We start from the raw sequence: 57,671 nt of genomic DNA on the forward strand, positions 1-57,671 counted from the left end.
CGTTCAAATAGATCAGGGACGGGAAATAGCTGTTCCAGTGTCCAACCCCGTAGAACAGGGCCATCACGGCGACAATCGGCGCGGACAGCGGCAGGATAATGCGGATGAACAGCTTCAGATTCGTACAGCCGTCGATGTGGGCCGCTTCCTGTAGTTCTTTTGGAATGGTGGACTGGAAAAAGGTGCGGGCGACCACGATGTTCCACACCGATGCGGCCACCGGCAGGATCAGCGCCCCCATGCTGTTAATGAGGCCCAGGTTCTTGACGAGCAGATACGTCGGCACCAGCCCGCCGCTGAAGAACATTGTGAACAGAATGAGGCCCATGAACAGCTGGCGTCCGACAAAATCAGACCGGCTGAGCGCATACGCGGCAGGCAGCGTAACGGCCAAATTAAGCAGCGTGCCAACAGCTGTATAGATGATGGTATTGAGATATCCGTTCCAAATCTTCGGGTTCTCGAACACCAGCTTGTAGCCGTCCAGCGTCACATTCTTCGGGAACAGCCACATGGCGCCCGAATTGACATCCTGCGGCGAACTGATGGACGCGCTGAGGATGTAGATCAGCGGATAGAGGACCACTACCAGCGCAAGGCACAGATAGATGTAGGTGCTGATCAGAAACAGCTTATCTCCCCTGGATTCTTTCATCGCAGTAACCAAAGACTTCAACTCCTTTCTACCAGAGGCTGTTCTCACTGGTGCGTTTGGCAATCCGGTTGACGGTAACGAGCAGTATTACATTGACCACCGAGTTGAACAATCCGACAGCGGTCGAGAAGCTGTATTGGGCGTTCACCAGACCGGCTCGGTAGACATAGGTGGATATGACATCGGAGGCTTCCATATTAAGCGAATTCTGCAGCAGCAGAATTTTCTCGAAGCCCAGGCCCAGAATGTTACCCATGTTCAGAATGAGCATGATCGTAATCGTGGGTATAATCGTCGGCAGATTGATATGCAGTACCCGCTTGATCCGGCTGGCTCCATCCACGATAGCCGCTTCATGCAGCTGCGGATCTACGCCGGACAGCGCCGCGAGATAGATGATCGTCCCCCACCCGGTGCTCTGCCAGACGCCCGAGAAGACGTATACCGTCTTGAACCAGGCAGGATCGGTCAGGAACTGTGCGGGCTCGAAGCCCAGGAATTCAATCGCCCGGACAATCATTCCGCTGGAGGGCGACAGGAAGGTAATAATCATCCCTGCCATGACGACTACTGAAATGAAATGCGGCGCATAGGTAACCGTCTGGACCGACTTCTTGAACGGGCCGTTGCGGACCTCATTGAAGGCCAGGGCCAGAATGATCGGCAGCGGAAACCCGATGGCAAGCTCATAGAAGCTGATGCTGAACGTGTTCCACAGCAAATCCCAGAAGAAATAAGAATTGAAGAACCGTTCGAAATGGTCGAAGCCTACCCAGTCGCTGCCCGTAATTCCTTTGGAGGGTACGAAGTTCTTGAAGGCAATCTGAATGCCGTACATCGGACCATAATGAAAGATGAAGAAGTACAGTAACGCGGGAAGCATGAACAGATAGAGCTCCCAATTCTGCCAGATTCTTTTGCCAAGGGACTTGTTCCCCTTCATTCTCCCACTCCTCTCTATGTTAGTTTTCATTACACATAAATCTGTATCCGCTTCGCATTCTTGCTATGGCCTTGCCTGCTAACGCTTACATCCCAAATTGTAGAGAAACTAAGCTGACATCGTAAATATGTAGGTTGTGCATTGTCATGTTAACCAAGTGTAAAACCGCGCTGCTACGGGGCTTACGGGCTGAATAGCTTGTCTGCGCTGCTCCCCGCTGTCTGCGGTAAATGTGTGAATTATGAACCCTCCTCCCCCCTGCAAAAGTTACATATTGTGCTCCCCCGGCAGGTATGCAAACATTTGCTACGAATGCCAACGCTACAACACCCGACTGACATATAGGAGGTTTCTGTCATGACCCGTACAACTGCCCACCTGATCTCACACACCCATTGGGACCGGGAATGGTATATGCCTTATGAGCGTCACCATGTGCTGCTGGCGAAGCTGATGAACGAGCTGCTGGAGACGCTGGAGCAGGACGAGCGCTACCGGTACTTCCACCTGGACGGACAGACCATAATTATTGAAGACTATCTGCAAGTGCATCCTGAGAAAAGAGAGCAGCTGGAGCGGTTCATCCGCGAAGGCCGGATTGTCATCGGTCCCTGGTATGTGCTCCAGGATGAATTCCTGACCAGCTCCGAGGCCAATGTGCGCAATCTGCTGATCGGCCATCAGGATGCGGCAAAATATGGCGTGATCTCGAAGCTCGGCTACTTCCCCGATTCCTTCGGCAATATGGGCCAAGCCCCCCAGCTGCTCAAGCAGGCTGACATCGAGACTGCGGTGTTCGGCCGTGGCGTGAAGCCGACAGGCTTCGATAATATGGTCGGCGAGCTGAACAGCACCAGCTATGAGTCGCCTTACTCGGAGATGTACTGGGAATCCCCGGATGGCTCGACCGTGCTGGGACTGCTGTTTGCGAACTGGTACAGCAACGGCAATGAGGTGCCTGTAGATGCAGAGGAAGCTCAGGTCTTCTGGGACAAAAAGCTCGCGGATGCCGGCAAATACGCCTCCACCCCGGAGCTGCTGTTCATGAACGGCTGTGATCATCAGCCGGTGCAGCGCGATCTCGCGGATGCGCTGGAGACCGCCCGGAAGCTGTACCCGGACACGGATTTTGTCCACTCCAGCTTCGAGGCTTATCTGAAGGCGCTGGCCCCTTCGCTGCCTGAGGATCTGGTCACCGTGCATGGCGAGCTGCGCAGTCAGCATACAGACGGCTGGGGGACGCTGGTGAATACCGCTTCCGCCCGGGTCTATCTGAAGCAGCTCAACCAGCAGGGCCAGACGCTGCTGGAGAAGGGCGCTGAGCCGCTGGCGGCATTGGCTTATCTGGTTAGCGGGCAGGCTTATCCTCATGCCCTGCTGACCTACGCCTGGAAGACGCTGATGCAGAACCACCCGCATGACAGCATCTGCGGCTGCAGTGTGGATGAGGTTCACCGCGAGATGATCAGCCGCTTCGAGAAGAGCCGCCATGTCGGCGAAGCTATTATTGAAGACAGTCTGAGAGCGGTCTCCGCACAGATTGGAACCCGGAATGTAGCAAGCTGGGGCGAATCGTCCCGGCCGGTGACGGTCTTCAATACTACCGGCTGGGAGCGCAGCGGAACGGTTAGCGTAGCGGTGATCTTCGCCAAGCGTTATTTCAAGGAAGGGCCGAATCCGGCTGCGATTGCTGAAGCGCTGGATCAATTACCGCTTGCGCTTGATAGCGGGCGTCTGCTGGACGCTCAAGGGCGGACTGTGGCTTGCAAGGCGGAGGACCTGGGTACGCGGTTCGGCTATGAGCTGCCGGATGACCAGTTCCGCAAGCCTTATATGGCCCGGATGGTCCGGCTGACCTTCGAGGCTGCGCAGGTGCCGCCGTTAGGCTACAGCACCTACGCCTGGACGGGGTCACTGGATGGTGCATCCGCTCGAGCTGCCGGTGCTGCTGATGCGGGTCCGCTTATGCTCCTTGAACAGGGGATGGAGAATGAATTCCTGGCTGTACGTATCCGCGAGGATGGCTCTTACGATGTGGCCGACAAGCGAACGGGCTGGAGCTTCACCGGACTCGGCGTCTATGAGAATTGCGGCGAAATCGGCAATGAATATGTGTTCCGTCAGCCCGAAGGTGATGCTGCACTGACTACCAGAGGACTCGCTGCCCGCATCTCGCTGGCTGAGCATGAGCCTTACCGCATCACGTATGAAATCGTACACGAATGGACGATTCCTGCCTCCGCAGACGCTTCGTTCGAGGATGAGAAGCGCAGAATGGTGCCGTTCCGGCAGCGCAAGGCCGGACGTTCTGCAGAGCAGATGCCGCTGCGGATCGTGACCCGGATCAGCCTGGAGGCCGGAGGGACCGGCGTTCAGGTCTCAGCCGCGTTCAATAATCAGGCCAAGGATCACCGGCTGCGCGTGCTTTTCCCTACCGGGCTGGCCGCTTCCACCCTGCGGGCCGATTCCATCTTCGAAGCCGCCGAGCGCAACATTGAACCGGCTGCGGACTGGATCAATCCAAGCAATGCCCAGCACCAGCAGGCTTATGTCAGTGTATCGGACGGCAGCGCCGGACTGCTGGTGGCCAACAAGGGGCTGAACGAATACGAGGTGCTGCGGGACGGCAGCAACACGATTGCTGTCACCCTGCTGCGCAGCGTATCGGAGCTGGGCGACTGGGGTGTGTTCCCTACACCGGAGGCCCAGTGCCTCGGCGAGCAGACCGTGGAATTCGCGGTCCGTCCCTTCGCCGGGGATACAGACTGGACGGAGGCTTGTGCCTGGGCCTATCAGTACCAGGTGCCCTGGTTCACGGTTCAGACCGGCTGGCAGGAGGGTTCCCTCCCTGCGGTCTATCAGCCGCTGGAATGGCAGGGCCGCACTTTGGCGCTGTCCGCCTTCAAAATGTCCGCAGAGCATGAGGACATGATCCTGCGCTGGTACAATCTGGCGGGAGTAGAGCAAGAGCTCGCGCTTACGCCGCATTTTCCCGTGGAGGCCATCCATGCCAGTGATATTCTGGAACGGCGCAAACAGCAGGAAGCCCTGGAAGCAGGCACTCTACGCCACTCTGTCGGTAAAGCTCAAATTGTCACCTATGCTCTAAAATCCGCAAAATCCTAAATTCACTATGCCAGGAGGAATTACATCATGAATCTGCCAGCTTCCATTACCGCCTATCTGAATGAGGCCGATGAACGGCTTGCGCATCACCCGAAATTGCAGCAGTTGTTCCGCAACTGCTTCCCGAACACACTGGAGACAACAACCAAGCTGCTGGAGGACGGCACGACCTTCGTGTTCACCGGCGATATTCCGGCCATGTGGCTGCGCGATTCGACGGAGCAGGTGCGGCACTATATTCCTTTTGCCAAGCATGACCCTGAATTGCAGCGGATTCTCCGCGGCCTGATTGCCCGCCAGATGTTCTATGTGAATATTGATCCGTACACCAACGCCTTCAACGAGACGGCAAGCGACAAGCATTACCGCGATACGGACGACTGTAACCTGAACCCGTGGATGTGGGAACGCAAATATGAGCTGGACTCCCTCTGCTTCGTCGTTCAGCTGGCTTATATGTACTGGAAGGAAGCGGAGCAGACCGATATCTTCGATGCTGCCTGCTATCAGGCGCTGACCTCGATTGTGAACACGATTGAGACCGAGCAGCGCCACGGGGAGAAGTCCCCGTACCACTTCGTCCGCCAGACGCTGAAGGATACCGAGACCTTGCAGAATGACGGCCGGGGAATGCCGGTCAACTATACGGGGATGAGCTGGTCGGGCTTCCGCCCAAGCGATGATAGCTGCGAATTCGGCTACAACATTCCTTCGAATATGTTCGCTGTGGTTATTCTGGGATATATTGGCGAGATGGCAACTGAGGTATATAAGGATGAGCGGCTGGCGGCGAGAGCAGCGAAGCTGCGCAAAGAGATCGACTTCGGCATCCGTACCTACGGCATCGTAACCCATCCGAAATACGGCAGAATCTACGCCTATGAGACAGATGGCTACGGCAACTACTCGCTGATGGACGATGCCGGTACGCCGGGGCTGATCTCTATTCCTTATATTGGGTATGTGGGCGTGGAGGATGAGATCTATCAGAACACCCGCCGGTTCGCGCTCAGCTTCGACAACCCCTTCTATTTCGAGGGCAAGCACGCCAAGGGCATCGGCAGCCCGCACACACCGGGCGGTTACGTCTGGCATATGGCACTGTCCATGCAGGCGCTGACGGCTAATAACGATGAGGAGATCAAGGAGCTGATCGACATGTTGATTCGCACCGATGCCGATACCGGCTACATGCACGAGGGCTTCCACCCGGATGATCCGGCTGACTTCTCGCGCGAGTGGTTCGCCTGGTCCAACAGCCTGTTCGCTACGCTGATCGGTAAGGCGATGGATAAAGGGCTGGTGTAGGGGGTAGCGGGAAATCAAACAGAACTTTCGGTTTTGCCACTAATAGAGAAGCTAATACTAGCAATCTCCATAAAAAACAAGGACCTGGATAAGTCCCAGTGTCCTTGTTTTTGCACCCCTGTGAATACCTTCACCTAGCTAATATTGATTCAGACCCTAGCAGTTTACCTTCAATAGTTCTTAAGCTTCCTGCCCCTGAACCATAGATCATTCATCATCTGGTTAATTCCGTCAAGCTTGTTTCCGTTCTATTCTCAAACCAACATATTTTTACTGCGATTCATAATTCCCTTGACTTACGGCTTGTCTGTCCGCTGCATCATCGGGTCCATTGCCCCATACATAGCCTGCTCCATCCGCCCCAGCATATAAAGCTGATAGAGAGAATAAAACACTACCTGTAAATCCATAATTATAGTTCCCAAACCACTCTGAAGTGTGTATTTCGTTATTATATTTTAATAACATTGTCCATTGTTTGTAGTAAGGGGTATATCCTGGAACCGATTTGTAGTCCCAAGCACCACCTGCCTGAACTCTTGCTACCCAGTATCCAAAAGTTGCACTATATGCTGCTGCCGGATCTCCAAAAATACCACCAGCTAATGATTGATAATAGTTAATCATTTGACTTCTATTTGTATAAGCTATGTTGTATGCACTAAGCGTAGGAGGAGCACCTGGATCGCTGAAAGGAACTATAAACGATAATTCATTTGTTGATAGTCTTTTTTGGTCTTTCTCGAATACATCTCTTGTTACTTCTTCTTTTGTGCCAATTTTTACATTGAAATCCTTATCGAAATGTACCCCACCAATTTCAATAGCGAAATTAATACTATTCATATTTTCAAGATATTTATTAAACAGATACTCGTCAACGCCAAGTTCATATGCACTAGTATTAATAGCAATTCTACCTGCGGTATCAATCGTTGCCAGTCCTTTCGAAACGACAGTCTGATGAATCTCCATAATCTCATCAGTTTGACTTTTCTGTCCATCTTGTGGATTTGCTGAAACTAAGCCGGAAAACAGTGAAAACATTACAATGACCAAGCTAAATATTTTCTTCATAAAATCGCCCTCCTAGAATAACATTAAGAACAAAAAATGGAGTATAGGTATTGGGTATGATTGAAGGTGAGGAGAATGTCCTCGAAAATGCAACTATATGTAACATTATGTAATTTAATGACTAAATGAGGTGATTAATTATGCTAAAGCTGAATAATATCAGTTGTATGTATGCTTTATTATTATTCATTGAATTACAATTAATGGGGAATGTAAATAGATTGAGTAGGACAACTGGTTTAGATTTCGTTTTTACAAATAGATTGGTCTCAATTTTTAATATAATATTTTTTATATTAGGCACGGCTTTCTTCGTTTTTTATACCAACAAACATTTTAAAGAATCTAAATTAAATTATTTCACGGCAATTCTATGGTTGCCATACTTCGCCATTTTCGTATTTGTTTTTACCGCAATATGGCCAAATGTGAATCCTGCTGAAATGGTTCCTCCAGTGCATGGACTCCTTGCTATTGGTGCTATGGTTATATATCCTTTTTATATAACTTTTATTAATTTGTTAAGCACCCTTAAATACAATTAATTAAAAAGTGGTTCGGCAGCGCTCATTCGTTCATTAATAGTTGGAAGAGATCCACCCCCTACTTCCTACAAGCAGAAAACGGCTGCGGCTCCCTTGAACTCAAGGAGGCCGCAGCCGTTTCTATGTGTCTAGCCTACCTATGCTTAGTAACCGCTCTGGCTCTGCTCGCCCTTGGCAATGGCTACGCCGCCGCTGGTTCCGATCCGGCTGGCGCCTGCGCCGATCATCACGAGGGCGTCTTCCGCGCTGCGTACACCGCCGGAAGCCTTCACGCCGATCTCAGGACCGACCGTTGCCCGCATCAGGGCGATATCTTCCTTCGTTGCCCCGCCGGTCGAGAAGCCGGTCGAAGTCTTCACGAAGTCTGCGCCCGCTTCTACAGCAAGCTTGCAGGCACGGACCTTCTCCTCTTCCGTCAGCAGGCAGGCCTCAATGATGACCTTGGTCAGCGCTTTGCCGCGCGCTGCTTCAACTACAGCAACCATATCGCGCTTCACCAGCTCGTCATTGCCGTCCTTCAGTGCGCCGATATTGATGACCATGTCCACCTCTCCGGCACCGTTCGCAATAGCATCCTTCGTCTCAAACGCCTTCGTCTCAGGAGTCGAGGCTCCCAGCGGGAAGCCGATTACGGTACATACTTTCACTTCTGGTGTATCCTTCAGCACGGCATGGGCCGTAGCTACCCAGGCCGGATTCACGCACACCGAAGCGAATTTGTAAGCCTTGGCTTCCTCAGCCAGCTTGATAATATCGTCTTTACGGGCATCCGCCTTCAGCAGCGTATGATCAATAATCCCGGATATTGTAGTTTCACTCATGTTCAATTCCTCCATATAATCGGTAATAGATGTTCACGTCCCTTGTAATCATACCAATAGTCGTAAGCTTTTGAAAGCTGGAGGGCATAACATCTGCTAATCCTGTATCCACTCCGGGCAATATAGATCAAGCCCGCCGATCCCCTAGCCCTATACATTCACCTGCCGGATGGCCTCCCGCAGATCGCCCGTACTCGCGCTGACGCTCAGCGAAGCCTCATAGACTTCTTTGATTCGCGCCAATTGCAGATCGGTCAGCTCACGGATCTCCCGGGTCTGCTCCGAGACCTCTCCGGCAATATCGGCCATGCTGCCCACCGCTGCCGCAACCTCCTCCGAGCCGGCGGAGAGCTGCTCCGCTGTCGCAGACACATCAATGATCTGTCCAGCCACCTCCCGGAAGGCGGCGGAGGCCTCCAGCAGAGCAGCCTCCGCCTCGGCTGACATCCGCACCCCTTCCTTCACTTCAGCAGACGCTTCCGTCATCTGTACCCCGATGCTAGCCGAAGCCTGGCTGATATGCAGCAGCAGCTCGGCCACCCGCTCGGCGGAGGCGGTGGAGCCTTCCGCCAGCTTGCGCACTTCACCGGCTACGACCGTGAATCCCCTGCCGTGCTCCCCCGCACGCGCCGCCTCAATCGAGGCATTCAGCGCAAGCAGCTTTGTCTGATCCGCAGACTCCCTGATCGCAGCCAGCGCGCCTTCAATCTCACCGGTATAGCCTTGCAGCCGAAGCACGATATCCAGCGTCTCCCCGGTGGATGCGGAGATCGATTTCATCTGCTGATTGGTATGGTTCATGGCCGTCTGGGATGCCTCTGCAATGTCCAGCGCCTTGACCGCGAATTCCGAGACCGCAGCCGAGGCCTCCGAGATGCGCGAGATACCCAGCGCCATCTCGTCCATGGCCACGGCACTGCTCTGCGCGCCTTCGGTCTGCGAATGGGCACCGGCGTCAATATCGCTGATTCTCCCGCTCACCGTCTCACTCATCTTCAGCACATCATCGGCATTCCTGGCGAAGGTCTCCGAGGAGCCGTAGAGACTGTCGGACGCGGTGGACACCCCGGATACAATCCCCTTCACTCTGGCATTCAGATCTCCCGACATCTGGAGCATCGCCTGATACGCCCTGCCAATCTCATCCCGGGAGGTGACCGGACGGGCATGCAGAGTGCGGGCTGCCCCGGCCAGATCCCCTTCCGCCATGGAGCCCGCACTCTGCGTAATGGTCGCCAGCGGACGCAGGGACCGGGAGACGAACCAGGCCAGCACCGCGAGTGCGCCCAGAGACAGAGCTAGAATAATACTATAGAGCGGCAGGCTCTCCATCAGGACATCACGGGTCAGCGTACTCAGGACAGCCACATCGGTGTCAATGCCCAGCGCCCCGACCAGCCGCCCGCCCGCATCCTTCATAGGGACGAAAGCTGAGATATAATCTCCGTATTCAGGATTGCGGATCAGCGGCGTGCTGGCGTTCTCTCCGGCCAGGACCGACTGCACCGCAGCAGCAGGCATATCCGTAGCCTCATTGATCCCCGATGCCAGCGGGTCTCCCTCCGGCCTGCCGTCAATCATCAGCTGCGGCTGGTTAGCCTCATCAATCCGTACAAAATATACATAACGGGCACCAATCGACTTCCGAAACTGATCCAGTTCATGGCGGAGGGACCAGTAGAGGTCCGACTCCTGCGGATCGGCCAGGAATCCGCTGTAGCGGCCGGCATCAATCTGGGTCACATAATGGCTGGCAATACTCATGTTGTAGCTGCTGATCGTCCCTTTGACCGCTGATCCCGTGTTCATCCATTGAATGGCGGCGTTGCCTGCTGTAATGGATAGAATCACTAAGGTCATAACACAGAGAATACGGGCAATCAGTCTGGTTCGGATAAAAGAAAACATGGAGGCCTTCCCTTTCGCGCATCACAATTGCGTGGTTAAAGTAGGGCCACCCGAATAAGCAAAAGCAATGACAAATGTCCCTCTACCGGAAAATTTCGACAAACTTTTCAAAAATCCTTTTCCCAAAGGGGTACAAACGATTAAATTTTGAACCATTCAAAAAAAAGACTGCTTCTGAAGCTCAACCGCTCCAAAAACAGCCTTCTATCCCTTGTCCGTTAATTATCCGTCAATGGCCGTCCGAAGACGACAATCCAACCCGCTGCACCAGCCGGGCACTTTCTTCATTTAGACCCGTGAGAGTGACCTTAGTACCCAGTGCCGCGTATTTGTCCATCGTCTTGGCAATGGCCCCCACCGCCGACTGATCCCACACATGGGAACGGCTGAAATCGATAATGACCTGTGCCGGATCACTGTCATACATGAATTCATTCACGAAATGGCTCGTGGTTCCGAAGAACAGCTGGCCCGATACCCGATAAGTCGTTACAGATGCTGTAGTATGAACACTCAGCTGGAGGGATGCGATTTTCCAGGCAAAAGACAAAGCACTCAGCAGCACGCCGAACAGCACGCCGATCGACAGATTATCGGTAGCTACTACTGTAACCACAGTGACCACCATGACCAGGGCATCGCTTAGCGGAACCCTCCGCAAGGAGGTCAGGGACTTCCATTCGAAGGTGCTGATGCAGACCATAATCATTACACCGACCAGTGCGCCCATCGGAATCTTCTTAACGACATCACCCAACACAAGAATCAGGAACAATAGGAAGATCCCGGAGACAAAAGTGGACAAGCGTGTCCGTCCGCCTGATTTCATATTGACCATCGACTGGCCGATCATCGCGCAGCCCGCCATGCCTCCGAAGAAACCGGTCACAATGTTGGCCAGCCCCTGCCCCTTCGCTTCCCGGTTCTTATCGCTGCCGGTGCCCGTAATATCATCAATCAGCGTAGCCGTCATCAGCGATTCCAGTAATCCAACTACCGCGAGAGAGAGCGAATACGGCAGAATAATCAGCAGCGTATCCAGCGTCAAGGGAAGGCTCGGCAGATGGAATACCGGCAGTGCCGAAGTAATAGTCCCCATATCGCCTACGGTTCTTACATCCAGCCCCAGCATAATGCTGAGTACCGAGACTACGACAATGGCGACCAGCGCCGACGGCACCGCCTTGGTGACCCGGGGAACCGTATAGATGATGACCAGCGTAAGAGCCACCAATGCGTACATGATCCAGCCCTGTCCTTCGAAATGCACCAGCTGAGCCATAAAGATCAGAATCGCCAGCGCGTTGACAAAGCCCGTCATGACCGGCTGCGGCAGGAAGGTGATGAACCGGCCCAGCTTCAGCAGTCCCATCACAATCTGCAGGATGCCAGCCAGCACCGTAGCCGCGAACAGATACTCAATGCCGTGCGACAGCACCAGGCTGCCGACCAGGAGCGCCATCGCTCCTGTCGCCGCCGAGATCATCCCCGGCCGCCCGCCGGCGAAGGCTGTTACAATAGCGATACAGAAGGAGGCGTACAAACCAACCATCGGGCTTACGCCAGCAAGGATGGAGAAAGCAATCGCTTCAGGAATTAAGGCAATAGCCACGGTCATGCCCGATAAAATATCACTCCGTGTGTTGGAGAACCAACCGTTGTTGTATGAGACGATTTGCTTCAAAATTTCAGTTCCTCCTAGTGCCTGAATTCACCCTTTTCAGCTTAACGGTATAATCCCGAAGCCTTCACTTCATTGAAGAAGGTGTTGAACTCCTCAATATTAAGCTGCTGCGCCGCATCGGACAAGGCGGTAGCCGGATCAGGATGCACCTCTACCATAATCCCGTCGGCTCCGGCAGCGAGCGCGGCCTTAGCACATGGAATCAGGATATCCTTGCGTCCGGTGGAATGGGTGACATCGACCAGCACCGGCAGATGGCATTCCTGCTTAAGAATCGGCACCGCCGAGATATCCAGCGTATTGCGCGTCGACCGCTCATAGGTACGGATACCGCGTTCAATCAGCATAATCTCCATATTGCCGCGGGACATAATATATTCTGCCGCATGAACGAATTCATCCAGCGTGGCGGATAGTCCGCGCTTCAGCAGCACCGGCTTATTCACTTCCCCTACCGCCTTCAGCAGCTCGAAGTTGTGCATGTTCCGCGCGCCGACCTGAATGACATCCACGTAATCCAGCGCTTCTTCAATATGCCGGGGATCTACAATCTCACTGATCGTCAAAAGCCCGTATTCACTCGCCGCCTCACGCAGAATCCGCAGGCCATCCATGCCCAGCCCCTGGAAATCATAAGGGGAGGTCCGGGGTTTGAAGGCGCCGCCGCGCATCACCTTGACGCCTGCCTTCTGCAAGGCTGCAGCCACCGTACGGGTCTGGAGCTCGCTCTCCACCGAGCATGGTCCAGCTACCATCAGCGAGGATAATCCGCCTACAGTAACGCCGCCCGGCAGCTCAATAACGGTATCCTCCGCATGGTCTTTGCGGGCTACCAGCAGGGTCTTCTTATGCTCCGTACTTTGCAGATCAAGCGAAGCAGAGAAAATCTGCTTGAAGAGCGTACGGATGGTTCCATCCGTGAACGGCCCCTTATTGCCGGCCACCATTTTCTCCAGCATCGCCTTCTCCCGTTCAGGATCAAACTTCGGCACGCCCTGCTTCTCTTTGAGCACCCCAATCTCCTGAACGATTCCGGCACGCTCCGAGATCAGCTCCAGCAGCTGACCGTTAATCTCATCCAATCTTGCTCTCAGATCATCCAATTCCACATTACTCATTCCCAGACACTCCTTTGTGATATTAATAATTAAGGCTATGAACGAACGCAAAAAGACCCCCCGCCGCAAGGGACGAGGAGCCGTGGTACCACCCTTATTTAGAGTTGAATCCTGCTGACGCATCAGCATATGACGGCATCCCTGAGGGTTACCGGCCGTGGATTCATTCTGTCTTACATCCGTTAACGCAGGAAGCGGGCCACCCTACCCATACCTGCTGCAGCAGTGTACTTCAGGGACCGACTCGGAAGTGAACTTCGGCACTAAACGTCTCATGAGGGTGCTCTCAGTCTCCGGCACGCCTTCCCTGTTAAGATCCGCTATGAAGTGCTTACTCTCTTCGTCATTGTCATTACAAGCTATATCAGTGCTATATGCACCAGTTTCTGCTATCTTAATCAAAAAGACTTCCATATGCAAGATAGTTCAGCACTGCATTACAGCTTTAACTCAGTATTGTGATTATTTTGTGAAGAGCGGACTGCTTATTCCTGTTCCGCAAAAAATTTCCCGATTACTTTGTCAATGCTGTCGCTTCTCAGCGGCTTGCTGATATACTCGTCCATCCCTGCTTCCAGACATAGCTCCCGGTCGCCCTTAAGCGCGTTGGCCGTCACAGCAACAATGACTGGCTGCTGGTCTGCCGGCTGCTCTGCCCTGATGGCAGCTGTGGCCTCCAGGCCGTTCATCCCGGGCATCTGCACATCCATGAAGATGAGATCATAGCCGTGCCGGGCCGTCATATCGACCGCCTGCCGCCCGTCCTCGGCCACATCGACGGCGAAGCCGCGCTTCTCCAGGATTTTGCGCAGGACGATCTGGTTGATCACATTGTCCTCGGCGACCAGAATATGCAGGGACCGGCCTTCTGATTGCACCTCCGGCAGGTTCCCCTCCGGCCCGTCAGCCGGAAGCGTCTGCGCTTCTGTCCGGAGGACCACGGTGAACACAAAGGTCGCCCCTTGCTCGGCCGCTGTATCCAGATAGATGCCGCCGCCCATCCGCTCGGCCAATTGCTTGCTGATTGCCAGTCCCAGACCTGTGCCTTCCCCCTGGCGGCCCCTGAAATGCTCCAGCTGATAGAACGGCTCGAACAAGCGGCTGCGGGCCTCCTCAGGAATCCCGCTCCCCGTATCCGCCACGGTGAACTGGAGCGTTACGCCTGCCGGGCCATCGGCAATGCGCTTTACGCTTACCTTTACCCCGCCGGTACAGGTGAACTTCACAGCATTGCCGGCCAGATTGAGCAGGATCTGCTTCAGCCGCCCCCCGTCCCCGATCAGCCGCTGCGGCACATCCGGCCCGGTCTCCACGCTAAGGGTCAGCCCCTTGCGCTCCGCCTTGAGCTGAAGCAGCTCCAGCGCGGAATCCATACAGTGCTGGAGAATGAACGGCTCGTCCTGGAGTGAGATTTTGCCTGCCTCAATCTTGGAAAGATCGAGAATGTCGTTGATGATATTGAGCAGGGATTCGCCGCTCTGGCGGATAATCTCCAGGAACTCCCGCTGCTGCGAACCCGGCTCACTGCTCTCCAGCAGCAGGTCGGTCATCCCGATTACCCCGTTCATCGGAGTACGGATTTCGTGGCTCATCATGGCCAGGAACTCACTTTTGGCGCGGTTCGTATTCTCTGCGGTCTCCTTGGCAATCAGCAGCTGCTTCTGCTCGGTAATATCCTTGACGATAATATAAAAGCCTACGTTAGACTCGTTGATAATAATCGGCGCAAGGGTGGTCAGAACCTCCACAGAATGCCCGTCCTTATGCCAGATCAGGTTGATATCCTGTCCCGCGGAGCCGCTCTGCCGGCGGGGACCAATTACATTCTGCAGCTGCTGCTCGCCGATGATCCGGCTGACACTCATGCCCACCATCTCGGCGATCGTATACCCTGTCAGCCGTACCGCCTGTTCATTCCCGTTAATAATATGGCCTTCCAGGTCCAGAGATATGATCGCGTCATGATTATATTTCTTCAGTGAGGTGTACCGTTCGACCGATTCCTGAAGCTTCTGCTCCACAATCTTGCGCCGGGTCACATCGCGGCCGACAGCCAGCACCCCGCGCTCCCCGCCGTCTTCCACCGTTCTCAGAGAGAATTCAATCCAGATATATTGGCCGTTCGCATGTAATATCCGCAGCTGGACATCAGGCGAGTCAGCCATTTGCTGCGCACTGATTAGGGCCAGATCCTCAGAGTGAACCAGTCTGCTGTTGTCCCGGCCGATCAGCTCCTCCGGTCTATACCCGAGCACCTCTTCCACTGAAGGGGAGCAATACCGGCAGACTGAACCCGGCGCCGCATAATAGACAATGTCCCTGATGTTGCCGGCAATCAGCTGGTATAGCCGCTCAGATGTCCCGGGGAGTGCCTCCGCCGGTGCCGCAAGCGGCCTTCCAGCCAAGTGAACAATATAATACAGACCTTCTCCCGTCGAAGGCTCGCTCACCTTCGCCACATGCAGCAGCACCGGAACCGCAGAACCGTCCGCATGGCGCAGCTTGATTTCGGCTTCAAAAAAAGGGGCTGCTCCGCTCCTGAGGCTCCCCATCCTGTAACTATGTATGTTCAGGCTATCTTCATCCCAGAACGCTGTGAAGCTGCGTCCCAGCAACTGTTCTTCGGAATATCCCAGCAAAAGGGTTACCGCCGGATTCACTTTCATCCATTCTTCAGCCATGGAGAGAAAGGCTACTCCGGCAGTTCCTGTCTTAAACGCCTGTTCAAATGGAGAAGACGTCTCCGTATGCTGCCCTAGCATAAGATCCACCGCCCGTTGTGAAGTATTAGATGCAATTCTTTTATATTAAATCTGCAATATAAATATCTTGCATAACCGGGCGAAAGTCAAATCATTATGTCGAATACAAAAAAATCCTTATTCAGCGGATTACAGCAATTCGTGAACCCGCCGTCAGACAGAGATCTCCCCAGTTCCCCACCTTAATGAATCCCCTGTTGCTATTTCGAGCTAAATCTTCTGTAGGTCTTCTCCGTAGAGCAGCCTTTTCACGGTTTCGGTGAACGCTTTAACCTGAAAGGGCTTGGTGATATATTCGGCAAAGCCCTTCTTCCGGGCCTTTTCAATATCCGAGTTTTGTGCAAACGCACTGGTCGCCAGCACCGGAATATGACAAGTCGCCTGTTCCTGCTGCAGTATTTCCAGAGCTTCATATCCGTTAAGTCCGGGAAGCCCGATGTCCAGGATGATCAGATCCGGCAGAGCTTCCCGGGCTATTTGCAGTCCAAGCTCTGCCGTTTCAGCCTTCAGCAGCAATACAGAGGGCAGATTTCTTTTGAAAATATGGTGCACTAAGGCCATATTGAGCTGATTATCTTCCACATATAGTACCGTCCACTTGCCTTCCTCCATCCAGTTTATCCTCCTAAAAAGTCTCAGCCCCCTTGCCTGCAGATGGGCAGAAAATAAAAAAACCGAAGAAAGGGACCATTCCCCCTTCTTCGGCTCATGTTCGGCTCATTTGCATGTCCGACTCATTTCCACCTCATATATATTTAGACTTCAGTGAAAAGTATAGGCTATCACGCTGGTATCTTTGTCGAAATCCCAATCCACATAAATATCCGCCAGCTCTTTGCCAAGCATCTGGGCGATCGTGGTGGTATCATCCAAATACCGCTTCTCCATCTTGCGCTTGGTAGTCTTAAGCGTATTCTCATAGCCGAGGCCAATCAATTCCTTCTCCAAAGGAATCATGATGCCCTCACGCTTAATAATTAGAATGCGGGGTCCCAGCCACCAGGAGTCCGTATGGACCGGTTCCTTCTGGACCTTCCTGGTTACTTCGTTAATCTGAATATGGACTTGTTCGCGCCCGGCATATTCATCAATCGGTACATCGTCATTCTTGATGAGTGCCACGATCATACCCGATGCGTTATGAATGCCCCAATCATAAAAAAGCTCGCCGACCTCAATAGCCATGCTCTCCTTCAGGTAAGCTGCAAGCTCGGGAAGCAGGGACTTCATCAGAAGCTCCCGTGTATAACGAAACGCCTGTTCTTCTTCCTTATTCAATAAAAACCTCTCCACAGGTCCAATGAAATTACGGATATGCAGTGCAATACACTGCTGCCCGATCGAGGCGTGTATCGATTCAGGTCCCTTCCCGAAGCGTTCCCGCAGTAGCCTTCCTGTGAAACTGGAAAGTTGGCTAGTAAGTTCTGTAATGCTCATTCAATTTCCTCCAGCATAATATTGTAGTGTCTGTGTGTGTACATTTGGGGAGACGCTCCGCCTGCTGAAGAAACGGTTCGTTCAACTTAGTATAATCTCAACCGCCCAGTTAGTATATATAAAACTTTATGGGATATCTCCCGGACACTCCGATTGCAGACACAAAAGCTTCTATGCATAGAGTGCCCAAAAATAAAAGTTACCGCAGGACAAGCATTACAAACTTCCACTCATATACTTACAATTAGTAAGTAATTGTGATATACTGGGCTATATCCTTGCACTAACGGACAAGCTTACAAGATAACTGCTGCTTACTATTATGGATGATAAGGGGTCTGTACCATGAATGATCAAGGGAATACTCATGAGAATACGCTAGCGAATGCGCAAGCAAATACACAAGCGAATGCACAAGCGAATGCACAAGCGAATGCACAAGCGAAAGAAGCAAGCCTGCCGGAGTTTGAATTCGGCATATATACACTAGGCGATATAGTTACCGATTGCCATACAGGGCAGCGGATCAGCCCCGCCCAGCGCCTGCAGGAAGTCATTGCAGCCGCGAAGCTGGCCGATGAAGCCGGGCTGGATGTATTCGGCGTAGGCGAGCATCACCGGCTGGATTTCGTAATCTCATCGGTGCCCGTTGTGCTGGCGGCTATTGCCCAGGTTACACAGCGGATCAAGCTCACCAGTGCTACGACCGTGCTAAGTACCATTGATCCGGTCCGTGTCTTCGAGGATTTCGCCACCCTGGACCTGCTGTCGGGCGGCCGAGCCGAGATCATCGCCGGACGCGGCGCTTTTCTGGAATCCTTCCCGCTGTTCGGCTACGAGCTGGAGGATTACAAGCAGCTGTTCAGCGAGAACCTCGACCTGCTGCTCACACTGAACCAGCATGAGGTCATGAACTGGAAGGGCAAATTCCGCTCCCCGCTGCATAACGCCGAGATTGCTCCGCGTCCGCTCCAGCAGAAGCTTCCGCTCTCGGTCGGCATCGGCGGGTCGGCGGAAAGTGCCGAGAAGGCCGGAACCCTTGGCATCGGCATGGCTATCGCGATCCTGAGCGGCAGTCCGGAGCCCTTCCAGAATCTGGCCGGCACCTACCGCCGCGCCGGGGCTGCAGCCGGCCACCAGCCGGAGGACCTGAAGATCGCCATTACCAGCCACGGCTTCATTGCCAAGACCTCTCAGCAAGCACTGGATGAGTATTATCCTTATTACTACAGCTACCGTAACAGCATCAGCCCGCGTCCCGGTCAGGAGTACCGGGTCTCCCGCAGCGATTTCGGCCGGTTCACCTCGCCGGACAATACCCTGGCCGTGGGCAGCCCGCAGCAGATTATCGAGAAGATTCTCTATCAGCATGAGCTGTTCGGCCATAACCGCTTCATGACCCAGCTCGACATCGGCGGCCTCCCTTACCCCAAGGTAGCCGCCGCTATCGAGCTGCTCGCCACCGAGGTCGCCCCGGTGGTGCGCCGCGAGGTTGCGAAGAAGCAGCGCGGAATTTCCTCCGCGCAATAGGGGACTATTGCGCGGGATGGGGTGCCGCCTAACTAATTGGCTCATTTAGCTAACATCTGGTGGACTCAGGGGCACTTGTGCTCCTGATTTACTCATTTAGCCAACTTGCCCTTGATTCAGGTGCACTTGTGCTCCTGATTTACTCATTTAACCAACTTGCACTCCTCATCCGGCCCACTTTTCAGCGCCACCAATGGGATTTATCCCTCTCATTTCCCTATCCAGCCCACTTTCAGCGCCACCAATGGGATTTATCCCTCTCATTTCCCTATCCAGCCCACTTTCAGCGCCACCAAAGGGATTTATCCCTCTCATTTCCCTATCCAGCCCACTTTTAGCGCCACCAAAGGGATTTATCCCTCTCATTTCCCCATCCAGCCCACTTTCAGCGCCACCAAAGGGATTTATCCCTCTCATTTCCCCATCCAGCCCACTTTCAGCTCCACCAAAGGGATTTATCCCTCTCATTTCCCTATCCAGCCCACTTTCAGCGCCACCAAAGGGATTTATCCCTCTCATTTCCCCATCCAGCCCGCTTTCAGCTCCACCAAAGGGATTTATCCCTCTCATTTTCCCATTCAGCCCACTTTCAGCGCCACCAAAGGGATTTATCCCTTTCATTTCCACCTCCAGCCCACTTTCAGCGCCACCAAGGGGATTTACCCCTTTCACTTTTCCTATCCTTCTCCCTTCCCCTCTAGTCCGCTCCACACCACTCGGCCCGCTTCCAGCAGAGTCCACATAATCACCCTAATTCCTTATATTAGTTTAAATTCAAGACCCGGCAGACAGAATGCCACGGATGTGAGTGAGCAGGCGCATCAGGTGAGCGCATAACCTCGCATAACCTAAGTCGGGGCTGCACTCGTTCAAAGGACAAAAAAAGCCCCCAGCAATAGCTGGAGACCTGTTCAATAGTATGATTTAGCCAATGTTCAGGCAAATGATGGCTTGTTATTATCCACTTTACCGCTGACCAGCTTCTTGTACTCGTCGTCGCCACCCTCCACGGATGGTGCCAAATACACGCTTGACGCTGAGGGTGTAAGCTTGGGGCCGGATTTACGTCTGGAGCGGCCTTTGCCTCCCGCGCTGTTGCCGTCACCGCTTGCAGACCGGCGGACAGTACTGGATACACTAACGGCATTCTTCATATTCTTCATCCTGTTAGTCCCCTCCCACTAAATGATTGACGGTGCGGAACAAATCCCGGTTATAGGCCACGACTGCTGTAATATCCTCCGCCGACAATCTCTGACTTCCCGAGAAGTGCACGGACAGCACATGGTTCTCACCTAAAGGATAGCATAGGATATATACCTCCGCAACTTCCGTACGCTGTAAAAAAGTCCATTCTTTTGCCAAAAAAGCATCCAGCACCCCCGGCTTCACACTCCCGTCCCCGAAGGCGGCGAACGGATACATCTGCCCGCGTCCCACATTGCCGCCGACCTGCTTCAGGCCCGCTTCCGCTTCGGCCCGCCACATGGCGGCTCCGATGACCCGGCAATCCTCCGGGGGCAGGAATGAATTGCGGACGGCTTCGCTCAGTGCCTGATATTTCTCGGCTGCCTGAGGCGGGGTTACATTATTATTATATTGCCAAAAGAAGTGAAGGATACTTTCTTTTCGCCTAAGCTCTGCCCGAAGCTGCAACAGCTCTACAGCCGGGTCGTGGTACATCCCCTGCGCCTGAATGCTGTCGATAATCTTGCCGCAGCTCACATCCACTGCCGCTGTAGCATTCTCATGCTGCCACTCATATTCCAGCGGGGTTAGTCCCGACAGATCCGACAGCAGATGATACTCTTCCACATTCTCACCCGGAACAAGATCACTGCGGGCAGGCACCTGATCCGGCAGCAGGCAGAAGACCCTGCCGCGTCGCAGCCTCGCCCAGAACAGGCCCATTTCGAACTGGGTGTTGTCCCGGGTCACATAATAATATTTACCCCTAATCCGGGCGACATCATCCGGCGAGAACACAAAGACGGCAAAATCGCTGATATCCAGATTCCGCTCCAGCGCTTCCATGGTGTATTCATTCGGCCGGAAAGCAGCGGCATACCACGGATGGACCTCGGCGGTCCGCTTCAACTGTTCGTGGATAGCCCTGGCATAGCGGATAGATTCTCTGGAAGAACCAATGAATAATCTAGGTCTGATCACGGCGGCACTCCTTTGTCTGTTTCCCCAATATGTAATAATTATACAGACATTTCCTGCCAACGAATAGGGCCTCGGGCGATATTGGGCAGCCGCAGAAGAATATAATTAACATCGTTGTTAGCAGTAGTTGGAGTAGGTATTTATCTTCAATTTTAATTTTTCGGTATTCTCCGGCCGATGAAACGGGTAATAGAATGTTATCTCTAGGGGAAATGGGGCTTTATTTGTATGCGACAAAAAATACATACCGCAGTTCTGTCAGCCTGTCTGCTGACTTCATCCATACTGGCACCTGTTCTGCCGTCTTCTACCGCTTATGCTGCAACTGCTTATACCGCCAAAGTGTACGCCAGCTCGCTGAATGTACGCAGTGAGCCTGCTGCAAGCGCCGCCGTCACAGGCTCTCTGGCTGCCGGAGCCACCGTTACCGTCACTGAAGAGCAGCATGGCTGGCTCAAGGTCAGGGCCGGCTCTGTCTCCGGCTGGGTAGCCGGTTATTATCTGAAGCGTACCAGCGGAAGCTCCTCCACTAGTACTACTTCCGCCAGCACCTCTTCCAGCTCCGCCGCCTCCAAGGCATCGGCCAAGGCGGCAGTCAAGACCACCTCGGCCTCCAGCGGAACGGCTGTCGTGACCGCGTCTTCCCTGCGTATCCGCAGCGGGCCGGGAACCGGTTATGAGGTGGTCGGCTCCCTGCAATCCGGCAACAAGGTGACGCTCCTGCTCCGTCAGGGAGAGTGGTCGCGGGTCCGCACCGCCGGAGGAACGGTCGGCTGGGTATCCTCCGGCTATCTGTCAGGCGGAACCGTCCGCAGTGCAAGCACGGTCAGCTCAAATAGCCAGACTCCGAGTGTGGTACGGAAATCCGGCAGTATCCGGGGCAAGCTGATCATCGTGGACCCCGGCCACGGCGGCACCGATCCCGGCATGCTCGGGACAACCTATGACACGATGGAGAAGGATCTGACGCTCCAGACCTCCCTCTACCTGCGGGATTATCTGACCGCCAAGGGAGCCAGAGTGGAGATGACCCGGACCCGCGGGGACCAGAAGCCTGCGCTCTCCCAGCGGGTGCAGCTCGGGCGGGCGCTCGGTGCGGACGCTTTTGTCAGCATTCATTATAATTCATCGCCGAAAAATGTCTCCGGCACGCTGACCTTCTTCTATTCGCAGCAGAATGATCTGCGGCTGGCCCGGGCGGTGGAGACCCGGCTGGGTGAGGGCATCGGTCTGCGCAGCAACGGCCTCTCCTTCGGCGACTACCATATTCTGCGGGAGAATCCGCTGCCGGCCACTCTTGTAGAGCTGGGCTTCCTGTCGAACCCGTACGACGAATCGATTGTACGCAAGGCGGCTTATCAGCGCAAGGCAGCTCAGGCAGTCGCTGAGGGAGTGGCCGATTATTTCAGCAAGTAGATCGGAATCAGAGGCTGATCTCCCGGATATTAAGCTCCGTTCTTTTGCTGAGATCAATATATTCATCCCCGATGCGGATCAGCGGAGTCTCGATGTCATGCGGGTTCAGGTAGACAATCTCGCCGACCCGGCCATCGGTTAGGACCACTTCACGCCCGACCGACCGCTTCACGATATTTTCCAGAAAAACGGTTACAATATGCGGGTCCAGCGCGCCGAAGCTGCCTCTTCTCATCTGATCCACAATCATATGGAACGGCGTCGGTTCATGATACGGGCGCTTGCTGGACATCGCATGAAAAATATCGGCCACGGCCACTATTTTGCTGTACGGATCGATCTGTTCGTCCTTCAGCCCCAGCGGATACCCTTTGCCGTCATTTCGCTCATGATGCTGAAGCGCCACCAGGGCAATGCGTGAATTGGCTCCGGCGGTTTCTTTGAGAATCTCGTAGCCGTAGACCGTGTGCTTCTTCACCTGAGCGTATTCCTCGTCCGTCAGCTTGCCGGGCTTATTCAGCAGCTCTGAGGGAATCTTCAGCTTGCCGATGTCATGCAGAGTTGCAGCCATAGAGAGCACGGACAGCTCCGCTTCACTCATCTCCAGCCATCTGCCGATCAGGGTAGAGAGCACCGCAACGCCGACATTGTGCTCATATGTATAATCATCCTTCCCCTGCACCGAATGGAACAAGGCGAAGATATCCGGGTTGCGCGAGATTTCCTGAATGACCGGAAGCACCTCCTTGCGGATATCCGCCAGCGGGATTTTGCGGGAGATTCGGTAAGATTCGAATAATTCCTTGGACAGGTCCACTGTACTGTTGACCATCTTTTGGTAGGAGGGCGCCTGGTCAGCCTCATCTGCAAAAAGGATGTCGAATCTGTCGATTTTTTGTTTGCGGATTAGCTCCAGATGCTCGGCATTCAGTCTGCTTCCCGCCGGAATTACAGTCACTCCATAGGCATTAATCAGGTCATTCTTAATCGTTCTTCCCAGATCATTGTCCATATTATCCAGCTCTCCCCTATAACCGCAGCTATGTATTCATTGCCCATATAGCTATTATCGGTTGCAGACCGGGAAAAGCTGAAAGGTAGACCGTAAACCTTACATACTCAGGCTTCTTCTTCCTGCTTGCGGTATTCTCTTGGCGTGAGGCCGGCGGTTTTCTTGAAAACACGGCTGAAATACTTCTCATCCTCATAGCCCACCAGCTCCGCGATCTGCGACAGCCGCAGATTCGTATTCTGGAGCAGCGCCTTCGCCTTCTCCACCCGGAGGCCGGTCAGATAATCCGACAGATTCTCCCCCGTGACCTGCTTGAATTTGCGCGACACATTCTCCCTGCTGATGAAAAAGCGTTCCGCAATATGCTGCAGCGTCATCTCCTGCGCATAGTTCCGGTCCAGGTACTCCCTGATCTCCTGGACGAGCCGGCTGTCCGGCGCTTGCGGGCTGCTCTTGGATAAGCGGTGCAGCAGCGATTTCAGCCGGAACTGCCAGTTCTCCACCGAGAACAGCCCCTCGGCGTCATAACAGTGCTCCAGGCTGAGCTCCTCCTCCGGCCTCCAGCGCTTCAGAACCTCCAGAATCTCCGTCTGCTGCTGGAGCAGAACGCGCTCCGTGAGCAGCGGCAGCCCGGCCAGATGCCCGGCCCACTCCTCGACCACCCGCTCCATCCGCTCCAGATCGCCGGACAATACGGCGATTCTAAGCTTATCCAGCCGTTCCTCCAGGCCGTAGTCGTTTGTAGGTCTACTCCCGTCCCCGTAACCTCTGAAGGGATGGATTCGCCCGTCCCGCTGCAATAGATTCCGCTCCGCAAGCGCCTGGCCTGCCTGTTCAAAAGCAGACCGCAGCCCCTCCGGCAACGGGTTCAGCGGACTAAGCCCGATATCCAGCTGAACGCCAAACGTCTGGCGGATGGCTTCATTCATCCGGTTAAGCATCTCCTCCGCCTGCGTTACCGCACTCCACAGCAGAACTACAAGCTCTCCTCCGCCCTGCCAGTTGCGGAAGGCATAGCCGCTCTGGTCTGCGGCCATCACTTCATTGCAGACATTAGCCAGCACGAAGGCCGTCAAGGCCACATCCCCGCGGAATCTCCGCAGCAGATGGCAGTCTGCAGCTTGCAGCGGGATTACGGCGATTCTGCACTCCTGCGCCCCAATCGGCATCCCCAGCTCTTCACAGAGGGACAGCTTCAGCTCATGGAACGAGGCCTGTCCGCTCACCAGATCGGACAGCATTTTGTCCCAGTAGAGCGGACGCAGCGCGTTGAGCTGCATGTTCTGGCGCTGGCGCCGCTTCCGTTCCGCCTCCTCCTCCATCCACAGCTTGAAGGCATGCTCCGCAGAGGCAATCAGCTGCTTGCTGTTCAGCGGCTTCAGCAGATAATCCGTACCGCCGTATACGATGGCCGGCTTGACGTAATTGAAATCCTGATACCCGCTGATGACAATCGTCTTCGTATGCGGATAATGCCGGTGCAGCCATTCCAGCAGCTCCGCCCCGTCCATCAGCGGCATCCGCATATCCGTGAACACGACAGCCGGCTGATGCTCCTGCATGATCCGTGTCGCCTCCTGCCCGTTGGTCGCCTCATAGATCCCGGAGATGTTATAGCTGTCCCACGGAACAAAATAACGGATGGCCTCCCGCACATGCTTCTCATCATCTACAATCAGCACCTTCATCTCAGCCGCTCCTTCTAAGGATCATTTATCCTATTAAACATTTATGCTGTGAGCTTCACTGGGCAAAAGCCCAAATTAACCGTCTATCACCTCCAGCGGAATAATCAGCGTAACGGTAAGCCCCTGGCCGTCTTCATTATTCTTAAGCTGCATCTCCGCTGCGCTGCCGAACTGGAGCCGCAGACGGGCCAGCACATTGTACAGGCCGATCTCCTCCTGGCCTTGCTGGCTGCTGCCTCTGAGACAGGCCGTAATCTCCTCCAGCCGCTCCGGGCTCATGCCCCGGCCGTTATCCTTCACGGCAAGCACCAGCCTGGCCGCTCCTTCCAGCCTGCACTCGATCTGGATCAACCCCCCGCTTATGCCGTCAGCGAAGGCATGCTTGAAGATATTCTCCACAATCGGCTGCAGGATCATCTTCGGCAGGATCAGCTCCAGAGCCTCTGGCCCCGCCTGAACCTCCAGCTGCAGATTCTCTTCGCCGAACCGCTCCGTCTGGAGAATCATATAGTTCTGCACATGCTCAATCTCATCCCGCAGCGGCACCTGGGTCCGCTCGGTATTCATCGAATAACGCATCATGCTGCCCAGGGAATAGATGAGATCATATACCTTCGGCGCATTATAGCGCAAGGACAGGCTGGCGATCGATTGCAGCGCATTGTAGAGAAAATGCGGGTTCACCTGGGCCTGTAGCGCCTTCAGCTGATTCGTCTTGTTCGCCAGCTCCAGCCGGTACTCCTTAACGATCAGCTCATTGATCGTGCGGGTCATGCCGGTGATCTTGCGGGTGAGGAGCCCGAACTCGTCCTCCCGCTCGGCATCCATATGCGCATCCAGCTGGCCGGTCTGCACCTTCTGCGTGAAGTGAATCAGCTTCTTGATCGGACGGGTGAAGCCAATGGAGATCAGCACGGCACTGATGCCCCCGATCAGCAGGAACAGCAGCCCGATGCCCATATTGAACCGGGTAATCACCCTTGCGTCTGTGTAGAGATCCTCATAGGGCACCAGCTTGATAATGCTTCCGCTGAACAAAGGGGCCTTGATCTGCTTGAACATTACGATCCCCTGGAAGCCATCCTTCTTCCAGGCGAAATGCCCGCTGTCCTGCTCTGCGGGGAGACGGCTCCAGCCCGCTGCGACCGGCTTCCCGATCCAGTCCGGATCGGAGGCGAACAGCGCCTCGCCTTGCTCATTCAGCACATACAGGCGCTCAGTGTCCGAGGTGTACATCGACTCCACAATCCCCTCCAGCTCCCCCAGCGTATAATCGATCGACAAATCTGCCAGTACACTGTCACTGGGGGTCCGGTAGATGGGGAAATGGGCCGTAAAGACCGGCACGCTCCCCGGCTTCAGATTGGGGAAACCGGACTTCACTCCGTATTGATGATCCATATGCGTCACTTCGAGATACGGGCGGTAAGTCCCTCCAGCTTGCCCCTTGGCGGCATAGTCTGCATTATCCTCACGGCGGAAAAATCCCTTAAGCAGCAGATTGGACTGCCTGGCGGCCCTCACATACAGATGAATCTGATACGTATTGCGGTCGGAGAGAAACAGATTGTACAGCTGGGTGGAGATGATCGCCCGGGTGTCCGGCAGTATGGTGCCGGGCGGGGCCTGGGCGGGGCTTTTGGCGGTAAGCAGAGTGGTGTAGAAGGAGCTGGGAACATTGATCCCGCTGTAAAGCGACATCGCCTGCTGGTTCATGCCGCTGAAATAACTCCGCAGATTCGCCTCCCCCAGCGTCAGCAGCTTCGTATTCTGCTTCACGGACTGGTCTGTAACCGACTGCCTCGTATAGAGATAAGAGAAGGTCACAGAGATGCCTGACGGGATCACTGATGCCAGCAGCACTAAGGCCATCAGCCGTGTCCGGATGCTGTTCTTGAACATGGGGGAACCTCCTAGAAGTTGTGTGGGCCGTATGGCCTGCAATATAATCCACTTTTTCCGGCATGAAATGGAGTGTTGGCGGTGGCCCGGGCTTTCTATAATCAAGCTGTGAACCCGTAGATAGCTTACCCAAACTTACCCAAAGGAGAGTCCATATGAGAAAAACTCTAGGTATACAGCGCGGCTGGGGACAGCAAATCGTATTTCTCGGCCCCTGTCTGCTCTTTTTCCTGACCATTGTGGTCACCCCGTTCTTCCTCGGCTTCTACTACTCCTCCACCGACTGGAACGGGCTGGATCTGGACAAAGCGGTCTGGACCGGCGCGGCCAACTGGAAACGTATTTTCATGAATGACGATAAGTTCTGGGAGTCCCTGGTCTTCACCCTGCGCTTCACCGTGATCTCGGTTGTGGCTGCCAATGTGCTTGCGCTGCTGCTGGCCTTCATTCTAATGACGACGCTGAAGACGAAGAAGCTGCTCCGTACCGTCTTTTTCATGCCCAATGTGATCGGCGGCATTCTGCTCGGCTACATCTGGCAGTTCATCTTCACCAAAGGCTTCGCTACAATCGGCGAGCTGACCGGGATTTCATTCTTTCAACTGCCCTGGCTGGGCACGCCAAGTACCGGGTTCTGGGGTCTGGTTATCGTGTTCGTCTGGCAGACAGCCGGTTATATGATGGTCATCTATATCGCCGGGTTGGCCGGGATTCCCAAGGATCTCATCGAAGCCGCCCGCATAGACGGTGCCCGCGCTCCGCAGCTGTTCAAGAGCGTCTACATCCCGCTGATTATGCCGGCGATCACCATCTGCCTGTTCCTGACGACCTCCAATGCCTTCAAAATGTTCGACCTCAACCTGTCGCTGACCAAAGGCGGGCCGGGCACCTCGACCCAGTCGCTGGCCTATAACATTTATGCGGAGGCACTCATCAACAACCGGTATGGCCTGGGGACAGCCAAAGCGCTGCTCTTCTTCGCCGCCGTCTCCCTGATCACCGTTACCCAGGTCTGGCTAACCAAACGAAAAGAGGTGTCCGCCTAATGAACAGCAGCCGCTACCGCCCGGGCAACTTCCTCCTCGAAATTGCCGCCATTCTGCTGGCTATTGTCTTTCTGTCACCGTTCTATCTGGTCCTGAGCAACTCGGTTAAGGGGCTGAAGGACATCCTGATCGATGCCGCTTCCTGGCCGCAGGTGTTCCACTGGAGTAACTATTCCAAGGTCTGGGATGCCATTAACTTCCCGCAGGCCTTCTTCAACTCTCTGACCATTACGATTCTAAGTGTAATCTTCATCGTCCTGTTCAGCTCGATGGCCGCTTACCAGATTGTGCGCAAGCCGACACGCTTCAATTCCTTCGTGTTCCTGCTGCTGGTCTCGGCGATGATCATTCCGTTCCAGTCGCTCATGCTGCAATTAGTCCGGGTGACCAGCCTGCTGGAGCTGCGCGGCGAGCTGTACGGCATTGTGGCCTGTTATCTCGGCTTCGGGATGCCGCTGTCGGTCTTCCTGTTCCACGGGTTCATTAAGACGGTGCCGCTGGAGCTGGAGGAAGCCGCGCGGGTGGACGGCTCGAATCCGTACGGCGTGTTCTTCCGGATCGTCTTCCCGCTGCTGCTGCCGATTATTGTAACCGTCATTATCCTGAATACGCTATGGATCTGGAATGACTATCTGCTGCCTGTCCTGGTGATCGGCGGGAATAAGGATCTGACGACCCTGCCCGTAGCTGTGACCAAGTTCTTCGGACAGTACACCAAGAAGTGGGATCTGGCTCTTGCCGGTCTCGTCATGGCGATTACGCCAATTCTCTTGTTCTTCCTGTCGCTCCAGCGTTATATTGTGGAAGGCGTGACGGCAGGCTCCATTAAGGGATGATCTTAGGATCGGCTTTCCTTTGCAGCAATAATATCCACTTTTTCGAGCAACATATGAAGTGTAAGTCATCTATCAATTCCATTACGCTCTAAGAGCAGGAACCACAGACCAGGGAGGTTATTCTATGAAAAGAAAGTTCGCGTTCATCATGGCAACCGTTTGCACCCTCATTATCGCAGGTTGCGGGAACAGCGGCAATACGAATTCCGCAGGCAATGGAAGCGCCACTATTGCTCCTAACGCGTCAACCGAATCTGCAGCACCGGAAGCCAGCAAAGCGCCTGCCAAGGATGTTACGATCAAGATGTTCCAGTTCAAGGTGGAGATTGCCGAGCAGCTGAATGCACTCGCCGAAGAATATGAGAAGGAGACAGGCGTGAAGGTGGAGGTCGAAACGCACGGCGGCGGTGAGGATTACGGCGCACTGCTGAAGGCGGAGATCGCTTCCGGCTCTGAGCCTGAGATTTTCAATAACGGGGGGTATACAGCCCTTGTTCCTTATATGGACCGCGCCACTGACCTGAGCAATGAGCCTTGGGCCACCCAGCTGATCCCGACCGCCAAGACACCGGCAACCGTAGACGGCAAGCTTTATGGCATGCCTATGAATGTAGAAGGCTACGGGCTGATCTACAACAAGGATCTGTTCGCCAAAGCCGGCATAACGGAAGAGCCCAAGACGCTCCCGCAGCTCAAGGACGCTGTAGCCAAGCTGAAGACTGCTGGCATCACACCGTTTGAAGCCACCAATGAGTGGTGGTCGATGGGGATTCACCTCGTGAACGTAGGAATGGCGCACCAGCCTGATCCGAAGCAGTTCATAGACGATGTGAAGGCGGGCACACAGACCATCAAGGGCAATGCTATCTTCAAGCAATGGCTGGATCTCGTAGATGTGATCTTCGACAATGCCCAGGACAACAAAATGACTACCGATTATGCGACTCAGGTGGCTGAATTCGCCTCCGGTAAAGCTGCCATGATGCTGCAAGGGAACTGGACACAAGGCGATATCGACAAAATCGATCCGGCCCTGAACCTGGGCCTCCTCCCGCTCCCGATTAACGGCGAAGAAGGCACCATCCTGGTAGGCGTGCCTAACAACTATATCGTGAACAGCAAATCCGCACATCCGGAGGAAGCCAAGGCCTTCCTGAACTGGATGGTCAGCTCGGAAACGGGCCAGAAGTATCTGACCAAGGAATTCAAGTTCATCCCGGCGGAAGCGAACATCACCGCAGACGCCGCCGATATCGGCCAGGTCGCCGTTGCCGTGCAGGAGAAATCCGGGAACGCGCTGGGCTGGAACTGGGATATGTTCCCTGACGGCGTCACCCAGGGCTTCGGTGCAGCCATGCAGGAATACCTCGGCGGCCAGCTGAACCATGACCAGCTGCTGGAGAAGCTGGACAAAGCAGTGCAGGATATTGTGAAGCAATAGCAGCTGGCTGATCCTTTAACAGAAAAGAGGTGTCCCAGAAGCCGGCAAACGGCAAATGAGACACCTCTTTTGTTATGCGCATGATTTACGTACGACGCCTGGTAAGCACGCTCCGCAAACGGAATGTTGTTCCAATCGCTCTTATATCCAGATTTTTTTCATTCCCCTAATCGGTGAAAATCCGGATACAAAGGCGAACGCTCCGCTTCTCCGCGGGTCATTCCGCCCGCTCCGCTGTTTAAGAGTGGGAGTTACAAACTCTAATTCAAATGCACATCTGCTCTTCATTTACGTTCGCCTCCCACCTCCGGCGGGTTCAGGTGAACTGTACGTGGCATCCAATGTAGCTTCTTCCTTTCCTGGAGGTGCTCCACCTATCTCTCGCCAATTCCGAGACTTTCCGCTCACGGATCGCTTGTATGGATCGCATTGTTGCACATTTTGCAGGATTCCTCTAAAAAAGTTACGGGCTACGGTAGATTGTTGCATCTTTTGCAGGAATTCTGGTGTTTATAGCAAGTTAGCGCTGAATTTGTTGCATTTCATGCAGGATTTCAGCATAAGTCGCTTCTATGGGGCAGTATTGTTGCACATCTTGCAGGATTCCTCTATAAATGTTACTGGCCGTGGAGCATAGGGCCCACACTTCAAATAATCAATTCCCTGCACAGCTTACACAAACATCTCCACTACCAGGAACAGGTTCAACGCGACCACCAGGGCGGAGATGATCCAGCCGAGGATGGTGGTGATCCGGTGGTTCACCAGCCCCTGCATGATCCGGCGGTTACTGGTGAAGATGACGAGCGGAATCAGGGCGAAGGCAATCCCGAAGGAAAGGACAACCTGGCTCATGACCAGTGCGCTGGTTGCATTAACGCCTAAGGCGATGATGGCAAGCGGCGGAATGATGGTGATCGCCCTGCGTAGGTAGAGATTGATCTTTTTATTAATGAATCCCTGCATAACCACATCACCCGCCATTGTGCCCACCGACGAGCTGGACAGACCTGCAATCAGCAGGGCGAGGCCGAAGGAGATTGCCGTAACAGGCCCCGCCAGATTGCGGAACTGCCCGAAGGCGATATCCAAATCCTCGACCACCAGACCGTTCTTGAAGAACAGTGCGGCTGCTACAATGACCATAGCCATATTTACTGCACCGGCAATCAGCATAGCAATCAGAATGTCGATGAATTCCAACCGGAAGATCTGCTTCTTCTCACGCTCATCAATTCCGATTACACGGCTCTGGGTCAGCGAAGAATGCAGATAAATTGCATGGGGCATGACCGTTGCACCGAGAATTCCGGCAGCCAACAGCACGCTGTCCACGCCTTCGAATCTGGGAGTGAACATTCCGGTCAGGACACTGCCTGCATCCGGCTTCGCCATAATGACCTGGAATGCAAAAGCCAGCACAACAATCATCACCATACCGGCGATTCCGGCCTCAAGCGTGCGGTAACCGCGACGCTGCAGCTCCAGAATGGCAAATGACCCTACAGCAGTAATCAGTGCAGCCGGAAGCATCGGTATGCCGAATAACAGATAAAGCCCGAGCGCCGCGCCGATGAATTCAGCAAGATCGGTGGCGATAATGACGATTTCACTCTGAATCCACAGGAAGATCGATACGCCCTTCGGGAATTGCTCCCGCGCGATCTCAGGCAGATTCTTGCCGGTAGCAATGCCAAGCTTGGCGGATAAGGATTGAATTAGTACGGCCATCAGATTCGAGGCGAAAATGACCCAGAGCAGCAGATACCCGTATTTCGAGCCTGCGGTAATATTAGTGGCGAAATTGCCGGGGTCCAGATAAGCTACGGAAGCTATAAATGCCGGGCCCAGAAAAGGAAGAAGTCTCTTCAGTCCTTTGACATCTCCGTTAAGCACCGATTGTGCCGAATGTTTGTTAGTATGAACTGCATGACCCTTTAGGATAGGGGATGATTCTACTGCGGTATTTTGCTCCATCATGTTCTGTCCTCCTCTTGCCCGGAAAAAGTTGTCTATACACACGAAAGTTTCCCTGGTGCAACATTTGATTTGTTTTTATTATAATCCTCAAGATGAGAATTGTAAATGTATTTTCACTGGGTTTTCATACGCTGCCTGAGCTTATGCCTGCACGCCTAATCCTTCACCCATATTATGTGATTCAGCCCTATAAAGTGAGGCTTATGCCTTATGTTATTACCCGCTCCCATTATCGAGTTGACTCCTCTGCTGGAGTGATTGTACTTTGTGCAAATGCAATCTAATGTACAAAGTGCAGGCAGCTTGGCAGACGCATCACGCAAATCAGCGATGCTCCTATAACAGGGGCATCGCTGATTGTGTAACTCTTTAAGCTTTTAATAAATTGCCTTGGCGCAGCCAGTCTGTACAGCGTTCGCAGAATGTGTGAGAAAGGTCTTGTATTTATTACGCTTCAGCTGATGGTGTTGCGTTGCCCTTCCAGGTGTCCTTAAGCGGGACGATTCGGTTGAACACCAGCTTCTGAGCTGTGCTATGCCTGCTGTCGATGCAGAAATAGCCGTGACGCAGGAACTGGTAGGTATCCCCGGGCTGAGGGTTACCCGCAAGCGGCTCCAGCAGGCAATCCTTAAGCAGAGTTACGGAACCCGGATTGATGTATTCCTCCCAGCTCTCGCCTTCCTCCTTCGGCCCGTTGTTATCCGTCAGCAGTTGCTCATACAGGTATACGTCACTCTTCAGCGCATGAGCAGCGGAGACCCATTGCACGGTTCCCTTCACCTTCCGGCCGCTGAGTGCACCGCCGCTTTTGGTCTCCGGGTCGTAGCTGCACCGCAGTTCGAGGACGGCTCCTGTCTGCGCATCCTTAATGACCTCATGGCAGCGGATAATATAACCGCCCTTAAGCCGCACCTCGCCGCCTGGAACCAATCTGCGGAAGCCCTTCACAGGCACCTCCATGAAATCGGCCCGCTCGATATAGAGCGTGCCGGAGAACGGCACCTCTCTTGAACCCATCCCGGTATTCTCAGGATTGTTAGGGATCGGAAGCAGCTCGGAGGCCCCGGCTGCGTAATTGGTAAGCACGACCTTCAGCGGGTCAAGCACAGCCATAACAGCCGGCACCCTGGCCTTAAGGTCCTGTCTCAGGCAATGCTCCAGCAGCGAGAAATCCACCATGGCCGTATTCCGGACCATCCCGATCTCCCGGACGAAATCCCTGATGCTCTCCGGCGTGAATCCCCGTCTGCGCAGCCCGCTGAGCGTAGGCAGCCGCGGATCATCCCAGCCGTCTACATAGTTCCCGGCAACCAGCTCCCGGAGATACCGCTTGCTGGTGACCACTCCCGTCAGGTTCACCCGGCCGAATTCTTTTTGCCTCGGGGCTTCCGGGATTTCCAGCTCCCGCAGCACCCACTCATACAGCGGCCGGTGATCCTTGAACTCGATTGAGCACAGTGAATGCGTCACCCCTTCCAGCGCATCCTGAATCGGATGAGCGAAATCATACATGGGATAGATACACCAGGCACTGCCTGTACGGTAATGCTCTGCATGAATAATCCGGTACAGCACCGGATCACGCAGATTCATGTTCGGCGAAGCCATGTCAATCCGCGCCCGCAGCACTTTGGCCCCGCTCGGGTATTCCCCCTTGCGCATCGCCCGGAACAACCGCAGGTTCTCTTCCGGCGTGCGGCTGCGGTAAGGACTATCTGTCCCCGGCCCGGTTAATGTCCCCCGGTAAGCCGTTATCTCTGCTGCCGTCAGATCACAGACATAGGCCTTGCCCTTCAGAATGAGCATCTCTGCCCTGCGGTAGATTTCCTCCGAATAATCGGAGCCGTAGTAGATATGTTCCCCCGGACTGCAGCCGAGCCATTCAAGGTCACGGATGATCGCCTCCACATATTCCATATCCTCCTTGAGCGGGTTCGTGTCATCGAAGCGCAGATGGAAGCGTCCGCCATACTTACGGGCGATCCCCATATTCGTGTGGATGGCAAAAGCACTCCCGATATGCAGATAGCCGTTGGGCTCCGGCGGAAACCGGGTGCAAATCTCCCGGCTGAAGACTCCGGCCTCCACATCCTCTCTAATCAGCTTATCCATATAATTCTCCGGCAGAGCCGGTTCATTCGTATTAACAATATCGTCAGTCATTCGATCTCCTCCTGTAAATGGGTGGTATACTGCCTTCCCGGACAACAAAAAAGAACCTCACCTCCAAGACGTATGGTCTTGGGGACGAAATTCTCGCGGTACCACCCCAGGTTTATTAATATGTCACCATATTAATCTCATCAAGTACGGCGCTGCCGTCCGGCAGGGCTTATACTCTAGCTCTATAACAGGAGCTCCTGTCGTACCATCCCCGGCTGCTGCCTGGTTCCGGTAAGCCGCTCAGAGGCTTGTTTCCATTCAGTCCTCCCTGCTCCTTCACACCAGCCGGAGCTCTCTGTGAGGGAAGAACCTGAATGTACTCTTCTCGTCATCGCGTTTAAATTATTGGATACAGAATATCAAATCTCACGCCGGGTGTAAAGTACTTACGCCGGGCTGCCGGGAGCAGCAGCCTAAGCGTCTGCCGGGTCCAGGCTCAATGCAGCCAGCAGCTCCAGCGCTTCCTCATGCTCCGGCTCGATCAGCAGGGACCTGCGCGTATAATCCAGCGCCGCTTCATCATCCTCCTGCTCATAGCTGCAGATTGCCAGGCAGTACAGCACGGTAATTATCGGCTCCTCCCTACTTGTCGCCAGCGAATGCTCCAGGAAACGGCGGGATTCCCCGTACTGCTCCATCTCGAACAGCAGCAGGCCGCAGTCCAGCGCCAGATCATACTTTTGCGGCATCGGGTAGAAGCCCCTCCACATCCGGTCGATCCCCCGCTGAAGGTCCAGCAGCTCCTCGTCGCTGGCATCCGGCAGCAGCGCTGAGATGCGCTCGGCGCTCTGAATGAACAGCTCCGCGTCATATCCCCCCAGCCGCCAGAAGGCCAGAATCTGCTGCATGCCGATGGTGTCGTAATTCTTGTCGATCCATACCTTCAGGCTGAAGAAATCATCCGGCCCGAACCGCTCGACAAACCGCCGGTAGGCCAGCCGGGTATGCGGATGCAGCATCGGCTCCTCCAGCATCAGGATGCAGCCCACATTGAGATTTTTATAATGATGCTGTGTGAACTGGGAATGTGCGCCCTTCCGCTCAAAATAATGCACCAGCGCATGATAATTCGCCGTAAGCGAGATGCTGCCGTGGTGCATCAGCTTCGGCGGCTCGATAAACTCCCAGTTCTCCAGCCGGTGATCGCCCTTATCGGCAGTGAGCAGCAGGAAGCTTCCCCGGGACAGTGCACCCAGACGCTCCATGCAGGACAAAGCTGCCTCCGGGAACAGCACATGTGAATCCTCCAGCTTGTCCAGATAGAAGGAAATCACTTCATGATACGGATACGAGCTGTCTTCATAGCCCGCTGCGCGCTTGTAATGGTATTCCGGCACCAGATCACGAAGCACCTCGGATGGCCCCATCGTAGCGGACTGCTCAGGATATTTCAGCGAGACCTCGCATTCATAGATCTTGCCTTCATCCACATAGAGCAGCTCCTGCGGGATACTGTCGAAGAAGTAGTTGGCGATCACCATCAGCGGCTGCCCCAGCTCCCCGGGCTTAATCACCAATCCGCTCTGCGTTAAGGAGAGTTCCGTATCCCGGACCGCATCGAAGCGGGCAAAGTCAAGCATTCCCTGCTCTACAAAAGGCTTCAGACCCTCATGCTGCTGCCAGCCCTCAATGTTCTTCCACGGCAGATCGCTCATCACGTAACGGAACGGCGGCAGCAGCACGCCCGCATACTGGATTAGCTCACACAGCTGCTGGAGCACATGGAACGCCAGACGCCCCACTCCTGCACCCAGTTCCAGCACCACTACCGGCTCTGTAGTGAATCCCTTCTGTGCACGGTCCTGAAGAAAACCGAAGATGATCTCCGCATACGCCGTTCCAATCATCGGATTGCTTGTAATATACTGCGGAACCTGGTCATTGGCCCAAGCCTGGAGGCCCAGCTGTTCATAATAGGTGCGCTGCAATTCCCATATAGGCGCTTCGCTGAAGCGGTAGCGTTCTTGTCCACTTAATGTCATTGGTTCTAACCCTGCTCTCTGATTATCGTACGGATCTTTGTCCGGTAGTCAAATATTATCACATTTGCGCATATATTTTCTTGAAATGCTGTGCGTTCCAGAAAGGAGCCTATGTGATGAATCCTGATCATCCCCGTTCTCCAGGCCAGCCCGTCATTCCCCAGCCCATACGCAGTGACGGTGCAGGCAATATCGACCTGGGTCCACGTGACATCATGCGCGACCGGGAGAATCCCGATATGTTCGTTCCTCCGGTCACGGACAACGGGCTGATCCCGAATCTGAAATTCTCGTTCTCCGACGCCCATATGCAGCTGAATCATGGCGGCTGGTCCCGTGAAGTGACGGTCAGGGAGCTGCCGGTGGCCACTACACTTGCGGGCGTAAATATGAGTCTGACGCCGGGCGGTGTACGTGAGCTGCACTGGCATCAGCAGGCGGAATGGTCCTACATGCTGCTGGGCAGCGCAAGGATTACAGCTGTAGACCAGAATGGCCGCAACTTCATTGCCGATGTCGGTCCCGGCGATCTGTGGTATTTCCCTCCAGGCATCCCGCATTCCATTCAGGGTCTGGCTGAGGGATGTGAATTCCTGCTTGTGTTCGACGATGGAGGCTTCTCGGATTTGAACACCCTGTCCATCTCCGACTGGTTCGCCCATACGCCGCGCGAAGTCCTGTCCGCGAACTTCGGTGTACCTGAATCTGCATTCGCCTATCTTCCCAAGGAGCAGGTGTATATCTATCAGGATCAGGTGCCAGGCCCGATTGCAAGCCAGCGGATCGAATCGCCTTACGGGGAGATTCCGCTGAGCTTCAAGCACCGGCTGATGGCTCAGCCGCCGCTCAAGACACCGGGAGGCAGTGTGCGGATTGTCGACTCCAGCAATTTTCCCATCTCCCGGAATATCGCCGCAGCCCTGGTAGAGATTGAGCCCGGGGCGATGCGGGAGCTGCACTGGCACCCGAACAATGACGAGTGGCAGTATTACCTCAGCGGGCAAGGACGAATGACCGTCTTTGGAGGGGACGGCGATGCCCGCACCTTCAATGTCAGGGCTGGGGATGTCGGCTATGTGCCTTTTGCACAGGGGCATTATGTTCAGAATACCGGCACAGAGACGCTCTGGTTCCTGGAGATGTTCCGCAGCGACCGGTTCGCCGACGTCTCCCTCAACCAGTGGATGGCGCTCACGCCAGGGGAACTGGTCAGCAGCAATCTGCATGCCGGTCCGGAGCTGATGAACGCCCTGCGCAAGGTGAAGTGGCCTGTGGTGAAGTACCCGGATCAGGAACAGGGGAAGCAGAAGGAAGGATAGGCTTAGATTTCAAAATACCCCCACAAAGTGGGGCTTTAGCGTAGGTGATGACTCAGGTACTTTGCGGGGACCCCAAAACATATAAATTCTACAAGTGGAAACGGCTTTGCCGTCCTTTTGAAAGGACGGTACCGTTTCAGCGAGAAATAGAAGGATAAGTTATCGTGTGCAACATATAAATTCTTATATTTTCAAAAAAAAGAGCGGTCAGACTAAGGTCTGCACCGCTCCTTGTATATTATGAATTGTACACGGGATCGTGGCCCCTTGTTAGCTTATACGGCTCATGATTAGAGCCACTTCAGTTCCAGGTATAGACCCAGCAATGTGATGAACAGTGTGGGAACCGTCAGGATAATCCCAATTTTAAAATAGGTGCCCCAGGAGATCTTCACACCCTTGCCGGACAGCACATGCAGCCACAGCAGGGTAGCCAGTGAACCAATCGGTGTAATCTTTGGCCCCAGATCCGAACCAATAACATTGGCGTAGATCAAAGCCTCCTTCACCAGACCCGCGGCATGTGCGGTATCAATGGCCAGCGATCCGATCAGCACCGTCGGCAGATTATTCATCACCGAGGAGAGCAGCGCAGCTAGGAAGCCCATGCCCATTGTGGCGGCGAACAGCCCGTGCTTCGCAATTCCGCCGATCATCTCTGCAAGCACATCCGTCAGTCCCGCATTACGCAGACCATACACCACTACGTACATGCCAATGGAGAAGAAAACAATCGCCCAAGGCGCCCCCTTGACCACTTCCATCGTCTTCACGTAAGGACTTCTGCGGGCCATCAGCAGGAAACAGATTGCGATTACTCCAGCAACTACGGATACCGGAATGTCCAGGAATTCACTGACGAAATATCCGGCTACCAAAAGCGTGAGTACGAACCAGGATAGCCGGAACATCCGCTGGTCCTTGATAGCATCCCCCGGGAGCTTCATTCCGGCGGTATCATACGCCTTCGGGATGCTGCGGCGGAAGTACAGATACAGAACCAGGATACTCGCACCCAACGAGAATAAAGTCGGCAGCCACATATGGCCCGCATATTGCATGAAGGTAATGCCGAAGAAATCGGCGGAGACAATATTAACCAGATTGCTGACGGTCAGCGGCAGCGAGGTGGTATCGGCAATGAAGCCGCTGGCAATAATAAAAGGAAAGACCTTGCGCTCGTCAAGATTCAGCGCCCGGACCATCGCCAGCACGATCGGTGTCAGAATCAGCGCTGCCCCGTCATTGGCGAACAGCATCGCCACGACTGCACCCAGCACGATCACATAGATAAACATCAGCGTGCCGTTGCCGCGTGCCGCCGCCGCCATATGCAGCGCCGCCCACTCGAAGAAGCCGACACGATCAAGAATTAAGGAAATTAGGATAATCGCTACGAAGGCAAGCGTCGCATTCCATACAATCAGCGTCACATCACGGACATCGCCAAAGCTGACCACTCCTGCCGCAAGCGCGAGAATCGCCCCTCCGCAGGCGGACCAGCCAATCGATAAATTCCGCGGCTGCCAGATCACAAAAACCAAAGTCACAACAAAAATCAGGCAGGCTATCACAACCATAATTCAGCCCCCCATTTGATCTGCAGCATTCCCCGATGCACTCCTTACAGTAGATATAAATATAAGCCAATTTATATATACTAAAGCAGCCTTATCCGAAGTACAAGATAAAAATTGCTGGAAGGATCACCTGCGTTACACAAGGCTGTTCAGAGGCATTGCCGCCCCGCCCGTCAGCCGTCTGCTGCAATAATATTTATATGCTTAAGTACTAAGTGTATGTATGAATACATAGGCTGGATTATGGGGAATAAGCAGCTTCTTGGAGAGGAGACGCAGGTCCGGAAGAGCCATCCTTGTTAAGGGATTGGAGGTTCGGACTACCATGAGTACAGACCAGCTCATCGCACTGCTCGTTCTTGTGATTATGATTGTACAGCTTGCCGTCAAGAAGGATAAATCCTGAATCCTGAAGACAGCAGGCCGCCAAAGAGGCCGGGGCAACCCGGTCTTTTTGGCGTAGGAAGATGCGTAGACCGCAGGTACCAATCCAATTGTAATCGGTTTTTAGATTACATTTCGCCTACGCGCCGCGTCCGATCCAATTGTAATCGGTTTTTCGATTACATTTCGCCTACGCGCCGCACCCGGTCCAATTGTAATCGGTTTTTCGATTACATTTGGCCTACACACCGCGTCCGATCCAATTGTAATCGGTTTTTCGATTACATTTCGCCTACGCGCCGCGTCCGGTCCAATTGTGTTGGGTTTTTCGCATACATCGCTTCGATCTGCTAAAACTATAGTTTCCCTTACAATAAGAAATTAATAAAAGTCCCCCATTTCACTTACTAAAGTTGAGAAACATTAAAAAGTATAGTAGAATGATGACATGAAGAAAGGGGCGGATTATTATGGCCGAAGATAAGAAGATTATGGAAATTGGGATAAGCACGTTTTTGGAGACTACACCTGACCCGGTGACAGGGCAAACGATCAGCCATGCAGAACGTCTGCGGGAAGCTGTAGAGGAGATTGTGCTCGCTGACCAAGTGGGCCTGGACGTATATGGAATAGGCGAGCATCACCGTAAGGATTATGCAGGGAGTGCCCCGGCTGTAGTCCTCGCCGCAGCGGCAGCAACAACCAAGCGGATTAGACTGACCAGTGCGGTCAGCGTCTTGTCTTCGGATGACCCGGTGCGGGTCTACCAAGATTTCGCTACGCTGGACGGCCTCTCGAACGGCCGGGCAGAGATTATGGCCGGACGCGGCTCGTTCACTGAGTCCTTCCCGCTGTTTGGTTACAGTCTGGAGGATTACGATGAATTGTTCGAGGAGAATCTGGAGCTGCTGCTGGCGATCCGCGCCTCCGAGAAGGTCACCTGGCGCGGCGGGCACCGTCCGGCTATAAATAATCTGCCGGTCTATCCCCGCGCTGTTCAGGACCCGCTTCCGGTCTGGATCGCCAGCGGCGGCAACCCCGAATCTGCCGTGCGGGCCGGAACCTTGGGTCTGCCAATTGCCTTCGCCATTATCGGCGGAATGCCGGAGCGGTTCGCTCCGCTGGTGAACCTGTACAAGGAAGCCGCAGCACGCGCCGGGCATAATCCGGACAGATTGCAGATCGCTACACACTCCCACGGCTTCGTAGGTGAGACTAACGACCAGGCGGCAGCCTTGTTCTACCCGTCCACCCAAGCCCAGATGAATGTCATCGGCCGCGAACGGGGCTGGGGCGGAACCTACAACCGCGCAGCCTTCGACGATGCCCGCAGCTTACGCGGGGCACTCTATGTCGGTGACGCGGAGTATGTCGCCGAGAAGATCATTCTGCTGCGTAAGAATCTCGGCGTGACCCGGTTCTTCCTGCATGTAAATGTCGGCTACATGCCGCACCATGAGGTCCTGCGTGCCATCGAGCTGCTGGGCACCAAGGTGGCCCCTATCGTGCATGCGGAGTTAGCCCGAACTGAGGGAAAATAACTGCGCGCAAGCACAGCAAATCATACCCAAAGCACCTCAAGGCCCACTCTGCGCCTGAGGTGTTTTTTTGTGACGTCATCTGAAGCTTCTTATCTTATCTTCGTATCGTCCGGCGTTCATTCTCAGCCAAGATTACACCAGGGCCTGAATCACAGGATACGAAATCAGATTCCGGTCTCTGTACGCCGCGGTGATTACATCCTGATGCGAGCTTAGAATCCCATTCTGCAGCAGCACCGCCTTAATTCCCCTCTCGGCAGCGCCGTTATAGGTGAACAGAACACAATGCTCAGCGGCATAGCCGGAGAGGATCAGCAGATCGATCCCCTGCTCCCGCACAAGCTTTTCCAGATCCGTCTTCCAAAAGGCATTCGAGTATTCCTTCTTCACGTTGAAATCCGTCTCCTGAACCTCGACTTCGGGGATGATCGCGAACTTCGCTTCCTCCGCCGGCTGCATGCCCTCAATGTCCTGAATATGAATGACGGCATGTCCCTTGGCGCGCAGCAGTCCCGAGACAAAATTGATATACTCGCAGGCGCGGTCAATTTCCTTCTGCTCTACCCCGCTCACATGGACCTCTTGCAGATCGATAATTAACAATCCGATTTTCACTGCTGCTTCCCCCTATCCGTTGATCCTTCCACCTTACCTGATGCCGGATGTTCATTCAACCGCTTCTGCCAATCGATTCTTGTATATGTGGTCTCATACGCTGTACCGTCTTCTTTATAAAAAATCGCTGTTTTCAAATATGGCTCCGTAACCGCCTGATAACCGAGCCTGGTAACCAGTTGTATCATTCTGGGATTCTCCAGCGGATCAACACTGGTAAACAGTTCAGCATAGCCCAGCTTGCGGGCCAGTTCCTCATGGTAACGGATCAGAGCGGAGCCTACACCTTGTCCCCGGCTGGCTTCTTGTACATAGAGGTCACTTAATTTGGCACCGCTCTTTCCATTTAACTTCAGCAGCCCGAACCCGGCAATCCTCCCATCCTTCTCAGCGGCAATAAAGCAGATGTCCCCGTGCTTCTGCTGGTCCAGATACTTGCGGAATAAGCCCTCGTGATTACGGATTGCACATAGACTACCCAGATCGCTCCCGCTGGCGGCTCTTATGTTATATTCCATTGCTGCCTCCTCTCACAGATCTTATCCCTAGAATTGTAGCATCAATTGGCACTGAACCGGAATCTCCCAACACAAAAAACTGCAGTAGAATGATCCATCGGAATGGACCTTCTCTGCAGTATGGTTTGTCTTCACAGCTATCCTGATCCGGTTATTCTTTGACTCCGCCCAGTGCTACACCTGCGATAATATAACGGGACAGCAGGAAGTAGACTACGAACAGCGGCAATGCGGTCAGCGCCAGCCCCATATAAATCGAGCCGAAGGAGGTCTTGTATATATCCCCTTTCAGCAAGCTGACCATGATCGGCATCGTATACTTCTCCTTCTGAGTAAGGAGGATTAACGGCATGAACAAGTTGTTCCAGTTGCCCACGAAGGCGAAGATTGCCTGCGTCGCGACTGCCGGAACCATCAGCGGCAAGATAATGCGGTTAAAAGTTTTGAACTCACCCGAACCGTCCACACGTGCTGCTTCCACGATCTCTATGGACAGCGTAGCCAGCAGATACTGGCGCATAAAGAACACTACTGCCGGTGCGGCAATTGCAGGAAGAATCAGCGGAAGGAAGCTGTTGGTCCAATGTATTTTATACATGAACTGATAGAAACCAATGGCACTTGCCTGAGAGGGAATCATCATTACACATAAAATAAAGGTAAAGAATGCCCCGCGCAGCCTCCAGCTATAAGTCACTAGACCGTACGCCGCAAGGGATGAGAAATAGACAGTCAGGAGAGTGGCTGAAGCAGAAATAATAAATGAATTCATGAACCCCTGAATCGGATCGAAGCTCTTTTCGAGCAGCACCCGCAGGTTGTCCATCATATGGGATGAAGGCAATAGTGAGAGACCGCCTTGGATTTCTGACGAAGAGCGGGTGGCGTTTACAAACATGATCCAAAACGGTAGGATGCTGAGCACCGCCAGAGAGATGCAGACGATATAGATAATCGTTTTATTGATCGTCCGGGTGACATTTCCGTCTTTTTGATTATTGTCCATGTGCTACGCCCCCCTTTTGGCTGCTCTTGTTGGATTTCCGATGCATTTTTTCGATTTTTTTAAGTCTTGCCGCGTCACGGTCACGCATTAGATAGAACACAAATGCAGATAATATTCCTGAAATCAAGAACATAATCATACTCGCAGCAGCAGCACGGTTGTACAAATAGCTTCCTTTAAAAGCTTGCCCATAAATGAACATGGACGTAGTAAGCGTAGAGTCATCCGGTCCGCCTGCAAGGAAGAGCTGCGGAATATCAAACATAGTCAAGCCACCGACCATAGATGTAATCAGCGTGAATAACAGAATGGTACGTAAACTTGGCAGCGTGATCCGGAAGAATGTTTGAACTCCGTTTGCGCCGTCAATCGCCGCAGACTCGAAGAGCGCAGGATTGATACCCATAACACCTGCGATAAGAATAATCATGGTGTTTCCGTACCACATCCAGAACTGGATGAATGCCACAATGCCCCGCGCTACCGTCTTATCCTGGAGGAAGTAGATCGGAGCGTCGGACCAGCCCATCATTTGAAAAAAGCTGTTTACCGGACCCATCGGATAGCCAAACAGAGTGCTGAATAGCAAGGCGATTGTACCGGCAGTAATCACATTTGGCATATAGAGCAGAACCTTGAAAAAGCCTTGTCCCTTAATTTTAAGACGCTGGTTAGTGAACCATGCAGTGAGTAAGAGCGCCAGAAGGATCTGGGGAACGAAGTTAAGGATCCAGAGCAACCCGGTGTTAATCAGAGACTTCCGGAAAGAGGCGTTACTAAGGATCAAATCTTTGAAATTCTGAAAAGGATTATCCAAAATATGTATGGGTTTTGGTATTAATCCCTGCAAATCAGTGAACCCGATGAATGCGGTGTATAAAATAGGATAGAGCGAGAAGATCAGAAAAGCCAAAACAAACGGAAACGTAAAAATGTAGCCAAATTTAGAGTAGTTCACACCTTTGCGGCGCATGCTCTCACCCCTTTAGTTGATATGAAGGGGCGGGATGACTCCCCCGCCCCTTCGTTTGATTTTTATTCGCTATCGATATTAAGTTGATCTTTGACTTGCTGTTTGAAGGTTTCGATTGCTTTATCACGGGCCTTATTGCCTGCAGTATATTCGCGTACTTGATCACGCCAGAGCTTGTTGATCGTTTCGTCGAATGCAGTCAAGTTCTTACCGGAAGCGTTGGCATTCGCCGGAACAAAGATATCGAAAATGTTCTGTCCGCCAACGAGTTCCAAGTCACCTTTAGACTTATCCATAACAACGGAGGAAGCAACGCTGTCCTTCGCACCTTGCTCGCCATCTTTCAACGTTCCGTTAGCCCAGTAGTACTGGAGTCCGGTTTCAGTGGTGTCGAGTGTTACCCACTTGATAAAGTCTGCAACAGCCTTTTTCTTGGCTTCGTCCTTGACTACGTCTTTGTTAGCAAGCAGCCAAGTGCCTCCCCAGAAGAATCCTGTTGGTGATTCAGTAACTGCCCAGTCACCCTTTGTATCTTTGGCATGTTCGCTTAACGTATAGTTAATGAGCCAAGCGGGACCGAAGAAACCGAAGACTGGTTTTTCGCCAGTGCCGTTCATATCAGCGAACCAGGCTTCTTGCCAATCTGTCGTATCGTTATAGTAGTTATTGTCTTTAAGCTTCTTGGAGAGATCAAGGAATTCTTCACGTTTCGGATCAATATGCAGCTTGCCATCAACAATCCAGCCTTTATCAGAGCTGTTTTCGATCGCGTGCCAGATATCGCCGTCACCGGAAACTGCGGCATATCCTTTAGCTTTCAGCTTCTCTGCTGCACTGAAGAATTTATCCCAGCCGGGTCCAACCTCTGTCTTGATCTTGGCCGGATCATCAGTTCCAAATACATCCTTGGCAAGCGAGCGACGATAGATAAAGGCTCCGCCTGTAGCCTGATAGCCGAGACCTTTCAGCTGTCCGTCAGTGCTGCTGCCGATATCTACAGAATACTGGGCGATGCCTGCATCCTTAACCATTTGATCCGTAAGGCCCAGGTCCGCATAGTTGGCTGCAAAAGTGGATGCATCACCTTGTGTATATTTGAGTACGAATGCGCCTTCAGTAGCATAAATATCAGGTGCATCTTTGCCGCCGGCAGCTAGCGCCTGGTCAAGCGCAGGCTGATATGCGCCGTCTGTAGTTGCTACAATCGTAGTTTTGAACTCCACATTTGCCTCTGGATGGATTTCCAAATACTTCTTAGTCATGTTCGGAATTTCATCGGTGAAGCTCCACAGATTGATCGTTACCTTCTCACCGCTGCCTGCTTCCGGAGCTTTGGTCGCCTCTGCCGCATTCGATGCAGCCGGAGCCGTTGTTGCAGCTGCGCCGGACGAGTTATTACCCGAGTTCCCGCCGCATCCTGCCAGAGCAGATGACACCACGAGTACTGTTGAGAGTCCCGCTAAAACACGCTTCATACTTTTCATACTTTGCCTCCCCTTTTATATTCATCCTCGGTTTTTTGTAACCGCCTTCATATTATAGTGCCTGTCCCTTTCCGGCATAAGGAACCCTCATTGGGAAAAATACCACTATTTATGGGTTCTGCTCTAAAAGTACAAAAAAGACGCCTGGGCTATATGCCGAAGCGCCTTAATACGCAGGAGAAGAATCAATCGTGATGGATCTCTCTACTCTTAATGATTCTTGCCAGAAGCAGGCCGTCGCTAAAATAGTATGCCTCATTTCTGGAAATGATAGCTGGATACAGATTGACCGCGATGGTCCATCCATTCAGAATGATGAAAATCAGGGGAAGGAAGTAGTTGTCTTCGTTGCCGATTCCCATTGTAATATAAACCAGAATTATTGCAGCAAGCTGGAACATTACCCCGCCAAGAGCAAATATGGTAGAACGCAGCCTGCTGAATTTTTCACTGCTCCCCATAAGTGTTAACCCGCCGAAGCCATAGCAGAAAATAAATAAAGTTCCGCAAAATGATACACGCCAGAACGGCTTTCGTTCTCCAAGTGTTACTATTGGTACAGGATAGCCCACGAGTTTCCCGGCCAAATAATGCCCAAGTTCATGAATGAACGTGACCAGATATTTTAACAATGTCACCATAACCGTAAGGAACACCGTATTCACCACTGACGGCTCCTTAATGGATAACAGGAGAATAAAGACGATAAACAGCATCACATATGCAAATGTCCGATTCAAGTAGAACCCTACCTTTACGATATATTTTTCACCGTTAACGAATAATTATCTGAATTCATTCTATCTAACTATGGCCCTTTGGGGTATAAGTAATTAGCCGCCCGGGCTGAAAATCTTGAAACTTGTCATACTATATAACGTAAATTTGGACCATACAGACTAAAGAATAACTAACGGGAGAGGAGCTTGTATCTGATGGAGTATTACCGCCGCAATATATCAGACACCTTGAAAGAAGTCGACAGTTCCGCAAGCGGGCTTACGTCTGCTGAAGTAGATAACCGGCTGGCCAAGGAAGGCTACAATGAGTTGAAGGGCAAAGCGAAGGACCCGCTCTGGAAGCTGTTTCTGGAGAATTTCAAAGATCCTATGGTCATTGTGCTGCTCATCGCGGCTACCGTTCAGATCGTAATGGGACATATTATGGAGTCTGTTATCATCTTCGTCGTGCTGATTCTGAATGCTGTAATCAGTGTGGTGCAGACCCGGAAGGCGGAGAGCTCACTGGACGCCCTGCGCAAAATGTCCGCACCCGAAGCCAAGGTCATGCGGGACGGGGCCTTACTGTCGATTCCGGCAAGGGAGCTTGTCCGGGGAGACATCGTCTTCCTGGAGGCTGGTGATTATGTGCCTGCGGATGGACGGATTATTGAATCCGGGAGTCTGCGGATTGATGAAGGCATGCTGACCGGCGAATCTGAAGCCGTAGATAAGCATACCGATCCTATCCCGCAGGATGCTCCGCTGGGCGACCGGCGCAATATGGCCTTCAGCGGCTCGCTGGTCGTCTATGGCCGGGGAACCCTGGTCATTACAGGAACGGCGCTCGGTACTGAGCTAGGGAAGATTGCCGGGCTGATCGAGAGTGCCGAAGCCAAGCAGACGCCCCTGCAGCGCAAGCTGGAGAGCTTCGGCAAAAAGCTGGGGATCGCCGTCCTGCTGCTATCCGTGCTGATCTTCTCCATTCAGGCCGCACGCGTCTGGCTCTCGAATGACACGGTGGATACCACCGAAGCCATCCTGAATGCCCTGATGTTCGCTGTAGCAGTAGCCGTCGCCGCTATCCCCGAGGCGTTATCTTCTATCGTAACCATTGTACTCTCCGTGGGCACGAATAAGATGGCCCGGCAGCATGCCATTATCCGTAAGCTGCCCGCTGTAGAGGCACTGGGATCAACGAGCGTCATTTGTACGGACAAGACCGGGACGCTGACCCAGAATAAAATGACGGTTGTCGATTATTTCCTCCCCGGAGGCCCGAAGGAGCAGTTCAAGCTGAAGGCCGATGACTGGTCGGAAGAAGCCCGCAAGCTGCTGCATATCGCCGTACTCTGTAACGACTCCAATATTAATGAAGAAGGCAAGGAACTGGGCGACCCGACCGAGGTAGCACTGATTGCCTTCAGTAATAACAAGGACAGGGATTACCGCGAGATCCGCGATAACTTCCCGCGCGAGGCCGAGCTGCCGTTCGATTCGGAACGCAAGCTGATGACCACACTGCATACGTTCGAAGGACAGAAGGCCCTGCTTACCAAAGGTGGCCCGGATGTTCTGTTCAGCAGATGCTCCCATGTCCTGCTGGAGGGCCAGGAGGTTCCGCTGTCAGAGGAGGTGCTGGAATCCTTCAATGAAGCAAACGAACAGTTCTCCAGCAGAGCTCTGCGCGTGCTTGCTTATGCCTATAAAAACGTGCCGGACACGGTGACTGAGGTGGGCCTTGACGATGAGCATGACATGGTTCTGGTCGGCCTGTCGGCGATGATTGACCCGCCGCGCGAGGCCGTATATGGCTCTATCGCCGAGTCGAACAAAGCAGGCATCCGTACGATTATGATCACCGGGGACCATAAGACCACCGCCCAGGCCATCGGCCGCGACATCGGACTGATGGCGGAGCATGAGATCGCCGTTACCGGCCAGGAGCTGGATGCCATGTCCGACGAAGAGCTGGACAACAGACTGGAACAGATTGGCGTCTACGCCCGCGTCTCCCCGGAGAACAAGATCCGGATCGTCCGGGCCTGGCAGCGCAAGGGCAAAATCACCGCCATGACCGGTGACGGTGTCAATGATGCCCCGGCACTGAAGCAGGCCGATATCGGGGTTGCGATGGGCAGCGGAACCGATGTTGCCAAGGATTCGGCGGCTATGATCCTCACCGATGATAACTTCGTGTCTATTGTCAATGCAGTGGCCGTTGGCCGGACAGTGTTCGATAACATTAAGAAGGCGATCGCCTATCTGTTCGCCGGCAATCTGGGTGCGATTATCGCCATCCTGTTCGCCCTGATCTTCGACTGGATCAATCCGTTCACGGCCATTCAGCTGTTGTTCATTAACCTGGCGAATGACTCCCTCCCGGCGATTGCGCTAGGCATGGAAAAGGCCGAGCCGGATGTAATGAGCCGCAAGCCGCGGGACATCAGCGAGGGTATCTTCGCAGGCGGGATGATGCAGGCAGTGATCACCCGTGGTCTGCTGATCGGGATTGCCGTGATTATCTCCCAGTATATCGGACTGCAGCATTCGGATGAAATGGGGATTGCGATGGCCTTCACCACGCTGATTCTGGCGCGCACCCTGCAGACCTTCGCCGCCCGCTCCAACAGCCAGACCTCTGTGGAAGCCGGATTCTTCAGCAACAAATATGTAATCGGCGCAGTCATGATCTGCTTCGCCTTCTACGGCATTGCGGTCCTGCCTGGTGTCCGTGAGATCTTCTCGATCCCTGCCACGTTCGGCATGAACCACTGGCTGACCGCCACCGGACTCGCCCTAGGCGCAGTCATTGTGATGGAGCTGGCGAAGCTGGTCCGCCGCCTGCTGCCTGCGAAGCAGGCTGCTTAAGCCAGGCTAAGTTAACAAACCTTGATAACAGCAAGAAGCCTGCACGCCCTGTATAGAGGGGTGCAGGCTTTTTTATAATCCATCACTTCTTCAAATGATAAGGCACTGTAGTGACAATCACATCGCTGCGGAACAGCAGACGGGCGCGTATCAGCAGACTCGATTGATTATGAAGGATATTATGCCAGCCTTTCTTCGGAATGAACTGTGGAATGATTACTGTTACCCTATGGTTCAGCTCAGCGGCCTTCCAATTCACTTTATCAATAAACTTGGTCAATGGCTGTACGATGCTTCTATAAGGAGTATATAGGGTTACTAACCTTACGTCCGGCTGCCACTTTCTCCACTTCTCCTCGAACACCGCTTCATCTTCCCGCTCGAAGGGCACGTAGACGGCTATAATCTGCTGCGGAGACAGCGACTTGGCATATTCCAGGGAGTTCATCACGACATGAGTGATCCCGGCCACCGGCACGATAATCACATTACCTTCAATCTTGATCGTCTCCTCACAGGTCGAAATTCTAAGCTGGTCCGCAATGGCCTCATAATGCTTATGAATCCGGTGGAACACCAGGAGCAGAATCGGCAGGAAGACAAATACCGGCCATACCTGAGTAAACTTGGTCATGAAGAACATCATCGTTACCACGAAGCTGATTAGAGCGCCAACCGTATTGATGATGAACTTTTGCACCCAGCCCGCAGGCTTTTCCCGGAGCCATTTCACCATCATTCCGCTCTGCGACAATGTAAAGGGAATGAACACACCTACAGCATATAAAGGAATCAGCTGCTCCGTTTTCCCCTCAAAGACATATATCAGAACCATGGACAGAACACCCAATATGATAATACCGTTGGAGTATCCCAGCCGGTCCCCCCGCATGGTGAACATTCGCGGAATGAATTTATCCTTGGCAAGGTTCACAGCCAGCAATGGGAAGGCGGAATAACCGGTATTGGCAGCCAGGATCAGGATTAATGCAGTCGTTCCCTGGATAAAATAGTACATCGCATTCCGGCCAAAGGTTTGCTCGGCAATTTGCGATACCACAGTGACGTCAGCACGGGGAGCAATCCCGTAATAATAGGCTAACACCACAATGCCGGAGAACATCACAGCCAATAAAGCCCCCATGGCGATTAAGGTTTTGGAGGCGTTGGACGCTTCCGGGCTTTTGAAATTCGGTATGGCATTGGAGATCGCTTCAACCCCCGTTAACGCAGAGCTCCCGGAAGAAAATGCGCGCAATAATAGAAACAGGCTGATCCCCGCTACCGGAGTCCCCAGTGAGGTATGCAGTTCTGCCGGAACGTTGCCTGACAAGATGTTGTACAGACCTGTACCAATCAGGATGAATAAGGCAAGGACGAATAAATAGACCGGATAAGCGAGGACGGAGGCAGATTCCGTGACCCCTCTTAAGTTCAAAATCGTGATCAGCAGCACAAAAGCAATGGCAATCACCACTTTATGCTCATGTAGGCTTGGAAACGCTGAGGTGATGGCATCCGTGCCCGCCGATATACTTACAGCAACCGTTAAAATATAGTCAACCAGCAGCGAACCGCCAGCAATTAACCCCGGATACTTGCCCAGGTTCTCCTTAGACACCACATAGGCGCCCCCGCCGTGGGAATAAGCAAAAATAATCTGCCGGTAGGACAGAATGAGCGCGGTCAGCAGGATCAATACTCCCAGCGCAATCGGGATCGAATACCAGAAGGCGGCTGCCCCAATCGTAACCAGAACAATCAGAATCTGCTCCGGCCCGTAGGCAACGGATGACAGTGCATCAGAAGACAGTATAGCCAGCGCTTTCTTTTTATTTAACTTTTGCTCTCCGAGTTCACTGGACTTTAAGGGCCTGCCAATTAAAAATCGTTTTAAAAATGAAATCACTCAGTTTCACCACTCGCTTGTTATTTGTAGGATCTTGGTTGAACCCCATCTACTCCTGTTCCGGGACACAACAAAAACACCACAGAAGACTATTCTGTGGTGTTCAACATATCATGTCAGGCATTAATATAGCGTTAAGGAATACGCCGAGACATTAAGATTGCATTAAGATTATTCTCTATCCAGAGCATTGGCTGCCCCATGGTCCGGCCCGCGGGCAAGTGAGGATGTCTCTTCACGCAGATTAAATCCCTTAACCAAGAGCCAAAGCGGAAGAACAATTTCAAAGATTGCCCCTGGAATATACAGGATGGTTCCGGTATCACGGCCGCAGATGGCCAGACTACTGCTTGTTAACAACCCGGCATACCCGATGAAGCCGATCACGGACAACCAGCGCGGAATCAGCTCTGAACGGTAGAGAACATAACATAATAACAAGCTGCCCAAGCTCAGCACGATCATAGCCAGTTGAAATAACATCAAATGAGCTTCTACCGCTACATCCGCTATACGCTGGAGGTAAGAATAACCCGAGGCTTCCGCCGTTGCGTGATCTTCGCTTAACGAGATGAGCAGGATTGGCGCGATTAAACTGATTATTAGAAGCACAGACTCAATGATCCGGGAGCTTAAGTACCCTGCCGCAAAGGCCCCGTTATATTTTTGTAGAACAGGATAGAGCAGCATCGCAATTCCCACAACTGCTATAGCGTTGATCAACTCCAGCAATAATCCGGCGGCGGCTCTTGTTCTGTCTGCAAATAAACCCGCGAGAAATTCAGGCCCCTGCAGCATGGGATTCAGCAGCCAGCTCCCTAGCATATAAGCCCCCGTTGAGACCAGAAAGAGTACCCCGGCCACCCTTGCATTCCTGTTCATCCTTATCTCCCCTTAGCTCGTGTTACAAGGATTATAGCTAAGCGGCAGTATAGCCAGTAGACACTTTAGTGTGGTTTCAGCGGGTCTGGAAGCAAATTCAGCTCACGGGCACGCGCGATCGCTTCTGTGCGTCTTTGTACCTGCAGCTTCTCAAAAATCCTGCGGTTGTGCCCTTTGACCGTGTCCACAGCTAAGAAGAGCTTCGCGCCAATGTCCCGGTTGGACAGTCCCTTGGCGATAAGTGCCAGCACTTCAAGCTCTCGTCTGCTGAGCGGCTCGAACAGGTGGCCTTCCTGGCCCGGTTTGCGTTCCCTCTGTACACGCTCCAGACCCGCCTGTGCTTCTTGAACAGCCGGAAGCGGCAGATCACCGGCCAGACGAAGTGCCTCTGCGTAACATTCTCCTGCCGGACCGGGCCGGTTATCCGCTTCCTCCATTTGACCCAGGCCGATCAGAGACAGAACAGCCATCGGTTTATGGCCCATCATATGACTGTACGAAATGACCCCGTTATAGGCCTTCCGGGCTTCGATATAGTCTCCCCGCCGCTGGCAGGCCACACCCAGCATCCAAGCAGCCGATGTCCTGACCGCAAGATTATCCTCACGGAGATATTCTAACGCACGGCTTGACTGGGTAATGACTTCTTCTATCTCTTGGCTTACCCCTGCCCAGATCTCCCTTGCAGGAGCAATCAGCCCGATAAGATCATCGGTCTTATCCTCCTGTTCCGTCATTTGCATGGACGCTTCGGCCGCCAGTAATTTGGGACTGGCTCCACCAGGCTTTGCTGCCATCATCAGCGCGGCTACGGCAGCCCGGGTTGCGGCAATAAGTCCGATCAGGTCTCTGATGCGGGCATCCTGCCGGACGCCCTCCAGCGCCGCTTCCGCTGCCCGCAGCTTAGGTTCGATATGTGTCGGCTTGCCGGTGATCAGCATAATTGAACCATATATCACGAGCAGCGCAGGTCTTGCCTCCAGCTCCGCAGCAGGCAACGACTCCAGCCATTTCAGCGTAAAATCTGCCGCTCCGCGAAGATGCAGCGGCTTCCCGTTACCTTCAAGCAGACGTGCAGCACGGTCAATATCAGCCGATTGGACAGCATGACGAAACGCTTCGATCTCGAAGCCTTGGCTTTCATACCATTCACTTGCCCGTTTATTCATTTCCGCGATACTGCTGTTGTCGTGACTATCCTGCAGCCGTCTTCGCAATGATTCAGCGAACAAGTGGTGATAGCGATACCACTGTCTCTCATGGTCCAAGGGAACGACAAATAAGTTCTGGCGTTCAAGCTCAAGTAACTGCTGTTTGCCCATCATCCCGGTATTAAGCATAATGGCATCGCACAGAGAACCGCACAGGCGGTCAAGGACGGAGGTCCTGAGTAAAAAACGCTGAACGGCTTCCGGTTGCCGTTGCAGAACTTCTTCCACCAAATAGTCCAGTACGAAATGATGGCTGCCGGCGATGGACTGGATGAACCGTCCGGTACCACGATCCCCCTGTATCGAGAGCGCTGCCAGCTGTAAGCCGGCGATCCAGCCTTCGGTACGTGATTCCAATGCGGCTATTTTATCTGCGGGCAGGTTAAGTCCCATGATTCTGTTTAGAAATTCTTCGGCTTCTGCGGAAGTAAACACCAGATCAGAGGCGCGTAGCTCCGTTAACTGGTCTTGAACCCGTAACCGGGCTAATGGAATTTGCGGTTGCTCGCGGGTAATCATCACCAGGCGGACATGCCCGGGAAGATGGTCAAGCAGGAAGGAAACTAACTTGTCGACAGACTGCGATTGGACTACATGATAATCGTCAAGGATGATTATACAAGGAGCCATGGCGGCGAGATCCTTAAGCAGTGCCGGCAGGATTGCCTCCATGAACGGCGGCTCGGGAGACTGCAGCACCGCAAGCAAACTTTCGCCTGTCTTCGGGGCAAGTGTTTGCAGGGAGGAGATCAGGCAGCTCAGAAAACGCGCAGGCTCGCCGTCTCCTTCCTCCAGCGACAGCCATGCGCAAGGCCGCCCGCAAGTAGCGATCCAATCGCCAATCAATGTGGTTTTCCCGTAACCGGCGGGCGCGGAGATCAGGGTCAATTTACGCTGCAGACCCTCTTGAAGCTTATGGATTAACCGTTCACGGAGCACCATTTTGGGCCGAAGCGGCGGGATATTGAATTTGGTATTTAGGATAGGTGTACGCATAACCACATCTTACCATTCGCTCTGTTTATCATCAATGACTCTTCCGGTTGCACGGTGATATCTACTCCTTCGCTTCTTCCGCCCACTCTCCATCCTTATAAATGAAATAACGTGGATTTCCTTCCCGGTCGCGGGCAACAATCTTCCCTTCCGGCCCCTGTCTGCTCTCCCCGCTCACTTTAAATGAAGCTTCATCTTCAGTAGGAGGCACCCGGTACACGTACTCCAGCCCGTCTTTTCCCGAATTGCTGCGCACAACGTCACCCTTCGTGGCATAGATCAGATTAATGTCTAACTGAACCTCACCGCCCAAGACAGGTAACACCCCAAGCACCCTGCGCTGGGAGTCAATGACGTCAAACCCCATTTTCCAAAAATCACTCAGCTTATGCACCTGATTATCTCCCAGCGGAGACACCTGGACGGCTGCCTGGGAAGTGAGCGTGAAGTTTCGCGGAAGCCCTTGTTCCAGTTGTATCAGCATGGCAAGCTTAAGGCCGAGATACAGGACAATACACACAGCACCGGCTGCACTCAGCACCCGTCTCCTGCCCAAAGACACCGGAAGCACGAAACTTATAACCCCCACCAACATAGGCACCCAAACCGCAGGATCACCGAGATAGATCAATGGCATCGTATAAGCTTCACGGGACAACGGGTAGATCAAATGCACCCCATGCCCCAAATAATCCACCAGAATATGCCCCAGCACACTCCCCGCCAGACACAGATATAACTGGATATACGAATATTTCTTCAATAGCAGCTTGAATATGAACACAATTGGCACCATAACCAGCCCCATGACGACGATGGAATGCGACCACGGAGATACATACCTGTTCCCCAACAGATCCGGCACAATGCCCAGGAATGAGGCCAGTCCGAGCAGAACAACTTTTTCCCTGAAAGAAATCTCGTAGCGCATGAGCACCATCGATACAATGAAGCTGCCCGTAAGCAGATGTGTAGCCATGTGCATAGCCAATATCATAGACACCTGTAATCCCCCCGCTTTGCTTGTTAAGCTTCGTCCATCCCTGAATCGTCAGACGTTCCCCTCAATGTTCAGAGCCTCGACAAGTTATTAACAAATGGAGCGGGGAAAAGGTTCATTCAATTTAATACTCAGTTTAAATATACTTCCCGGGCGTCCTCAAAAATAGCATCTAATCGTTCCCGGGTAGGATTGTCTCCTTTAAACTGTATCTCATCAGCAATGCCCTTAGATTGAATGCCTTCACCCCCAGCAGGTACTTTACCATAAACAACGCCACGGATAATGTATACACCAGAATCAGTGAGGCTTTCTCTCAAAAACAGCAAGTATTCTTCATTCTCATTCATCAACTGATATCCTAATGTGCTGTAAACTCTTAACGAGTCTGCTACTGCATTTTCTTGGACAATGATGGTCTCCCCGCTGGACAACGTGTGGCCGGTGTTATTTTTAAATACATCGCTCAGTACAAATTTAGATAATGTGCGATTGTCAATAACCACTCCGTCCACATCTTCTTTTTTGAGAACTATTTCCTGAGTCCCGGCCTTCGTTCCCTTAACAACAATATCTGTTTGCGCATCCATTTCAGCAAACGTTTGGTAGCTGATGGCCCTACTGTTTGTAATGGCGTAAGGTGTTGTTTTCGTCCCTGCCGTATCTTGAACTGTTAATGGTTCAAGCGAAGCGGCTGCTCTCTCATATTCAGCCTGAAAAAAGGTTTTAGCTGAACTCATTCTGAAATACAGTCCGTCTTTCTCAAAGTATAAATACGGTACTTCATTCTCTTTAGCAATCCACTCTCCAGATCCATCTTTAGAAAGCTCAACTTTTTTAGTCGAAGCAATCTCGTTAGTTGGTCTAAGTTCTTCTTTGGATTGAGTGATTGAACCACGAATAAATACAATACGGACTTGATTGTCTTTAACTTCAACACGCTCCATGTAATCATCGCTACCTAAACCTACTGTAGGGATGTAGACTTTATCTAATCCGGCTTTCTTAGCCGCTTCACGAATTTCAATTTTTTGTTCTGCGGTATAAGAGAGTGGCTCTGCTTCTGTCATCCCTTCACTTTCATTATTAGTGGAATTTACATTCTGACTTTGTTCAGTTGCAGGAGTATTTGAAGATAAATTTTCATTCTGACTGCATCCTGCTAATAAAGCACCAAGCAGCAAGCCAATAAACACGACTTTACTTTTGTAGTTCATGGAATATCCTCCACTTGTTGATTTGTCACCTCACCATGATAGACTGAATTGCTCTTCCAAAAGTTGCATAATATTCTCAGCTCAGTTTCTTTTTTGAAACTCTTTTCAGGCCCAGCAAACTAAATCAGATGGGAGCTGATCAAAATAAAGCGGCAGCCCTGTCTCCTTAAGAGTCCCGGCTACCGCTGCTTATTCACCACACTACTGTTTAATTACAGCGGGCTACCATCATAATCTCCATGCTCTCGAGCTGTAAGGGGTGATTCCCGAATTGGCCTGGGTTGCAGCCATATGCGGCCTCTACTGCGAACCCTTCACTCTCCAGAAGCATCTGTAATTCCCGGAAGGTAAAAGCGGTAGTATAAATCAATACCTCTTTGGATTCACCCTCGGGGCTGTGGATCTCTTCTTTATCGATTACGGTGCAGGAATACGGGTCAAATAACGACTCATCCTGTATACGCCGGGCTAAGTTAAGCGCATTAATTACCGTAAGAACAAATAGAGAACCCGGCTTCAGCGCCCGATGAACTCCTCTAAGGACCTTCCGGTGATTCTCTTCACTCCCCGCCAGTCCAAAGCCCCCTCACACAGGCAAATCGCACCATCGAATTCCTGCTCAAACGTTAACTCGCGGGCATCCGCCGCCAGAAATGCTGCCGGCAGCTTCTCCTTCGCAGCCTCCCGATTCGCGTGCCTGATAAATTCCGCAGAAATATCCACGCCTACTGTTCTAATTCCATGCCGGGCCAACTCCAGACTATGCCGCCCCGGACCACAGCCAATATCCAGGATGCGGGTACCCTGCCGCAGATTCATTAACTCCATTAAAAAGTCTGCTTCCTGCGTCGTTCCCTGGGCGAAACCGTATTTCAAATACTGCTCCCGCATGAAATC

The 57,671-nt window shown here is 53.1% G+C and carries 43 protein-coding genes and 1 other annotated feature (2 of these 44 running past the window's edge); of the genes, 11 read left to right on the plus strand and 32 right to left on the minus strand.

The window, feature by feature from the left end; translation table 11 throughout:
• A protein-coding gene (locus NSS83_RS14940; protein WP_036694906.1) for a carbohydrate ABC transporter permease crosses the window boundary here: on the minus strand, positions 1 to 667 show its 5' portion. Its footprint begins 245 nt before the window's first position; the window shows 667 of its 912 coding nt (coding positions 1-667); its start codon is at positions 665 to 667; its stop codon lies off the left edge, out of view.
• 16 nt (positions 668 to 683) lie between these two features.
• Positions 684 to 1,598, minus strand: coding sequence for an ABC transporter permease subunit (locus tag NSS83_RS14945; protein ID WP_341150233.1), 915 nt, complete (start codon positions 1,596 to 1,598; stop codon positions 684 to 686).
• A gap of 357 nt (positions 1,599 to 1,955) precedes the next feature.
• Here NSS83_RS14945 and NSS83_RS14950 point away from each other — a divergent pair, with 357 nt between their 5' ends.
• Both NSS83_RS14950 and NSS83_RS14955 read left to right on the plus strand, forming a co-directional pair.
• On the plus strand, positions 1,956 to 4,724 hold the full coding sequence (locus NSS83_RS14950) for an alpha-mannosidase (protein ID WP_341348516.1): 2,769 nt from the start codon (positions 1,956 to 1,958) through the stop codon (positions 4,722 to 4,724).
• Between the two features lie 27 nt (positions 4,725 to 4,751).
• Positions 4,752 to 6,032, plus strand: coding sequence for a glycoside hydrolase family 125 protein (locus NSS83_RS14955; protein WP_341348517.1), 1,281 nt, complete (start codon positions 4,752 to 4,754; stop codon positions 6,030 to 6,032).
• Positions 6,033 to 6,302: 270 nt separating this feature from the next.
• On the opposite strand, the gene NSS83_RS14960 is transcribed toward NSS83_RS14955, so the two are convergent.
• Entirely contained in the window at positions 6,303 to 7,109 is an 807-nt protein-coding gene (locus NSS83_RS14960; protein WP_341348518.1) for a polymorphic toxin type 44 domain-containing protein, read from the minus strand.
• A gap of 140 nt (positions 7,110 to 7,249) precedes the next feature.
• Here NSS83_RS14960 and NSS83_RS14965 point away from each other — a divergent pair, with 140 nt between their 5' ends.
• The gene (locus NSS83_RS14965; protein ID WP_341348519.1) at positions 7,250 to 7,654 is read left to right on the plus strand and encodes a hypothetical protein; all 405 of its coding nucleotides are present in this window, start codon (positions 7,250 to 7,252) and stop codon (positions 7,652 to 7,654) included.
• Between the two features lie 143 nt (positions 7,655 to 7,797).
• On the opposite strand, the gene deoC is transcribed toward NSS83_RS14965, so the two are convergent.
• The 7 genes from deoC to NSS83_RS15000 all read right to left on the minus strand — a co-directional run bounded on the left by deoC (position 7,798) and on the right by NSS83_RS15000 (position 17,384).
• Complete coding sequence (deoC, locus tag NSS83_RS14970; protein ID WP_339311648.1) at positions 7,798 to 8,475, minus strand: deoxyribose-phosphate aldolase; 678 nt, start codon at positions 8,473 to 8,475, stop codon at positions 7,798 to 7,800.
• 150 nt (positions 8,476 to 8,625) lie between these two features.
• Entirely contained in the window at positions 8,626 to 10,383 is a 1,758-nt protein-coding gene (locus NSS83_RS14975; protein WP_341348520.1) for a methyl-accepting chemotaxis protein, read from the minus strand.
• A gap of 229 nt (positions 10,384 to 10,612) precedes the next feature.
• Positions 10,613 to 12,070, minus strand: a complete 1,458-nt coding sequence (locus tag NSS83_RS14980; protein WP_341348732.1) for a SulP family inorganic anion transporter — start codon at positions 12,068 to 12,070, stop codon at positions 10,613 to 10,615.
• A 38-nt stretch (positions 12,071 to 12,108) separates the two neighbouring features.
• A complete protein-coding gene (locus tag NSS83_RS14985; RefSeq protein ID WP_341348521.1) occupies positions 12,109 to 13,185 on the minus strand; it encodes a bifunctional 3-deoxy-7-phosphoheptulonate synthase/chorismate mutase in 1,077 nt (358 codons plus the stop codon).
• A 485-nt stretch (positions 13,186 to 13,670) separates the two neighbouring features.
• Positions 13,671 to 15,947 carry a PAS domain S-box protein gene (locus tag NSS83_RS14990; RefSeq protein ID WP_341348522.1) on the minus strand — a complete coding sequence of 759 codons (2,277 nt, stop codon included), beginning with the start codon at positions 15,945 to 15,947 and terminating at the stop codon, positions 13,671 to 13,673.
• Between the two features lie 210 nt (positions 15,948 to 16,157).
• On the minus strand, positions 16,158 to 16,559 hold the full coding sequence (locus NSS83_RS14995) for a response regulator (RefSeq protein WP_341348523.1): 402 nt from the start codon (positions 16,557 to 16,559) through the stop codon (positions 16,158 to 16,160).
• 150 nt (positions 16,560 to 16,709) lie between these two features.
• The gene (locus tag NSS83_RS15000) at positions 16,710 to 17,384 is read right to left on the minus strand and encodes a Na-translocating system protein MpsC family protein (RefSeq protein WP_341348524.1); all 675 of its coding nucleotides are present in this window, start codon (positions 17,382 to 17,384) and stop codon (positions 16,710 to 16,712) included.
• 345 nt (positions 17,385 to 17,729) lie between these two features.
• On the opposite strand from NSS83_RS15000, the gene NSS83_RS15005 reads away from it, so the two are divergent.
• Complete coding sequence (locus tag NSS83_RS15005; protein WP_341348525.1) at positions 17,730 to 18,914, plus strand: LLM class flavin-dependent oxidoreductase; 1,185 nt, start codon at positions 17,730 to 17,732, stop codon at positions 18,912 to 18,914.
• Between the two features lie 165 nt (positions 18,915 to 19,079).
• Here NSS83_RS15005 and NSS83_RS15010 read toward each other — a convergent pair whose 3' ends face one another.
• The 3 genes from NSS83_RS15010 to NSS83_RS15020 all read right to left on the minus strand — a co-directional run bounded on the left by NSS83_RS15010 (position 19,080) and on the right by NSS83_RS15020 (position 21,083).
• The gene (locus NSS83_RS15010; RefSeq protein ID WP_341348526.1) at positions 19,080 to 19,586 is read right to left on the minus strand and encodes a hypothetical protein; all 507 of its coding nucleotides are present in this window, start codon (positions 19,584 to 19,586) and stop codon (positions 19,080 to 19,082) included.
• 263 nt (positions 19,587 to 19,849) lie between these two features.
• Complete coding sequence (locus tag NSS83_RS15015; RefSeq protein WP_036730425.1) at positions 19,850 to 20,077, minus strand: hypothetical protein; 228 nt, start codon at positions 20,075 to 20,077, stop codon at positions 19,850 to 19,852.
• Between the two features lie 4 nt (positions 20,078 to 20,081).
• Complete coding sequence (locus NSS83_RS15020; protein WP_341348527.1) at positions 20,082 to 21,083, minus strand: TIR domain-containing protein; 1,002 nt, start codon at positions 21,081 to 21,083, stop codon at positions 20,082 to 20,084.
• Positions 21,084 to 21,311: 228 nt separating this feature from the next.
• Between NSS83_RS15020 and NSS83_RS15025 the strand changes: the two genes are divergently transcribed.
• A complete protein-coding gene (locus NSS83_RS15025; protein WP_341183836.1) occupies positions 21,312 to 22,499 on the plus strand; it encodes an N-acetylmuramoyl-L-alanine amidase in 1,188 nt (395 codons plus the stop codon).
• 7 nt (positions 22,500 to 22,506) lie between these two features.
• On the opposite strand, the gene NSS83_RS15030 is transcribed toward NSS83_RS15025, so the two are convergent.
• The 3 genes from NSS83_RS15030 to NSS83_RS15040 all read right to left on the minus strand — a co-directional run bounded on the left by NSS83_RS15030 (position 22,507) and on the right by NSS83_RS15040 (position 27,101).
• Positions 22,507 to 23,511 carry an HD-GYP domain-containing protein gene (locus NSS83_RS15030; RefSeq protein WP_341183835.1) on the minus strand — a complete coding sequence of 335 codons (1,005 nt, stop codon included), beginning with the start codon at positions 23,509 to 23,511 and terminating at the stop codon, positions 22,507 to 22,509.
• 107 nt (positions 23,512 to 23,618) lie between these two features.
• Positions 23,619 to 25,199: a response regulator gene (locus NSS83_RS15035; RefSeq protein ID WP_341183834.1), complete on the minus strand. Its 1,581-nt coding sequence runs from the start codon at positions 25,197 to 25,199 to the stop codon at positions 23,619 to 23,621.
• A gap of 75 nt (positions 25,200 to 25,274) precedes the next feature.
• Positions 25,275 to 27,101 carry a sensor histidine kinase gene (locus NSS83_RS15040; RefSeq protein WP_341183833.1) on the minus strand — a complete coding sequence of 609 codons (1,827 nt, stop codon included), beginning with the start codon at positions 27,099 to 27,101 and terminating at the stop codon, positions 25,275 to 25,277.
• A gap of 155 nt (positions 27,102 to 27,256) precedes the next feature.
• Here NSS83_RS15040 and NSS83_RS15045 point away from each other — a divergent pair, with 155 nt between their 5' ends.
• The 3 genes from NSS83_RS15045 to NSS83_RS15055 all read left to right on the plus strand — a co-directional run bounded on the left by NSS83_RS15045 (position 27,257) and on the right by NSS83_RS15055 (position 30,424).
• Entirely contained in the window at positions 27,257 to 28,147 is an 891-nt protein-coding gene (locus tag NSS83_RS15045) for a sugar ABC transporter permease (protein ID WP_036730439.1), read from the plus strand.
• Positions 28,147 to 28,983 carry a carbohydrate ABC transporter permease gene (locus NSS83_RS15050; protein WP_341183831.1) on the plus strand — a complete coding sequence of 279 codons (837 nt, stop codon included), beginning with the start codon at positions 28,147 to 28,149 and terminating at the stop codon, positions 28,981 to 28,983. The genes NSS83_RS15045 and NSS83_RS15050 overlap by 1 nt, the downstream gene beginning before the upstream one ends.
• 124 nt (positions 28,984 to 29,107) lie before the next feature.
• Positions 29,108 to 30,424 (plus strand): ABC transporter substrate-binding protein, encoded by a 1,317-nt coding sequence (locus NSS83_RS15055; RefSeq protein WP_341183830.1) that lies wholly within the window; start codon positions 29,108 to 29,110, stop codon positions 30,422 to 30,424.
• Between the two features lie 672 nt (positions 30,425 to 31,096).
• Here NSS83_RS15055 and NSS83_RS15060 read toward each other — a convergent pair.
• The 3 genes from NSS83_RS15060 to NSS83_RS15070 form a co-directional block, all read right to left on the minus strand.
• Entirely contained in the window at positions 31,097 to 32,404 is a 1,308-nt protein-coding gene (locus tag NSS83_RS15060; protein ID WP_341348528.1) for an Nramp family divalent metal transporter, read from the minus strand.
• Between the two features lie 447 nt (positions 32,405 to 32,851).
• Positions 32,852 to 34,567, minus strand: coding sequence for a glutamine--tRNA ligase/YqeY domain fusion protein (locus tag NSS83_RS15065; protein WP_341348529.1), 1,716 nt, complete (start codon positions 34,565 to 34,567; stop codon positions 32,852 to 32,854).
• Between the two features lie 77 nt (positions 34,568 to 34,644).
• Positions 34,645 to 34,908: a binding site (T-box leader), on the minus strand.
• Between the two features lie 72 nt (positions 34,909 to 34,980).
• Positions 34,981 to 36,549, minus strand: coding sequence for a tetratricopeptide repeat protein (locus NSS83_RS15070; RefSeq protein WP_341183827.1), 1,569 nt, complete (start codon positions 36,547 to 36,549; stop codon positions 34,981 to 34,983).
• A 116-nt stretch (positions 36,550 to 36,665) separates the two neighbouring features.
• Here NSS83_RS15070 and NSS83_RS15075 point away from each other — a divergent pair, with 116 nt between their 5' ends.
• A complete protein-coding gene (locus NSS83_RS15075; RefSeq protein ID WP_341348530.1) occupies positions 36,666 to 37,868 on the plus strand; it encodes an oxalate decarboxylase family bicupin in 1,203 nt (400 codons plus the stop codon).
• 290 nt (positions 37,869 to 38,158) lie between these two features.
• Here NSS83_RS15075 and NSS83_RS15080 read toward each other — a convergent pair whose 3' ends face one another.
• Entirely contained in the window at positions 38,159 to 39,448 is a 1,290-nt protein-coding gene (locus NSS83_RS15080; protein WP_341183825.1) for an arsenic transporter, read from the minus strand.
• An 854-nt stretch (positions 39,449 to 40,302) separates the two neighbouring features.
• On the opposite strand from NSS83_RS15080, the gene NSS83_RS15085 reads away from it, so the two are divergent.
• Positions 40,303 to 41,373, plus strand: coding sequence for an LLM class flavin-dependent oxidoreductase (locus tag NSS83_RS15085; protein WP_341348531.1), 1,071 nt, complete (start codon positions 40,303 to 40,305; stop codon positions 41,371 to 41,373).
• A 132-nt stretch (positions 41,374 to 41,505) separates the two neighbouring features.
• Here NSS83_RS15085 and NSS83_RS15090 read toward each other — a convergent pair whose 3' ends face one another.
• The 6 genes from NSS83_RS15090 to NSS83_RS15115 all read right to left on the minus strand — a co-directional run bounded on the left by NSS83_RS15090 (position 41,506) and on the right by NSS83_RS15115 (position 46,634).
• On the minus strand, positions 41,506 to 41,988 hold the full coding sequence (locus tag NSS83_RS15090) for an isochorismatase family cysteine hydrolase (protein WP_341183823.1): 483 nt from the start codon (positions 41,986 to 41,988) through the stop codon (positions 41,506 to 41,508).
• Positions 41,985 to 42,506 carry a GNAT family N-acetyltransferase gene (locus tag NSS83_RS15095; protein WP_341183822.1) on the minus strand — a complete coding sequence of 174 codons (522 nt, stop codon included), beginning with the start codon at positions 42,504 to 42,506 and terminating at the stop codon, positions 41,985 to 41,987. Before NSS83_RS15095 ends, NSS83_RS15090 begins: the two co-directional genes overlap by 4 nt.
• A gap of 151 nt (positions 42,507 to 42,657) precedes the next feature.
• Complete coding sequence (locus NSS83_RS15100) at positions 42,658 to 43,512, minus strand: carbohydrate ABC transporter permease (protein WP_341348532.1); 855 nt, start codon at positions 43,510 to 43,512, stop codon at positions 42,658 to 42,660.
• Positions 43,502 to 44,485 carry a sugar ABC transporter permease gene (locus NSS83_RS15105; protein WP_341348533.1) on the minus strand — a complete coding sequence of 328 codons (984 nt, stop codon included), beginning with the start codon at positions 44,483 to 44,485 and terminating at the stop codon, positions 43,502 to 43,504. Before NSS83_RS15105 ends, NSS83_RS15100 begins: the two co-directional genes overlap by 11 nt.
• A 62-nt stretch (positions 44,486 to 44,547) precedes the next feature.
• A complete protein-coding gene (locus tag NSS83_RS15110) occupies positions 44,548 to 45,969 on the minus strand; it encodes a carbohydrate ABC transporter substrate-binding protein (protein ID WP_341348534.1) in 1,422 nt (473 codons plus the stop codon).
• A gap of 185 nt (positions 45,970 to 46,154) precedes the next feature.
• Positions 46,155 to 46,634, minus strand: a complete 480-nt coding sequence (locus NSS83_RS15115) for a site-2 protease family protein (protein ID WP_341183818.1) — start codon at positions 46,632 to 46,634, stop codon at positions 46,155 to 46,157.
• A gap of 270 nt (positions 46,635 to 46,904) precedes the next feature.
• Here NSS83_RS15115 and NSS83_RS15120 point away from each other — a divergent pair, with 270 nt between their 5' ends.
• Positions 46,905 to 49,559 (plus strand): cation-translocating P-type ATPase, encoded by a 2,655-nt coding sequence (locus NSS83_RS15120; protein ID WP_341348535.1) that lies wholly within the window; start codon positions 46,905 to 46,907, stop codon positions 49,557 to 49,559.
• Positions 49,560 to 49,641: 82 nt separating this feature from the next.
• Here NSS83_RS15120 and NSS83_RS15125 read toward each other — a convergent pair whose 3' ends face one another.
• The 6 genes from NSS83_RS15125 to NSS83_RS15150 all read right to left on the minus strand — a co-directional run.
• Positions 49,642 to 51,468, minus strand: a complete 1,827-nt coding sequence (locus NSS83_RS15125; RefSeq protein ID WP_341183816.1) for an APC family permease — start codon at positions 51,466 to 51,468, stop codon at positions 49,642 to 49,644.
• A gap of 171 nt (positions 51,469 to 51,639) precedes the next feature.
• Entirely contained in the window at positions 51,640 to 52,350 is a 711-nt protein-coding gene (locus NSS83_RS15130) for a DUF4386 domain-containing protein (RefSeq protein ID WP_341348536.1), read from the minus strand.
• 65 nt (positions 52,351 to 52,415) lie between these two features.
• Positions 52,416 to 54,557, minus strand: coding sequence for a LuxR C-terminal-related transcriptional regulator (locus tag NSS83_RS15135; protein ID WP_341348537.1), 2,142 nt, complete (start codon positions 54,555 to 54,557; stop codon positions 52,416 to 52,418).
• Between the two features lie 61 nt (positions 54,558 to 54,618).
• Complete coding sequence (locus NSS83_RS15140) at positions 54,619 to 55,554, minus strand: metal-dependent hydrolase (RefSeq protein ID WP_341348733.1); 936 nt, start codon at positions 55,552 to 55,554, stop codon at positions 54,619 to 54,621.
• Between the two features lie 134 nt (positions 55,555 to 55,688).
• The gene (locus NSS83_RS15145) at positions 55,689 to 56,774 is read right to left on the minus strand and encodes a hypothetical protein (RefSeq protein ID WP_341348538.1); all 1,086 of its coding nucleotides are present in this window, start codon (positions 56,772 to 56,774) and stop codon (positions 55,689 to 55,691) included.
• Between the two features lie 516 nt (positions 56,775 to 57,290).
• A protein-coding gene (locus tag NSS83_RS15150) for a class I SAM-dependent methyltransferase (RefSeq protein ID WP_341348539.1) crosses the window boundary here: on the minus strand, positions 57,291 to 57,671 show its 3' portion. It continues 57 nt past the right edge of the window; only the last 381 of its 438 coding nucleotides appear in the window; its start codon lies off the right edge, out of view — the gene reads right to left on this strand; its stop codon occupies positions 57,291 to 57,293.

Source organism: Paenibacillus sp. FSL H3-0469 (genome assembly GCF_038051945.1).
GTDB lineage: Bacteria > Bacillota > Bacilli > Paenibacillales > Paenibacillaceae > Paenibacillus_AQ.

Bases quoted from the DNA above. Each gene is read 5' to 3' on its own strand.
- NSS83_RS15015 (WP_036730425.1), bottom strand. From the start codon at position 20,077: ATGAAGAATATGAAGAATGCCGTTAGTGTATCCAGTACTGTCCGCCGG.
- NSS83_RS15095 (WP_341183822.1), bottom strand. From the start codon at position 42,506: ATGGAATATAACATAAGAGCCGCCAGCGGGAGCGATCTGGGTAGTCTA.
- NSS83_RS14985 (WP_341348521.1), bottom strand. From the start codon at position 13,185: ATGAGTAATGTGGAATTGGATGATCTGAGAGCAAGATTGGATGAGATT.
- NSS83_RS14975 (WP_341348520.1), bottom strand. From the start codon at position 10,383: ATGTTTTCTTTTATCCGAACCAGACTGATTGCCCGTATTCTCTGTGTT.
- NSS83_RS15055 (WP_341183830.1), top strand. From the start codon at position 29,108: ATGAAAAGAAAGTTCGCGTTCATCATGGCAACCGTTTGCACCCTCATT.
- NSS83_RS15000 (WP_341348524.1), bottom strand. From the start codon at position 17,384: ATGAGCATTACAGAACTTACTAGCCAACTTTCCAGTTTCACAGGAAGG.
- NSS83_RS15045 (WP_036730439.1), top strand. From the start codon at position 27,257: ATGAGAAAAACTCTAGGTATACAGCGCGGCTGGGGACAGCAAATCGTA.
- NSS83_RS15070 (WP_341183827.1), bottom strand. From the start codon at position 36,549: ATGACATTAAGTGGACAAGAACGCTACCGCTTCAGCGAAGCGCCTATA.
- NSS83_RS15040 (WP_341183833.1), bottom strand. From the start codon at position 27,101: ATGTTCAAGAACAGCATCCGGACACGGCTGATGGCCTTAGTGCTGCTG.
- NSS83_RS15025 (WP_341183836.1), top strand. From the start codon at position 21,312: ATGCGACAAAAAATACATACCGCAGTTCTGTCAGCCTGTCTGCTGACT.
- NSS83_RS14960 (WP_341348518.1), bottom strand. From the start codon at position 7,109: ATGAAGAAAATATTTAGCTTGGTCATTGTAATGTTTTCACTGTTTTCC.
- NSS83_RS14945 (WP_341150233.1), bottom strand. From the start codon at position 1,598: ATGAAGGGGAACAAGTCCCTTGGCAAAAGAATCTGGCAGAATTGGGAG.
- NSS83_RS15140 (WP_341348733.1), bottom strand. From the start codon at position 55,554: ATGATATTGGCTATGCACATGGCTACACATCTGCTTACGGGCAGCTTC.
- NSS83_RS15105 (WP_341348533.1), bottom strand. From the start codon at position 44,485: ATGCGCCGCAAAGGTGTGAACTACTCTAAATTTGGCTACATTTTTACG.
- NSS83_RS14950 (WP_341348516.1), top strand. From the start codon at position 1,956: ATGACCCGTACAACTGCCCACCTGATCTCACACACCCATTGGGACCGG.
- NSS83_RS15075 (WP_341348530.1), top strand. From the start codon at position 36,666: ATGAATCCTGATCATCCCCGTTCTCCAGGCCAGCCCGTCATTCCCCAG.
- NSS83_RS15145 (WP_341348538.1), bottom strand. From the start codon at position 56,774: ATGAACTACAAAAGTAAAGTCGTGTTTATTGGCTTGCTGCTTGGTGCT.
- NSS83_RS15030 (WP_341183835.1), bottom strand. From the start codon at position 23,511: ATGGACAATGATCTGGGAAGAACGATTAAGAATGACCTGATTAATGCC.
- NSS83_RS15060 (WP_341348528.1), bottom strand. From the start codon at position 32,404: ATGATGGAGCAAAATACCGCAGTAGAATCATCCCCTATCCTAAAGGGT.
- NSS83_RS14965 (WP_341348519.1), top strand. From the start codon at position 7,250: ATGCTAAAGCTGAATAATATCAGTTGTATGTATGCTTTATTATTATTC.
- deoC (WP_339311648.1), bottom strand. From the start codon at position 8,475: ATGAGTGAAACTACAATATCCGGGATTATTGATCATACGCTGCTGAAG.
- NSS83_RS15110 (WP_341348534.1), bottom strand. From the start codon at position 45,969: ATGAAAAGTATGAAGCGTGTTTTAGCGGGACTCTCAACAGTACTCGTG.
- NSS83_RS15005 (WP_341348525.1), top strand. From the start codon at position 17,730: ATGAATGATCAAGGGAATACTCATGAGAATACGCTAGCGAATGCGCAA.
- NSS83_RS14955 (WP_341348517.1), top strand. From the start codon at position 4,752: ATGAATCTGCCAGCTTCCATTACCGCCTATCTGAATGAGGCCGATGAA.
- NSS83_RS14990 (WP_341348522.1), bottom strand. From the start codon at position 15,947: ATGCTAGGGCAGCATACGGAGACGTCTTCTCCATTTGAACAGGCGTTT.
- NSS83_RS15100 (WP_341348532.1), bottom strand. From the start codon at position 43,512: ATGGACAATAATCAAAAAGACGGAAATGTCACCCGGACGATCAATAAA.
- NSS83_RS14995 (WP_341348523.1), bottom strand. From the start codon at position 16,559: ATGGAGGAAGGCAAGTGGACGGTACTATATGTGGAAGATAATCAGCTC.
- NSS83_RS15080 (WP_341183825.1), bottom strand. From the start codon at position 39,448: ATGGTTGTGATAGCCTGCCTGATTTTTGTTGTGACTTTGGTTTTTGTG.
- NSS83_RS15130 (WP_341348536.1), bottom strand. From the start codon at position 52,350: ATGAACAGGAATGCAAGGGTGGCCGGGGTACTCTTTCTGGTCTCAACG.
- NSS83_RS15085 (WP_341348531.1), top strand. From the start codon at position 40,303: ATGGCCGAAGATAAGAAGATTATGGAAATTGGGATAAGCACGTTTTTG.
- NSS83_RS15135 (WP_341348537.1), bottom strand. From the start codon at position 54,557: ATGCGTACACCTATCCTAAATACCAAATTCAATATCCCGCCGCTTCGG.
- NSS83_RS15035 (WP_341183834.1), bottom strand. From the start codon at position 25,199: ATGAAGGTGCTGATTGTAGATGATGAGAAGCATGTGCGGGAGGCCATC.
- NSS83_RS15120 (WP_341348535.1), top strand. From the start codon at position 46,905: ATGGAGTATTACCGCCGCAATATATCAGACACCTTGAAAGAAGTCGAC.
- NSS83_RS15050 (WP_341183831.1), top strand. From the start codon at position 28,147: ATGAACAGCAGCCGCTACCGCCCGGGCAACTTCCTCCTCGAAATTGCC.
- NSS83_RS15065 (WP_341348529.1), bottom strand. From the start codon at position 34,567: ATGACTGACGATATTGTTAATACGAATGAACCGGCTCTGCCGGAGAAT.